At 62.4% G+C, this 56,678-nt stretch carries 54 protein-coding genes (2 of these 54 running past the window's edge); 30 read left to right on the top strand and 24 right to left on the bottom strand.

All coding sequences use genetic code 11. From position 1 onward, the window contains the following. Together Q1A89_RS06225 and ftsA are read left to right on the top strand one after the other, a co-directional pair. On the top strand, positions 1–126 hold the 3' end of the coding sequence (locus tag Q1A89_RS06225; RefSeq protein ID WP_299726122.1) for a cell division protein FtsQ/DivIB. It extends 687 nt beyond the left edge of the window; 126 of the gene's 813 nt are visible here — the last part of the coding sequence; the start codon falls outside the window, past its left edge; it ends in the stop codon at positions 124–126. A 10-nt stretch (positions 127–136) separates the two neighbouring features. Beyond that, on the top strand, positions 137–1,471 hold the full coding sequence (gene ftsA, locus Q1A89_RS06230; RefSeq protein WP_299724989.1) for a cell division protein FtsA: 1,335 nt from the start codon (positions 137–139) through the stop codon (positions 1,469–1,471). On the opposite strand, the gene Q1A89_RS06235 is transcribed toward ftsA, so the two are convergent. After that, the gene (locus Q1A89_RS06235) at positions 1,472–2,104 is read right to left on the bottom strand and encodes a VPLPA-CTERM sorting domain-containing protein (protein WP_299724991.1); all 633 of its coding nucleotides are present in this window, start codon (positions 2,102–2,104) and stop codon (positions 1,472–1,474) included. 698 nt (positions 2,105–2,802) lie between these two features. Between Q1A89_RS06235 and ftsZ the strand changes: the two genes are divergently transcribed. The 5 genes from ftsZ to Q1A89_RS06260 all read left to right on the top strand — a co-directional run bounded on the left by ftsZ (position 2,803) and on the right by Q1A89_RS06260 (position 9,990). Continuing rightward, positions 2,803–4,446 (top strand): cell division protein FtsZ, encoded by a 1,644-nt coding sequence (gene ftsZ, locus Q1A89_RS06240; RefSeq protein WP_299724993.1) that lies wholly within the window; start codon positions 2,803–2,805, stop codon positions 4,444–4,446. Positions 4,447–4,642: 196 nt separating this feature from the next. Continuing rightward, complete coding sequence (gene lpxC / locus Q1A89_RS06245; RefSeq protein ID WP_299726125.1) at positions 4,643–5,566, top strand: UDP-3-O-acyl-N-acetylglucosamine deacetylase; 924 nt, start codon at positions 4,643–4,645, stop codon at positions 5,564–5,566. 98 nt (positions 5,567–5,664) lie between these two features. Next, on the top strand, positions 5,665–6,531 hold the full coding sequence (locus Q1A89_RS06250; RefSeq protein WP_299724995.1) for an outer membrane protein assembly factor BamD: 867 nt from the start codon (positions 5,665–5,667) through the stop codon (positions 6,529–6,531). A 25-nt stretch (positions 6,532–6,556) separates the two neighbouring features. Beyond that, positions 6,557–8,206: a DNA repair protein RecN gene (recN, locus tag Q1A89_RS06255; RefSeq protein ID WP_299724997.1), complete on the top strand. Its 1,650-nt coding sequence runs from the start codon at positions 6,557–6,559 to the stop codon at positions 8,204–8,206. A 143-nt stretch (positions 8,207–8,349) separates the two neighbouring features. After that, positions 8,350–9,990, top strand: coding sequence for a chloride channel protein (locus Q1A89_RS06260; RefSeq protein ID WP_299726128.1), 1,641 nt, complete (start codon positions 8,350–8,352; stop codon positions 9,988–9,990). A gap of 147 nt (positions 9,991–10,137) precedes the next feature. Here the strand turns inward: Q1A89_RS06260 and Q1A89_RS06265 are convergent, their stop codons facing one another. The 5 genes from Q1A89_RS06265 to cobS form a co-directional block, all read right to left on the bottom strand. Further along, entirely contained in the window at positions 10,138–10,482 is a 345-nt protein-coding gene (locus Q1A89_RS06265; protein ID WP_299725000.1) for a DUF427 domain-containing protein, read from the bottom strand. A gap of 75 nt (positions 10,483–10,557) precedes the next feature. Further along, positions 10,558–12,348, bottom strand: coding sequence for an aminopeptidase P family protein (locus Q1A89_RS06270; RefSeq protein ID WP_299725002.1), 1,791 nt, complete (start codon positions 12,346–12,348; stop codon positions 10,558–10,560). A gap of 49 nt (positions 12,349–12,397) precedes the next feature. Continuing rightward, positions 12,398–14,275, bottom strand: a complete 1,878-nt coding sequence (gene cobT / locus Q1A89_RS06275; RefSeq protein ID WP_299725004.1) for a cobaltochelatase subunit CobT — start codon at positions 14,273–14,275, stop codon at positions 12,398–12,400. Then, complete coding sequence (locus tag Q1A89_RS06280; RefSeq protein ID WP_299725007.1) at positions 14,272–14,976, bottom strand: aspartate/glutamate racemase family protein; 705 nt, start codon at positions 14,974–14,976, stop codon at positions 14,272–14,274. The genes cobT and Q1A89_RS06280 overlap by 4 nt, the downstream gene beginning before the upstream one ends. 14 nt (positions 14,977–14,990) lie before the next feature. Further along, positions 14,991–15,977, bottom strand: a complete 987-nt coding sequence (gene cobS / locus Q1A89_RS06285) for a cobaltochelatase subunit CobS (RefSeq protein ID WP_299725009.1) — start codon at positions 15,975–15,977, stop codon at positions 14,991–14,993. Between the two features lie 192 nt (positions 15,978–16,169). On the opposite strand from cobS, the gene Q1A89_RS06290 reads away from it, so the two are divergent. Then, complete coding sequence (locus tag Q1A89_RS06290; protein ID WP_299725011.1) at positions 16,170–16,631, top strand: hypothetical protein; 462 nt, start codon at positions 16,170–16,172, stop codon at positions 16,629–16,631. Here the strand turns inward: Q1A89_RS06290 and Q1A89_RS06295 are convergent. Continuing rightward, the gene (locus tag Q1A89_RS06295; protein WP_299725013.1) at positions 16,624–17,250 is read right to left on the bottom strand and encodes a J domain-containing protein; all 627 of its coding nucleotides are present in this window, start codon (positions 17,248–17,250) and stop codon (positions 16,624–16,626) included. The genes Q1A89_RS06290 and Q1A89_RS06295 overlap by 8 nt on opposite strands. Positions 17,251–17,324: 74 nt before the next feature. On the opposite strand from Q1A89_RS06295, the gene Q1A89_RS06300 reads away from it, so the two are divergent. Next, positions 17,325–17,582, top strand: coding sequence for a BolA/IbaG family iron-sulfur metabolism protein (locus Q1A89_RS06300; RefSeq protein WP_299725015.1), 258 nt, complete (start codon positions 17,325–17,327; stop codon positions 17,580–17,582). Positions 17,583–17,591: 9 nt separating this feature from the next. On the opposite strand, the gene Q1A89_RS06305 is transcribed toward Q1A89_RS06300, so the two are convergent. Both Q1A89_RS06305 and Q1A89_RS06310 read right to left on the bottom strand, forming a co-directional pair. Then, positions 17,592–18,089: a DUF4177 domain-containing protein gene (locus Q1A89_RS06305; protein ID WP_299725017.1), complete on the bottom strand. Its 498-nt coding sequence runs from the start codon at positions 18,087–18,089 to the stop codon at positions 17,592–17,594. A gap of 119 nt (positions 18,090–18,208) precedes the next feature. After that, complete coding sequence (locus Q1A89_RS06310; RefSeq protein ID WP_299725019.1) at positions 18,209–18,655, bottom strand: thioesterase family protein; 447 nt, start codon at positions 18,653–18,655, stop codon at positions 18,209–18,211. Between the two features lie 169 nt (positions 18,656–18,824). On the opposite strand from Q1A89_RS06310, the gene Q1A89_RS06315 reads away from it, so the two are divergent. Continuing rightward, the gene (locus Q1A89_RS06315; protein ID WP_299725021.1) at positions 18,825–20,015 is read left to right on the top strand and encodes a class I SAM-dependent methyltransferase; all 1,191 of its coding nucleotides are present in this window, start codon (positions 18,825–18,827) and stop codon (positions 20,013–20,015) included. Between the two features lie 80 nt (positions 20,016–20,095). On the opposite strand, the gene gatB is transcribed toward Q1A89_RS06315, so the two are convergent. Continuing rightward, on the bottom strand, positions 20,096–21,619 hold the full coding sequence (gene gatB, locus Q1A89_RS06320; protein WP_299725023.1) for an Asp-tRNA(Asn)/Glu-tRNA(Gln) amidotransferase subunit GatB: 1,524 nt from the start codon (positions 21,617–21,619) through the stop codon (positions 20,096–20,098). A 122-nt stretch (positions 21,620–21,741) separates the two neighbouring features. Here gatB and Q1A89_RS06325 point away from each other — a divergent pair, with 122 nt between their 5' ends. Then, a complete protein-coding gene (locus tag Q1A89_RS06325) occupies positions 21,742–22,224 on the top strand; it encodes a hypothetical protein (RefSeq protein WP_299725025.1) in 483 nt (160 codons plus the stop codon). A gap of 7 nt (positions 22,225–22,231) precedes the next feature. Here Q1A89_RS06325 and Q1A89_RS06330 read toward each other — a convergent pair whose 3' ends face one another. The 3 genes from Q1A89_RS06330 to Q1A89_RS06340 form a co-directional block, all read right to left on the bottom strand. Continuing rightward, entirely contained in the window at positions 22,232–22,699 is a 468-nt protein-coding gene (locus Q1A89_RS06330; RefSeq protein ID WP_299725027.1) for a hypothetical protein, read from the bottom strand. A 15-nt stretch (positions 22,700–22,714) separates the two neighbouring features. Beyond that, positions 22,715–23,488 (bottom strand): hypothetical protein, encoded by a 774-nt coding sequence (locus tag Q1A89_RS06335; protein WP_299725029.1) that lies wholly within the window; start codon positions 23,486–23,488, stop codon positions 22,715–22,717. A gap of 123 nt (positions 23,489–23,611) precedes the next feature. Continuing rightward, entirely contained in the window at positions 23,612–24,907 is a 1,296-nt protein-coding gene (locus tag Q1A89_RS06340) for a hypothetical protein (protein ID WP_299725031.1), read from the bottom strand. A gap of 227 nt (positions 24,908–25,134) precedes the next feature. Here Q1A89_RS06340 and Q1A89_RS06345 point away from each other — a divergent pair, with 227 nt between their 5' ends. Continuing rightward, positions 25,135–25,872, top strand: coding sequence for a transglycosylase SLT domain-containing protein (locus tag Q1A89_RS06345; protein WP_299725033.1), 738 nt, complete (start codon positions 25,135–25,137; stop codon positions 25,870–25,872). 63 nt (positions 25,873–25,935) lie between these two features. On the opposite strand, the gene Q1A89_RS06350 is transcribed toward Q1A89_RS06345, so the two are convergent. The 5 genes from Q1A89_RS06350 to pepN form a co-directional block, all read right to left on the bottom strand. Continuing rightward, entirely contained in the window at positions 25,936–26,802 is an 867-nt protein-coding gene (locus Q1A89_RS06350) for an alpha/beta hydrolase (RefSeq protein WP_299725035.1), read from the bottom strand. Between the two features lie 20 nt (positions 26,803–26,822). Continuing rightward, positions 26,823–27,254 carry a hypothetical protein gene (locus Q1A89_RS06355; protein WP_299725037.1) on the bottom strand — a complete coding sequence of 144 codons (432 nt, stop codon included), beginning with the start codon at positions 27,252–27,254 and terminating at the stop codon, positions 26,823–26,825. Positions 27,255–27,261: 7 nt separating this feature from the next. Next, positions 27,262–28,005 carry an SDR family oxidoreductase gene (locus tag Q1A89_RS06360; RefSeq protein WP_299725039.1) on the bottom strand — a complete coding sequence of 248 codons (744 nt, stop codon included), beginning with the start codon at positions 28,003–28,005 and terminating at the stop codon, positions 27,262–27,264. A 23-nt stretch (positions 28,006–28,028) separates the two neighbouring features. Further along, on the bottom strand, positions 28,029–28,526 hold the full coding sequence (locus Q1A89_RS06365) for a DUF1993 family protein (protein ID WP_299725041.1): 498 nt from the start codon (positions 28,524–28,526) through the stop codon (positions 28,029–28,031). An 85-nt stretch (positions 28,527–28,611) separates the two neighbouring features. Further along, positions 28,612–31,155 (bottom strand): aminopeptidase N, encoded by a 2,544-nt coding sequence (gene pepN / locus Q1A89_RS06370; protein ID WP_299725043.1) that lies wholly within the window; start codon positions 31,153–31,155, stop codon positions 28,612–28,614. Between the two features lie 191 nt (positions 31,156–31,346). On the opposite strand from pepN, the gene Q1A89_RS06375 reads away from it, so the two are divergent. From Q1A89_RS06375 to Q1A89_RS06425, 11 genes are all read left to right on the top strand, one after another. Beyond that, on the top strand, positions 31,347–31,559 hold the full coding sequence (locus Q1A89_RS06375) for a hypothetical protein (protein ID WP_299725045.1): 213 nt from the start codon (positions 31,347–31,349) through the stop codon (positions 31,557–31,559). 45 nt (positions 31,560–31,604) lie between these two features. Further along, positions 31,605–33,128 (top strand): cryptochrome/deoxyribodipyrimidine photo-lyase family protein, encoded by a 1,524-nt coding sequence (locus Q1A89_RS06380; RefSeq protein ID WP_299725047.1) that lies wholly within the window; start codon positions 31,605–31,607, stop codon positions 33,126–33,128. Then, positions 33,128–33,277, top strand: a complete 150-nt coding sequence (locus Q1A89_RS06385) for a DUF2256 domain-containing protein (RefSeq protein ID WP_299725049.1) — start codon at positions 33,128–33,130, stop codon at positions 33,275–33,277. The genes Q1A89_RS06380 and Q1A89_RS06385 overlap by 1 nt, the downstream gene beginning before the upstream one ends. Before the next feature lie 146 nt (positions 33,278–33,423). Beyond that, positions 33,424–35,571, top strand: coding sequence for a malate synthase G (locus Q1A89_RS06390; protein ID WP_299725051.1), 2,148 nt, complete (start codon positions 33,424–33,426; stop codon positions 35,569–35,571). 116 nt (positions 35,572–35,687) lie between these two features. Further along, positions 35,688–36,113 carry a heme-binding protein gene (locus Q1A89_RS06395; protein ID WP_299725053.1) on the top strand — a complete coding sequence of 142 codons (426 nt, stop codon included), beginning with the start codon at positions 35,688–35,690 and terminating at the stop codon, positions 36,111–36,113. A 111-nt stretch (positions 36,114–36,224) separates the two neighbouring features. After that, a complete protein-coding gene (locus Q1A89_RS06400; protein ID WP_299725055.1) occupies positions 36,225–37,004 on the top strand; it encodes a gamma-glutamyl-gamma-aminobutyrate hydrolase family protein in 780 nt (259 codons plus the stop codon). A 52-nt stretch (positions 37,005–37,056) separates the two neighbouring features. Then, positions 37,057–37,620, top strand: coding sequence for a transposase (locus Q1A89_RS06405; RefSeq protein WP_299725057.1), 564 nt, complete (start codon positions 37,057–37,059; stop codon positions 37,618–37,620). 94 nt (positions 37,621–37,714) lie between these two features. Then, positions 37,715–38,167 carry an isoprenylcysteine carboxylmethyltransferase family protein gene (locus tag Q1A89_RS06410; RefSeq protein ID WP_299725059.1) on the top strand — a complete coding sequence of 151 codons (453 nt, stop codon included), beginning with the start codon at positions 37,715–37,717 and terminating at the stop codon, positions 38,165–38,167. Positions 38,168–38,318: 151 nt separating this feature from the next. After that, the gene (locus Q1A89_RS06415; protein ID WP_299725061.1) at positions 38,319–39,899 is read left to right on the top strand and encodes a Re/Si-specific NAD(P)(+) transhydrogenase subunit alpha; all 1,581 of its coding nucleotides are present in this window, start codon (positions 38,319–38,321) and stop codon (positions 39,897–39,899) included. A gap of 16 nt (positions 39,900–39,915) precedes the next feature. After that, on the top strand, positions 39,916–41,433 hold the full coding sequence (locus Q1A89_RS06420; RefSeq protein ID WP_299725063.1) for an NAD(P)(+) transhydrogenase (Re/Si-specific) subunit beta: 1,518 nt from the start codon (positions 39,916–39,918) through the stop codon (positions 41,431–41,433). 306 nt (positions 41,434–41,739) lie between these two features. Further along, a complete protein-coding gene (locus Q1A89_RS06425) occupies positions 41,740–43,023 on the top strand; it encodes a DUF3422 domain-containing protein (RefSeq protein ID WP_299725065.1) in 1,284 nt (427 codons plus the stop codon). A gap of 356 nt (positions 43,024–43,379) precedes the next feature. Here Q1A89_RS06425 and Q1A89_RS06430 read toward each other — a convergent pair whose 3' ends face one another. The 5 genes from Q1A89_RS06430 to Q1A89_RS06450 form a co-directional block, all read right to left on the bottom strand. Beyond that, positions 43,380–43,832 carry a cupin domain-containing protein gene (locus Q1A89_RS06430; protein ID WP_299725067.1) on the bottom strand — a complete coding sequence of 151 codons (453 nt, stop codon included), beginning with the start codon at positions 43,830–43,832 and terminating at the stop codon, positions 43,380–43,382. A 135-nt stretch (positions 43,833–43,967) separates the two neighbouring features. Continuing rightward, complete coding sequence (locus Q1A89_RS06435) at positions 43,968–44,489, bottom strand: DinB family protein (protein WP_299725069.1); 522 nt, start codon at positions 44,487–44,489, stop codon at positions 43,968–43,970. A gap of 183 nt (positions 44,490–44,672) precedes the next feature. Then, a complete protein-coding gene (locus tag Q1A89_RS06440) occupies positions 44,673–45,659 on the bottom strand; it encodes an ABC transporter permease (RefSeq protein WP_299725071.1) in 987 nt (328 codons plus the stop codon). Next, positions 45,652–46,659: an ABC transporter permease gene (locus Q1A89_RS06445; RefSeq protein WP_299725073.1), complete on the bottom strand. Its 1,008-nt coding sequence runs from the start codon at positions 46,657–46,659 to the stop codon at positions 45,652–45,654. Before Q1A89_RS06445 ends, Q1A89_RS06440 begins: the two co-directional genes overlap by 8 nt. A gap of 149 nt (positions 46,660–46,808) precedes the next feature. Further along, positions 46,809–48,512, bottom strand: a complete 1,704-nt coding sequence (locus Q1A89_RS06450) for a peptide ABC transporter substrate-binding protein (RefSeq protein WP_299725075.1) — start codon at positions 48,510–48,512, stop codon at positions 46,809–46,811. On the opposite strand from Q1A89_RS06450, the gene Q1A89_RS06455 reads away from it, so the two are divergent. The 7 genes from Q1A89_RS06455 (at position 48,511) to Q1A89_RS06485 (ending at position 56,330) form a co-directional block, all read left to right on the top strand. Further along, positions 48,511–48,738 (top strand): hypothetical protein, encoded by a 228-nt coding sequence (locus tag Q1A89_RS06455; protein WP_299725077.1) that lies wholly within the window; start codon positions 48,511–48,513, stop codon positions 48,736–48,738. The two genes, Q1A89_RS06450 and Q1A89_RS06455, sit on opposite strands and share 2 nt — an antisense overlap. Before the next feature lie 93 nt (positions 48,739–48,831). Next, positions 48,832–50,664, top strand: a complete 1,833-nt coding sequence (locus Q1A89_RS06460) for an ABC transporter ATP-binding protein (protein ID WP_299725079.1) — start codon at positions 48,832–48,834, stop codon at positions 50,662–50,664. Next, positions 50,665–51,384 carry an SDR family oxidoreductase gene (locus tag Q1A89_RS06465; protein WP_299725081.1) on the top strand — a complete coding sequence of 240 codons (720 nt, stop codon included), beginning with the start codon at positions 50,665–50,667 and terminating at the stop codon, positions 51,382–51,384. Beyond that, the gene (gene argE / locus Q1A89_RS06470; RefSeq protein WP_299725083.1) at positions 51,381–52,535 is read left to right on the top strand and encodes an acetylornithine deacetylase; all 1,155 of its coding nucleotides are present in this window, start codon (positions 51,381–51,383) and stop codon (positions 52,533–52,535) included. The genes Q1A89_RS06465 and argE overlap by 4 nt, the downstream gene beginning before the upstream one ends. Before the next feature lie 70 nt (positions 52,536–52,605). Continuing rightward, positions 52,606–53,949 (top strand): FAD-binding oxidoreductase, encoded by a 1,344-nt coding sequence (locus Q1A89_RS06475; protein ID WP_299726131.1) that lies wholly within the window; start codon positions 52,606–52,608, stop codon positions 53,947–53,949. A 19-nt stretch (positions 53,950–53,968) separates the two neighbouring features. Further along, positions 53,969–55,135: a M20 aminoacylase family protein gene (locus Q1A89_RS06480; protein WP_299725085.1), complete on the top strand. Its 1,167-nt coding sequence runs from the start codon at positions 53,969–53,971 to the stop codon at positions 55,133–55,135. 28 nt (positions 55,136–55,163) lie between these two features. Then, entirely contained in the window at positions 55,164–56,330 is a 1,167-nt protein-coding gene (locus Q1A89_RS06485) for a M20 aminoacylase family protein (RefSeq protein WP_299725087.1), read from the top strand. A 48-nt stretch (positions 56,331–56,378) separates the two neighbouring features. On the opposite strand, the gene Q1A89_RS06490 is transcribed toward Q1A89_RS06485, so the two are convergent. Further along, on the bottom strand, positions 56,379–56,678 hold the 3' portion of the coding sequence (locus Q1A89_RS06490; protein WP_299725089.1) for a glycosyltransferase family 4 protein. Its footprint extends 750 nt past the window's final position; the window shows 300 of its 1,050 coding nt (coding positions 751–1,050); its start codon lies off the right edge, out of view — the gene reads right to left on this strand; it ends in the stop codon at positions 56,379–56,381.

Genomic DNA, 56,678 nt, shown 5'->3' on the forward strand with positions numbered 1-56,678 from the left:
GATGAGGTGTTGGCCCGTGATGTGGCCCGGGTCGATCTGCGCCTGTCCGAACGGCCCACCGTGCGCATGAATGCCACTGCCACCGAAGAATGGTGGCGCATCCGACAGTTGAATTCCCAGAAATGAGTGCCCTGCCATGACCGACCTGTACCAGAACCAACGCAGCATGCGGAACATGCGCAAGATCGCGATGCAGCGGGGCGTGGTGGCCATTCTGGACGTGGGCAGTTCCAAGATCGCGGCCCTCGTGCTGCGCTTTGACGGCACGACGACGCTGGGCGAAGAGGGCGAGATCGGCTCACTCGCCGGGCAGTCGGGATTTCGCGTGATTGGTGCCGCCACGACCCGCTCGCGCGGGGTGCGCTTTGGCGAGATCTGCGCCATGCAGGAAACCGAGCGTGCCATCCGCACCGCCCTGCAGGCCGCCCAGAAGATGGCTGGCATCCGCGTGGATCACGTCATCGCCTGTTTCGCCGGGGCCGAGCCGCGCAGCTATGGGCTGGATGCCAAGGTCGAGCTGGAAGGGCAGATGGTCAGCGAACAAGATGTGGCCCAGGTGTTGGCGCGCTGCGATGTGCCTGATTACGGCGAGGGGCGCGAGGTGCTGCATGCCCAGCCCGTCAACTTTGCGCTCGATCACCGCTCGGGCCTGTCGGACCCGCGCGGTCAGTTGGGCAACGAGCTGGCGGTGGACATGCATATGCTGACCGTTGATGCCGCCGCCGTGCAGCATCTGGCCCATTGTATCAAACGCTGCGATCTGGAGCTGGCCGGGATCGCCTCGTCCGCCTACGTGTCGGGCATTGCCGCACTGGTCGAGGATGAACAGGAACTGGGTGCTGCGTGTATCGATATGGGCGGCGGGTCGACCGGCGTGTCGATCTTTATCAAGAAACACATGATCTTTGCCGATGCCGTGCGCATGGGCGGCGATCACGTGACATCCGACATCTCGATGGGCCTGCAGGTGCCCACGGCCAATGCCGAACGGATCAAGACGTTCTATGGCGGGGTGCATGCGACAGGTATGGATGATCGCGAGATGATCGAGATTGGTGGCGATTCAGGGGATTATGAACATGACCGCCGCACGGCTTCTCGGGCCGAGCTGATCGGAATCATGCGTCCGCGCGTCGAGGAAATCCTCGAAGAGGTACGCCAGCGTCTGGATGCTGCCGGGTTTGATCACCTGCCCAGCCAGCAGATCGTGTTGACAGGCGGGGGCAGCCAGATACCGGGGCTGGATGGGCTGGCGAGCAAAATTCTGGGCCAGCAGGTTCGGCTGGGCCGTCCTTTGCGGGTTCATGGTCTGCCGCAGGCGGCGACCGGGCCGTCCTTTGCCTCGGCTGTGGGCCTTGCGCTCTTTGCGGCCCATCCGCAGGACGAATGGTGGGATTTCGACATCCCGCACGACCGCCACTCGGCGCGCAGCTTGCGCCGCGCGGTCAAGTGGTTCCGCGAAAACTGGTGATCAGCCCTTGCGGCGGCGCAGCCCCATTGCGGCAAGCCCGCCCAACAGCAAAAGACCCGAAGCTGGCAATGGAACCGCTGGCGGCGGTGGCGGCGGGGTCATGTACGTGTAAGTGATACTTGCGCTGGCCGAGAAATTGAACGTCGTGCGCGCTGACACATCACAGCTTGTGATGTCGGTAAGCGCGCTAGGGGTGCAACTTGCTTGCGCAAAGTGCGAGAGTGTGACCTGCCAGGGCACCACAAATGTCCCCGTTCCGATCAGGTCGGCGAACTGGGTCGGGCTGATCAGCGTGTTGAAGGACGTCCCAAATCCCGAGCCGTCGAACGGATTGTCGATGCGTGTGTTCCCGCTGGACGACTGGCTTGCAGATGAGCTTGCGCAGCTGCTGTTTATCAAACCATCGTCTCGGCAAAAGACAGAGACAGAGCCTACCGAGCGGGAGAACGCGACATTTCCCGAAATCCGGACAGATTGCAGGATGCCGAGCGTGGGGTCGAACTTGTTCAACGTCAGTGCCGGTCGAGAGAGATTTGTGATAGACCGCGATGCACTCACGGACCGATTGCTTGATTGCTTTTGCAGATCGCTCACGAACGTGTAGCTGTCGGAATCGCCGTCCGACAGTGTCATCGTCGCGGCCTGCGCGGTTGCCGCGCCAAGCGACAAGGCGGCCGATAGGCCCAAGGTTGCTGCGAGTGACCGTACGCGGTGGCTTCTTGTCAGACGAAAGCGGCGAGATGATTTGGTGGTTTTGCACAATGAAATGGTCGGCATTTGGTCCCTCGAGGTTAATCGTTTTGGGGCCAATGCCCCGGAATGAAAAAGACAATACGTGTCAGTATAGGAGCAGGGTAGCCGGGCTTTTTTGCGAAATCCATGAAATTCGCTCGCCTGCAGTCCAACTGGCGGCAGGGCTGGCAAGGATGACAAGGTGAAAAGGGCGCGCAAACCCTTGCCGAGGCGCCCGGTTTTGCGTGATCGAATCGCTTGGGTTTTTGTCTGTTAACATATAGACTTATCCACAAGGTCCATAAGAGGCCCGGCGGCAGAAGAGAGCGGTCGCACCACAAACAGAATCTACCATTGCGTGTACTTCGCAATGCGCCCGGCGTGGGTCCTTTGCCCGCGTGCGTGGTAGCTTTGTCTTGTAAGCCCCCTACATCTGGGCATTTTTGCCAAATCCCGTGTCAGCAGGCAGAGCTTTGCCTATATTTTGTGGATAAATTGCGTTTTTTGGGTGACCTTATGTCGGCGGGGCGATAGGATTAGCGAAATTTAGGCACAAAAACACCCGCGAACGCGGCCAACCAGACAGGTGGAATTGACCCATGACACTGAACCTTTCGATGCCCGGCAATGACGAGCTGAAACCCCGGATCACCGTGTTTGGCGTGGGTGGTGCTGGCGGCAATGCCGTCAACAACATGATCGAAAAGCAGCTGGATGGCGTTGAGTTCGTCGTGGCCAACACCGACGCGCAGGCGCTGCAGCAATCCGCTGCCACCAACCGCGTGCAGCTGGGCATCAAGGTCACCGAAGGTCTTGGGGCAGGGGCGCGCGCAAGCGTTGGCGCGGCCGCCGCCGAAGAATCCATCGAACAGATCGTTGATCACCTGGCCGGTGCACACATGTGTTTCATCACTGCAGGCATGGGCGGTGGCACCGGGACGGGTGCTGCTCCGATTATCGCGCAGGCCGCTCGCGAGCTTGGCGTTCTGACCGTGGGCGTTGTGACCAAACCCTTCCAGTTCGAAGGCGCCAAGCGCATGAAGCAGGCCGAAGACGGTGTCGACGCCCTGCAAAAGATGGTCGATACGCTGATTATCATCCCCAACCAGAACCTGTTCCGTCTCGCCAATGAAAAAACGACCTTTACCGAGGCGTTCTCGATGGCGGACGACGTTCTTTATCAAGGTGTCAAAGGCGTCACCGACCTGATGGTCCGTCCGGGCCTCATCAACCTCGACTTTGCCGATGTCCGCGCCGTGATGGACGAGATGGGCAAGGCGATGATGGGCACAGGCGAGGCAGAAGGCGAAGATCGCGCCATTCAGGCCGCAGAAAAGGCGATTGCCAACCCGCTGCTGGACGAGATTTCCCTGCGCGGTGCCAAGGGCGTGCTGATCAATATCACCGGTGCACACGACCTGACCCTGTTCGAACTGGACGAAGCGGCCAACCGCATCCGCGAAGAGGTCGATCCAGACGCCAACATCATCGTCGGCTCGACCCTCGACACGGACATGCAGGGCATGATGCGCGTCAGCGTTGTTGCGACAGGCATCGATGCCACCGACGTGAATGCGGAAATGCCCGTGCCGCGCCGTTCGATGGCTGCACCTTTGCCCGCATCCTTCTCGACCTCCGAAGCCGAGCAAGGCGCCGAGCCGCGCCAGATGCCAGAGCCTGCGCCAGCCCCCATTGCCGCCGCGGCTGAAGAGCCCACGCTGTTTGAGGAGCTGGATGTGAACCGCGCCGCAGCCGAGGATATGGCCGAGGACATCTTTACCGAAGAAGAGCAGCAGGTCGCCTCGGATGACGATCTGCCACCCCCGGCCTACCAGCCGCAAGTCGCTGCATTCGAGCCCACACCAGAGCCCGAAACCTTTGTTGCACCGCGCGCTCCGGCCCCTGGCACACCGTCGCCCGAGGCGCTGGCCCGTTTGCGCGCCGCCACGCAAAAGGCCGCGCCCAACCACCGTGCCCCGCAAGCCGCTCAACAGCCTGCCGCCGCACCTGCGCCGACACAGGCCGGTGAAAAACCACGCTTTGGGATCAATTCGCTGATCAACCGGATGACCGGCAGCGGCGAGGCACCCCAGGGCGGCGAACAGCGCCCAACGCGCCAGCAGCCCCCCGTCCAGGCCCGTGCCGCAGCAGCACCAGCCCCTGCGCCCCGGCCCGCCGAAGCGGTGGATCCTGACCAGGAACGGATCGAAATTCCCGCCTTCCTGCGGCGCCAGGCGAATTAATTTCGTTCACGAACAAAGAGAAAGGGTCGCCATGAGGCGGCCCTTTTTTCGTTGTAGGGCAGTACGTTACAAATCCATGCGCGCCACTATGCATGTCTGTTACAAACATGTTTCAGACCGTTGCAAAGATTGAGTTGAGTGTTCCCGACCCACCCCATAGGTGTATGGCCAACAGGCAAATTCCGGGGTGGCCCAAGTGCAGGCGACAGTCAAAGGACCAATCTATTTCTCAGGACGCGGGCTGCATTCCGGCAAGCCAGCGCACCTGACGATTCGTCCTGCGATGGCCGAACATGGTATCTGGTTCTGCCGCACAGACATCGAAAACGGCGATACGATGATCCCTGCGCGCTATGACGTGGTGCGCCAGTCCCCCCTTTGTACAACCCTCGTGAATGAAGCCGGCGTCAGCGTTGGCACCGTCGAACATGTCATGGCGGCCCTCATGGGCTGCGGTGTGCACAACGCGCTGGTCGAAATCGACGGACCCGAAGTGCCGATCCTTGATGGCTCTGCCGTGCCGTTTGTGCGTGGCATCATGCAGCGCGGCCTGCGCCGCCTGCCAGCCCGTGTGCGTGCGTTTGAGGTGTTGAAATCCGTAACTGTCACCCAAGGCGATGCCAGCGCAACCATCGCGCCGTCGCCTGTGATGCGGATCGACTTTCACATTGATTTTGCGGATGCGGCCATTGGCCGTCAGTCCAAGTCGCTGAACATGTCCAACGGCAGCTTTGCCCGCGAACTCAGCGACAGCCGCACGTTCTGCCGCAAAGGCGACGTGGAAAAGATGCAGGCCAGCGGTCTGGCCCTTGGCGGTGCGCCCGGTGTCAACGCAGTAGTGTTTGATGGCGATCATGTCGACAGCCCCGGCGGTCTGCGCCACACGGACGAACCTGTCCGTCACAAGATGCTGGACGCGCTGGGTGACCTCGCGCTGGCCGGTGCCCCGCTGATCGGCCACTATACTGGCGTGCGTGCAGGCCACACGCTGACCAACCAGTTGCTGCGTGAATTGTTCGCCACACCCGGCGCGCTGCGCATGGTGACCTGCGATGCGGAAATGGCGGCATTGCTGCCTGGTGCGGGCCTTGTCTGGGACGAGATTCCAGAAGTTGCCTGAGCCCGGCAAAATCGTCGTTTTATCCCTTGATCAGTTTGTGTTAAAGAACCTCAAACAGCCCGGAACAGGGCGGTGTAGAGCGTCGTTTGGGGAAAAGCATGATCCGCGGTAAATCCATTTCGCGACTGGCGACGGTCCTGATGCTGACAGCGCTGCTGGGCGCCTGTGCAAACTCCGGACGCCCCACGACGGGCGGCTTCCTCAACCAGCAGGAAGTTCCGTTGGAAAACTTCACCGCGCAGCAGATTTTCGAGCGCGGTGAGTTCGAGCTGGAACGCAACCAGATGAGCGAGGCGGCGTTCTATTTCTCGGAGATCGAGCGCCTCTATCCCTATTCAGACTGGGCGCGCCGTGCCTTGATCATGCAGGCTTTTGCCTATCACCGTGACCGGGATTACCCCAACTCGCGCTCCTCCGCGCAGCGCTTTATCGACTTTTATCCCGATGACGAGGACGCGGCTTATGCCCAGTATTTGCTGGCGCTCAGCTATTATGACCAGATCGACGAGATCGGGCGCGATCAGGGGCTGACCTTTCAGGCCTTGCAGTCCCTGCGCGAAGTGATCGAACGTTTTCCCGACAGCGAATATGCAAAATCCTCGATCCTGAAATTCGATCTCGCTTTTGACCATCTCGCCGCCAAGGAAATGGAAATTGGCCGGTTCTATCTGCGCCGCGACAACTTTGCCGCTGCGATCAACCGGTTCCGCGTGGTGGTCGAGGATTTCCAGACCACCACCCACACACCCGAGGCCCTGCACCGGCTGGTGGAGGCCTATCTCTCGCTCGGCCTGATCGAAGAAGCGCAGACCGCAGGCGCGATCCTTGGCTATAACTACCAGTCCACCGAATGGTACGAAGACAGCTACAAGCTGCTCACGGGCCGTGGGCTTGAGTTGCGCTCGCGCGGGAACAACTGGCTGGCGCAGATCTACCGTCAGATGATCAAGGGCCGGTGGCTGTAACCTTTGGCCTTGTGGACGGGCACTGATGCTGCGCGGGCTTGATATCTCGAATATGTTGATCATTGACCGGCTGGAGCTTGAGTTTCAGCCTGGCCTCAATGTGCTGACGGGCGAGACGGGCGCGGGCAAGTCGATCCTGCTGGATGCGCTTGGCTTTGTTCTTGGCTGGCGTGGCCGGGCCGAACTGGTTCGCCAGGGGGCCGCGCAGGGCGAGGTGACTGCCGTGTTCGATCTGAGTGCCACTCATCCCGCGCGCACGGTGTTGGAAGAGGCCGGGCTGCCCGTTGAGGACGCGCTGATCCTGCGCCGCGTGAATACCGCAGATGGACGCAAGACCGCATGGGTCAATGACCGGCGCTGTTCAGGCGAAGTGCTGCGCGCCCTCAGTGACACGCTGGTTGAATTGCACGGCCAGCACGACGATCGTGGCTTGCTGAACCCGCGCGGTCACCGGGCCATTCTGGATGCCTTTGCAGGGTGCGACGCAGAGCGTGACACCACCCGCGCTGCATGGCGCGAGATGGGGCGCGCCCGCAAGACTTTGGCCGAAGCCGAGACCGCCATGGCCGCCATCCGCGCCGAGGAAGAGTTCCTGCGCCACGCGGTCGCCGAGTGTGACGCATTTGCCCCGCAACCGGGCGAGGACGCTCAACTCGACGCCCGCCGCCGCATGATGCAGGGCGCCGAGCGGATCCGCGAAGACGTGCAGCGGGCCCATCAGGGGTTGGGCCATGACGGGGCCGAAGGCGCGCTGAGTGATGCGATCCGCTGGCTCGACGGGGTGGCTGAACAGGCCGAGGGGCAGCTTGATGCGCCCTTGGCCGCGTTGTCCCGCGCACTGGTCGAGTTGGATGAGGCCAGCGACGGCATCCTGCGCGCGCTTGAGATGATGTCGTTCAACCCAACCGACCTTGAAGACACCGAAGAGCGCCTGTTTGCCATTCGCGCTTTGGCCCGCAAGCACGGGGTCGCGCCGGATGAACTGGCCGTCTTTGGCGATGGTCTGCGCGCCAAGCTGGTTGCGCTTGATGCGGGTGATGCGGACCTTAGCCGCCTGACATCTGAACTGCGCGCCGCCGAGGCCGCCTATGACAGTGCGGCCGCCGATTTGCGCGCCGTGCGGGTGGCTGCGGCCAGGGATCTGGACAAGGCGGTCATGCACGAACTTGCCCCGCTCAAGATGGAGCGTGCGGTGTTTGCCACCCAGATCACTGACGAGGCGCCGGGCCCCGAAGGCACGGACGCTGTCGCGTTTTCCGTTGCCACCAACCCCGGCGCGCCTGCCGGGCCACTCAACAAGATCGCATCGGGCGGGGAACTCAGCCGCTTTCTGCTGGCCCTCAAGGTGTGCCTGACGCGCGAGCAATCGGGGCTGACCATCATCTTTGACGAGATCGACCGCGGGGTCGGGGGTGCCACGGCGGACGCAGTGGGGCGGCGTTTGTCCACGCTGGCGGCGGGCGGGCAGGTTCTGGTTGTCACCCACTCGCCGCAGGTTGCCGCCCTTGGCGCGCATCACTGGCGGGTGGAAAAACGGGTGAGCCAGGAGATGACAACCTCGAGTGTTGTGCCGCTGGGAGAGGACGCACGCGTCGACGAAATCGCCCGAATGCTGGCCGGTGACACCATCACGGACGAAGCCCGGGGAGCGGCGCGGGCGCTGCTCGCGGGCTAGACACGCAGGATTGAGCGGCTGAGGGGGTTTCGCAGGTGCAGCAATTGGCCTAAAGCTTGGCTATTCCTTGCGTATTGTGACCCATAGTTTTTCCCATGGCTGATCCCGCCCGCCACCTGATTGCCAAGCAATTTGACATCGCGATGAACGCGTGCCGGGACGGGTGGCTGGTGTTGCGCCGTCGCGGACCGTCACAAATCCAGTTCTGGTTCATCGCGCTGGCCATCGGAATCGCGGCGGGTTTTGCCGCGTTGTTCTTTCGCAAAGGGATCGAGGCGCTGCAGGCTTGGCTTTATGGCACAGATGATGTGCAGCACCTGCACAGTTTTGCCTCGTCGCTGCCGTGGTACCTGATCCTTGTGATCCCCATCGTGGGCGGTTTGCTGACCGGGCTTATTCTGCATCACTTCACTCGCGAGGGCACGGCGCGCAGCGTGGCGGACGTGATCGAGGGCGCGGCCTTGCGCAACGGTCAGGTCGGAACAAAAGCCGGGATCGCCTCGGCCTTTGCCAGTTTCATCACCCTTTCCTCGGGCGGCTCGACCGGTCGCGAGGGGCCTGTGGTGCACATCGCCGCTGTGATTTCCACCAAAGTGTCGCGCTGGATCAGTGCCGACGGGATCACCGGGCGCGACCTTCTGGGCTGCGCTGTGGCCGCCGCCGTCTCGGCCAGTTTCAACGCGCCGATTGCGGGGGCCCTGTTCGCGCTTGAGGTTGTGTTGCGCCATTTTGCCGTTCATGCCTTTGCCCCCATCGTCATCGCCTCTGTCGCAGGCACCGTGATCAACCGGCTGGAATTTGGCGACGTCACTGAATTCATGCTGCCCGAACAGAACGAGCTGGTGTTCTATCAAGAACTGCCCGCCTTCTTGCTGCTGGGCCTTGTCTGTGGCCTTGTCGCCGTGGTTCTGATGCGCGCGATCTTCTGGACGGATGACATTGGCACCGCCTTTCAGACGCGCACCGGCATTCCGCGTTGGTTGCGCCCGCCCATTGCCGGGGCGCTCTTGGGCGGTATGGCGATTTTCTATCCCCACATCATCGGGGTCGGCTATGAAACCACATCGCTGGCGCTGACCGGCAAGCTGGCCCTGAACGAGGTCATGATCTTTGTGGTGATGAAGACCGCCGCCGTGGCCATCACAATGGCGGGCCGTATGGGGGGCGGGGTGTTTTCGCCCTCACTCATGATCGGGGCCCTGTCCGGACTGGCCTTTGGACTGATCGCGACAAGCATCTTTCCGGATGTGTCGGGGTCCGTGTCGCTGTATGCGCTGGCGGGGATGGGGGCGGTGGCCGCCGCTGTTCTTGGCGCGCCCATTTCAACCACTTTGATCGTGTTCGAATTGACGGGGGACTGGCAGACCGGTCTGGCCGTGATGGTGGCGGTGTCGATGTCGACAGCCCTTGCCTCGCGCCTTGTGGACCGCAGCTTTTTCCTTACCCAGTTGGAGCGCAAGGGCGTGCATCTGGCCGCAGGGCCGCAGGCCTACCTTTTGGCGATGTTCAGCGTTGGCACGGTGATGCGCAAGCCGGATGATCCGCGTGCGGCGGACGAGGCGCGTTGCTGGGAAATGATCGGTGAGGGCATTTATGTGGACGCGGCGGCCACTTTGGAGGTCGCGTTGCCGATCTTTGATCGCACCATGGTGCCGTTCATTCCGGTGGTGACGCTGACCGGCAAGGATTCGGCACCGGAGCTGCGCGGGGCGGTGTTCCATGTGGATGCACTGAAAGCCTATAACCGGGCGCTGGCGGCGACGGCGGCGGAAGAGCATAGCTGAGCCGTCGGACGGTTCTGTTTGCCTTTGGCAAATGCGCCCGCCCGCCGACCCTTTGTTTGGTGCCCAATGGATCGTCTGTGTGGCTGGCAGCTTTTCTGCAAAAAAGCTGCCCTTGCCACCGGATGCGATCACATTCGTGATCGCAACCTAAATCTTCTCAACTGCCACACCGTCGCCAGTGTAAAACGCCAGATGGTCCTTGATCCGGGCCACGCCGTCCTTGGGGTCTTCATAGCTCCAGACCGTGTTTTCCAGCGTTTGCGATTTCGTCACCACGGAGTAATAGCTCGCATCCCCCTTGTGCGGGCAATGGGTGACCTTGTCCGTCTTGTCCAGAAAGGCCATCGCAATGTCGTCGCGGGGGAAATAGATGACGGGTGGATAATCCCCCTCGATCAGCTCCAGCGCGTCCTGGCTTTCGCCCAGAACAGCGCCGCCGGCGCGCACAGACCAGGTGCCCTCTGCCTTACGAATCGTGATGTGATCGGCCATGGAAAGCCTCCTTTGTTCGGGCTGTGCAATGTGATGAAGGCCACGTGTAACAGATGCATGACCCTGCTGCCAGAGTTAGAGCGGGCGGCAGGCCTCGGCAAGCCAGGCGCGGGTGTCAGCGGACACGCGCGGGCCGATCAGCGACTGCGTGTCGGCATGATAGACATCAAGCCAGTCGCGAGACGGGGCATCCAGCATCTCGGGCACGATCAGGCGGCGGTCGATGGGGGCGTAGGTCAGCGTGCGCCAGCTCAGCATCTCGCGATGCGCATCCCCGCCCTCGGGCGGCGTGGCGGATTCGACCACCAGCAGGTTTTCGATGCGGATGCCGAACGCCCCTTCGCGGTAATAGCCGGGCTCATTGGACAGGATCATGCCGGGTTGGAACGGCACATGGCTGACCCGACTGAGCCTCTGTGGCCCCTCGTGCACGGACAGATAGGCGCCCACGCCGTGGCCCAGCCCGTGATCAAAATCCTGATGCGCATACCAAAGGGGGGCGCGTCCGATGGCCTCGATATCGCGCCCCGCCAGCCCCTTGGGCCAGATCAGGCGGGACATGGCGATCATGCCCATCAGCACGCGGGTAAAGGCGGCGCGGGCCTCTGGCGGTGGGGTGCCGATGACAATTGTGCGGGTGATGTCGGTGGTGCCATCCAGATATTGCCCGCCGCTGTCCAGCACGATCAACTGGCCGTCTTCCAGCGTGCTGTCCGTCTCTTCGGTCACGCGGTAATGCATGATGGCGCCGTTGGGTCCGGTGCCTGCGATGGTCTCGAAACTGATGTCCTGCAGGGCGTTGTCGCGGCGGCGGAACCCTTCAAGCTGGCTGACCACCTGGGTTTCGCGCAGCGTGCCGGGGGCTTGCCCGTCCAGCCAGGCCAGCAGTTCGACCACAGCCGCCCCGTCGCGCAGATGCGCCTCGGCGCTGCCCGCGATTTCGGCCGCGTTCTTACAGGCCTTGGGCAGGGCGCAAGGGTCGTCGCCCCATTGCACGCGGGTTCCGACGGCATCGGCGACACTCATGGGAACCGAGGATTTCTCGAGGCGCACGGGGCCTTCCAGTGCTTCAAGGGCTGCCAGAAACGCATCCGGCATGTGGCAGGTTAGATCTGACCCCAGATGGTCGCGCACCTCGGCGAGCTTGGCGGCGTCCATGAACAGATCGACCGCGCCGTCGCTGTGCAGTATGGCAAAGCCTTGCGCGATCGGATTGCGCGGGATGTCGGCGCCGCGGATATTGAGCAGCCAGCAGATCGAGTCGGGCAGGGTGATAACGGCGCAGGCCGCCCCGGCCTCAGCGAGGGCCTTGCCCAGACGTGCGCGCTTGTCCGCGTGGCTTTCGCCCGCAAATTCGATGGGGTGTACCTTGGCGGGCCGCGCTGCGGGGCCGGGTTGATCGGCCCAGACGCGGTCGACCAGATTGTCCACCTGCACCAGTTCGATTTCAGTACCGCTCAGCCCCTTGCGGGCCTGTTCGATCTGTCCCGGCGTATGCAGCCACGGATCAAATCCAACGCGCCCGCCACCCGGCAGTTGCTCTTTCAACCAGTCGGCAAGGCTCACATCGGGCCAGGGCACGGGGGTGTAGACATCCGCCACCTGCGCCTTGACCTGCGTGCGATAACGCCCGTCGATGAATACGCCAGCCACGTCTCGCAAAACGGCGGCAAACCCGGCGGACCCCGTAAACCCGGTCAGCCAGGCCAGACGTTCGTCCCGGGCCGAGACATATTCGCCCTGATGGGCGTCCGCGCGGGGCACGAGAAATCCATCTAGCCCTTCGCCAGCAATTTCAGCGCGCAATGCCGCCAGCCGGGGCGGGCCCTGTTCGGGCCGCGCTGTCACTTCAAAAGATTGAAACATGCCCGTCCCCCTTCTCTGATTTGAAAAAATCCCCCCCGGAGGGCCGATCTCAGCTTGCGCGCTTCATCCCCATGACGCGGGCGCGGGCCCGTGGGTCGCTGTCAAACAGGGCGGCAAGCTGTTCTGTCATGGCCCCGGCCAACTGTTCCACATCCGTGATTGTCACAGCCCGGTCGTAATAGCGGGTGACGTCATGACCGATGCCGATGGCCAGCAACTCGACCGCGCGCTTGCGTTCGACCATGGCGATCACGTCGCGCAGGTGCTTTTCAAGGTAGTTGGCGGGGTTCACCGACAGGGTGCTGTCATCGACCGGGGCACCATCGGAAATCACCATCAGAATCTTGCGCGCCTCTGGGCGATGCACCATGCGGCGGTGCGCCCATTCCAGCGCCTCGCCGTCGATGTTTTCCTTCAATAGGCCTTCCTTCATCATCAGCCCCAGATTGGGGCGGGTGCGGCGCCATGGGGCGTCAGCGGATTTGTAGATGATGTGGCGCAGATCATTGAGGCGACCGGGCTGGGCCGGGCGACCATCGTTCAGCCATGCCTCGCGGGCAAGGCCGCCTTTCCACGCGCGGGTGGTAAAGCCGAGAATTTCGACCTTGACGTTGCAGCGTTCCAGCGTGCGGGCAAGCACATCCGCACAGATCGCTGCGATGGAAATGGGGCGGCCACGCATGGATCCGGAATTGTCCAGCAGCAGCGTCACGCAAGTGTCACGGAATTCTGTGTCTTTTTCGACCTTGAAGGATAGGGGCGTGGTCGGGTTGGCCACAACGCGCGCAAGGCGACCCGCATCCAGAGTGCCTTCCTCCAGGTCGAACTCCCAGGACCGATTCTGCTGAGCCTGCAGGCGGCGCTGCAGCTTGTTGGCCAACCGACTCACCGCACCTTTCAGCGGCTCAAGCTGCTGGTCCAGATAGGCGCGCAGACGCTCCAACTCGACCGGTTCAGCTAGGTCTTCGGCGGCAATTTCCTCATCATGTTCAGAGAGATAGACCTGATAGTTTGGGTCGGCCTCGGACATGGGTTGCGGGGGCGGAGGTTCAAGCGGAGCCTCGCCATCAGGCATCTCGGCCTCTTCGCCAAGCTCCTGATCGGCCATGTCATCCATCGACACTTGGGCCTGCGACGCATCCTGCTGTTCTTCCTGCGACGATTCAGGCGAGGCGTCCTCGTCCTCCTGATCCTGATCGTCCTGTCCGGTGCTGTCGGGGTCCTGATCCTCGTCCTGACCTTCTTCGGCCTCGTCCTCCTGATCCTCGTCGATCTGGTCGGGGTCATCACCCAACTGATCGCCATAACCAAGGTCGGAAATCACCTGCCGCGCGAAACGGGCAAAGGCGGACTGGTCGTCCAGAATGTCGTCAATGTTCTCAAGTGTGCCGCCCGCCTGATCCTCGATAAAGCCGCGCCACAGGTCCATCGCGTTTTGCGCGCCACCGGGCAGATCGCGGCCCGTGGCGAGGTGACGGACAAGGTAGCCCGCGGCCGCCGCCAAGGGCACGTCGCTGGCCTGTTTGACCTGATCATAGCCGCGGCGCATCGCGTCATTCTTGATCTTGGCGTCGATATTGCCTGCGGTTCCGGGCATGTCCCGCGCACCCATCGCCTCGCAGCGCGCGGTCTCCATCGCCTCATACAGATCGCGGGCCATTTCGCCTTGCGGGACATAGCGCGCATGGGTCTGGCCATTGTGATAGCGGCGGTGCAGGGCGAGGGCGTCAGCAGTACCGCGCGCCAGCATCACCTCGTCCCGCGTCATGCGGCGGGACACCTGCGGCAAGCGCATCGCATCGCCCGACACGCCCGAGGGGTCGACCGAATAGGACACGTTCAACTCGGGATCATTCGCCATGACCTTAGTGGCCTCGGCAAGGGCCTTTTTGAACGGATCGGCGGGGTTGTCGTTTTGAGTGCTCATGCAGAACCGCCTACGGAATGGTCAGACAGGGTGGCGCGCCCGGTTGCGAGATCAACCAGCACAGCCACATGAATATCAAGGGCGTCGATGACTTCATAGCCCACGTCGCGCCCGTCAAAGGCAAGATTGAGGTCCGTGCCCGCCAAAATGACCGCCTGCGCGCCCTTTTCGGCCACCAGTTTGCGCCCTTCTTCGACAAAAAAGGCGCGCTGCGCGTCAGTGCAGGCACCGATAATGGCCATATCGGTATAGGCCGTTCCAACACCGTCGACATCGTCGGGCACCACGGCACCAGTGCGTTCGAGCTGACCATAAAGCTGCGTGCGCATGACCACGCCTGTGCCCAAAAGCCCCACGGTGTCATAACCTTGCGCGGCAAAGTGCGCATCGAGCGGGGTGACCGCACTCACAAGCGGCAAGCTGGACAGCGGGATCGTCTGATCAAAACAGAAATGCCCGCCCAGCGACGTAATTGCGGCACAATCTGCGCCTGCTGCCTTCAGCCGATCAATCAGAACCGCATAGGCCTGCGCCTGCGCTTGCGTGTTTCCGGCAAGGTTGTTGGTCAGCAGCGTATCCACATCCGCATTCACGATTGTCAGGTCCAGCGGAACTCCCGCCGCGCGCATTGCCGCGCTGAGACGTTGGTAGTAGGAAATTGTGGCCGCAGGACCAATGCCGCCGATCAGGCCGATATGCATCCCGCCTCCGCGCCCTAACCCAAGCTCACGCTCGCCGCTGATTCCGGCAGTTCCTCGTCAAACAGGCGCTGATAGAACTCGGCCACGGTCTGGCGCTCCAGTTCGTCGCATTTGTTGAGGAAAGACAGGCGGAAGGCATAACCGACATTGCGGAAGATTTCGGCGTTTTGCGCCCATGCGATCACCGTCCGGGGTGACATCACGGTCGAAAGGTCCCCGTTCATGAAGGCGGTGCGAGTGAGGTCGGCGACCGTCACCATTTGCTTGACCGTCTTGCGCCCCTCGGCGGTGTTGTAATGCGGGTTCTTGGACAGAACGATGGCCGTCTCTGCATCAATGCTCAGGTAGTTGAGCGTCGCCACAAGGCTCCAGCGGTCCATCTGGCCCTGGTTGATCTGCTGCGTGCCGTGATAGAGGCCCGTCGTGTCGCCAAGGCCCACCGTGTTGGCGGTCGCAAAGATGCGGAAATAGGGGTGGGGTTCGATCACCGTGTTCTGATCGAGCAGTGTCAGTTTGCCGTCCACTTCCAGCACGCGCTGGATCACGAACATCACGTCCGCGCGGCCCGCATCATATTCGTCAAACACGATGGCGCAGGGGTTGCGCAGGGCCCAGGGCAGGATTCCTTCTTGGAAATCAGTAACTTGTTTGCCGTCGCGCAACTTGATCGCATCCTTGCCGATCAGGTCGATCCGGCTGATGTGGGAATCGAGGTTCACCCGCACCGCAGGCCAGTTCAGACGCGCGGCGACCTGTTCGATATGGGTCGATTTTCCCGTCCCGTGATAGCCTTGGATCATCACGCGGCGGTTGTGGGAAAACCCGGCAAGAATGGCGAGCGTGGTATCGGGGTCGAACTTGTAGGTGGTGTCGATCACGGGGACGCGGTCGCTGGTCTCTGCAAATCCTTTGACCATCATATCGGTATCAATGCCGAACACCTCGCGGACGGAGATTTCTTCGCTTGGTTTTGCATTGATATCCATCGCGCCGTCCGCCATTTCGCCGTTCCTTAAAGCTGTTTGCGCGCCCGGTTTGGGCGCGCTGAACGTGGTGCAACATAACGCGCGGAAGGGCAAGGGGAAGGGGGGGATACGGCGCATAAAGTGCACGACCTCTGCACAAGCCCCGCCGCAGACTTGCACATCCGCGCGCCATAACGGGCTGGTCAGTAACGAAAAAGGATAACCTCGATGCAATTCATGACTTCTCCCGCCCGGCTGCGTTGTGCCGCACTTATGGCCATCACCGGCGGCGCCGTCTCACAAACCATGTCGATCTGGGGCGGCGATTTGGCGCGGTTTCTGCCGCCGATGCTGGTGATGATTTGCGCAGGCGCTGCCGGGGCGGGGCTGGCAGGTCTGCTGCTTGCGGACGGGTTTGGTCGCAAGGGAGCGTTTGGTATGTTGTGGTCAGTCCTTGCATGGCCCATCGCGACTGCGTGCGGGGCTGTATTTGGTGCTGCAACGTTGGCGATCGAGTGGATGCGCAGCCCGGTTCAGATGGTTGCACATGCACTGGAACATGGAGCGCCGCTTGGGGTGATGGCTGTCGCAGACGGCATTGCCACCAGCCCCGCCGTGGCGGGTGTCTGGTTGGTGTCAGGGGTCGCGATGCATTACGGCGCCCGTATCGAGCGCGCCGTAATCACTTGAAATTACGGCTGTCCTTGATCTGGTCCCAGGCCCAGACGACCTCTTGCAGCTGTTCTTCCTGACTGCGATCCCCGCCGTTCATGTCGGGGTGCAGCACCTTGATCAGTGCCTTGTAGGCCTTGCGCACGTCGGCCTTGGTCGCATCTGCCGTGGTCTCAAGGATTTCGATGGCCCGCTTTTCGGTGGGGGGCAGTTTGCGGGCAGCCGCATTACCGCCGCGCCCGGGGTTCTGGGTCGCGTTCTTGCCCAGCACCTGATGCGGGTCCTCGATGCCCAGACGCGCCCAGGCCCGGGCCTCCGGATCGCTCATTGGTTTGGTGGCGCGTTCCCACACCTTGTCCTTGGACTGCTGCGCGTTGATCTCGGCCTCGGTGGTGCCGTCGAAAAAGTTCCATTTCAGGTTATATTCGCGTACGTGCTGCTGGCAGAACCAGAAAAAATCATCCAGCACGTCGGGCGCTTTGGGCGCGCGGAACTTGCCCGCCTCTTCGCACCCATCGTGATCGCAAATACGGGTCGACGTCTCGGACGCGCCCGACATGCCACGACGGCCCCGCGGATTCTTCTTTTTTGCCGACGAGACGGACATATCGAAACCAAAAGGGTCAGACTTGCGCATGGGATGGTCCTTTTCGACTCAGGCGCTCAAGTTTAGGCTATGAGGGCGAGGATTGAAGGGGGTCGGAGAAAAAAATGTCAGTGCGGCAGGAAATAGAAGACAAGTTGCGCGCAGCCTTTGCGCCGCGCGAGATTGCGGTGGTGGATGACAGTGCCAGCCATGCGGGCCACGCAGGGGCCCCGGCAGCTGGAGAAAGTCACTTTAACGTCATTCTGCGCAGTGCTGAATTCAAAGGGAAAAGCCGTGTTGCCCGTCATCGGGCGGTGCATGCGGCACTGGGTTCGGACACAATTGGGCGCATCCACGCCCTTGCGCTTGATTTGGACGTTTAAGTTAGGCGTTTAAGCATCTGATTTTGATGCATTATCGCGATCTGTAAGACCTTTCAACGACGCTGTGACGTCGAGAATGTCCTTGGGCCCGTCATTTGCACTTTTTTGCGTATCGTCCGGTGCGTTTGGGCCCTCTTGAGCGGGCGCTTCGGGCGTGCTTTGCGCAACGGCGGGTGGTGTTTCGACACGCTCAGGCTCAGTTACCTGCTCGGCTTCGGTTTCCGCGACGGCAGGCGGCGGCAGAAGTTCGGGTTCGAAATCGTCCATCACCGCGCGAGCCTGACGGCGAAACACCAGAACATTGCGCCATTCCGTGGTGCTGCCCGTCAGGCCAGACCGTTCGACCGAGGGCAGGGTTTCGGCGCGCTGGTATTGCCACCCTTCGCCGCCCATCTCGTTCATCAGCCCCTCAAGCGCGTTGGCAAACCGCCCCTCGGGTCCCTTAATTCCGCGCCCTTTGACCCCTTTGGTCGGGGCCGGAACGACCTTGTATTCCCACGCTGACATATCATGCCCTTCATTTGCTTTGGCGCGCATATAGCGGGGCCCGAGGCTGGTGAAAAGCCCAGCTGAACCGGTCGGCATCATCCGCAACCCAAAGGGCACAGCGTAAGGACGGGCGGGGCCTAGCGTCGTCTTAAGCCGATACTGGCCCCGACACGGGGCGGTCGGGGCAGGCTGGCATGCGCCTCCGCGAGGGCCGTGACCTTGCTCAGCACGTCATCCGGCATCGGCGCCACACGCGGCCCTGACTGATCCACATGCAGCGTCAGCGCCTCGCCCGTGGCGGCCAGCCAGCCGTCTTCGTGCCAGAGTTCCTGATAGTAATGGAACCGCTTTGCATCGAAATCGATCAGCTGGAAGGTGACCGTGACCGCATCGTTTACGTGCAATTCGCGCAGATAGCTGAGGTGAAATTCGGCCACATAGGTCGTGTTGCCGGTCCGCGCATGATAATCTGGGCCAAAGCCCATCAGAGCATAGACCTCGTCCGCACATTGATCGAACAGGACGTTGTAATAGGCCATGTTGAGGTGGCCATTATAGTCGATCCATTCGGGTTTCACGGTCATGACCGAGGATCGGAACGGGCTGGTTTGGGACACTTGGGCGGCCTTTGCAATCAACAGTATGGATCGGCAAAGTCTAGGTCAGACCCGCAGGCTTGGCCATGGCGTAAGGCGATTGCGCACCACTCTCACGGTGATACCTTGCGCGGCAAGCACCAGCAGGACATGCCCCATGAGCGACACCGAGGTTCAGGCCCAATACGAGGCTTATCCCTATCCCGAACGCAAGCCCACGGACGAACGCAAGCGACTGATCACCGGCTCGCCCTCGTTGCCGGTCGAGATGGATCACTGGCTGTGGGGTGGGGCGCGCGACTGGTCGCGCCCTTTGCGCGCGCTGATCGCTGGGGGTGGCACGGGGGACGCATTGATCCAACTGGCGCAGCTGCTTCGGGACGCGGGGCGGCCTTACGAGATCACCTATCTCGACATGTCCGAGGCTGCGCGCCGGATTGCGGAAAAGCGCGCGCAGGTGCGTAAGCTCGACGGGATCAGCTTTGTCACGGGATCGTTGCTGGATGCGGGGGAACATGGCGCATTTGACTACATCGATTGTTGTGGCGTGCTGCATCACCTCGCCGATCCGCAGGCCGGGTTTGACGCCTTGGCAGGCGCTTTGGGACCCGAGGGCGGGATGGGATGCATGGTCTATGCACCGCATGGCCGGTCAGGAGTCTATCCGTTACAAGCTGCATTTGGTACATTGTTTCAAGGGCTTGCGCCGGAAAAACGCCTCAAGCAGGCCAAGCGTATCTTTGCCGCCCTGCCGGATGCCCACCCGTTCAAACGCAACCCGCGGCTGGTTGATCACGAGAAGGGCGATGCGGGGTTTTATGATCTGCTGCTGCACGGGCGCGACCGGCCCTTTACCATCACCGAATTGCTGAGTGCGCTCGCGGAGGCGGGCCTTGACTATGCGGGCAGCCCGGAGCCGATGCTCTACGATCCGACACCGCTAACCGGCGATCTGCCTGCGGGGATGGACCAAGTCGCGCGGATGCAACTGGCCGAGGACCTGCGCGGCACGTTCAAGACCCATGTGGTATATGCGAGCAAGTCAGGCCAAGTGGTACCGCCACCTTTGGGGCATGGCGATGCCGTGCCGCATCTGCGCGGCGTGGCTCCCGAAGCGCTGGCGGCGCATGTCGCTGAGACAGGCCAGATCACCATCGACACGGCGGGCGAGGCGTTCACCTTTAACGTGCCGCGCACCGCTGCCGGTGCCATCGCGCTTGTGGACGGGCGGCGCGACCTTGAACAGATCGGGCGCGGGCAGGACGGGTTTGCGCCGCTCTGGGCGCAGGTCGAGGCGGCGCTGTGCGGCTCGGGCATGATGCACTATTCGCGGATATTGGCCGTTTGATCCTTCGCCTTACCTGAACCGGGTGCCGCTCTCGCGCATCCCTTTGGGATACGCTGCCGCGCACTCAATCCAAAAGCTGTTTACGAGTTCAGTTTCTTCGAAACCAACTCGTTTACCGCTTTTGGATTGGCCTTGCCCCCCGTCGCCTTCATCACCTGACCCACGAACCAACCCGCCAGCTTGGGATTTTCCCGCGCCTTTTCGACCTGCGCGGGGTTGGCGGCGATGATCTCGTCCACGGCGGCCTCGATCGCGCCGGTGTCTGTGACCTGCTTCATACCGCGCGCTTCGACCACTTCGGCCGGGTCTCCGCCTTCGGAATAAATGATTTCAAACAGGTCCTTGGCGATCTTACCCGAGATGTCACCCTTGGCGATCAGGTCCACGATCCCGCCCAATTGCGCAGGGGACACCGGGCTTTCGGTGATGTCGCATTCGTCCTTTTTCAAGCGGCCAAAGAGTTCGTTGATCACCCAGTTCGCCGCCTGTTTGCCGTCGCGGCCCGTCGCCACGGCCTCAAAATATCCAGCCGTGTCCACGTCTGCTGTCAGCACCGATGCGTCATAATCCGTCAGCCCGTAATCGCCCATGAACCGCGCCTTTTTGGCGTCTGGCAGCTCGGGCAGGGACGCGGCGATGTCATCCACCCATGCCTGTTCTATCTCAAGCGGCAGCAAGTCGGGATCGGGGAAATAGCGGTAGTCGTGTGCTTCCTCTTTCGAGCGCATTGAGCGGGTTTCACCCTTGTCCGGATCATACAGCCGCGTTTCCTGATCCACTTCGCCGCCGCCCTCAACAATGCCGATCTGGCGGCGCGCCTCGACTTCGATGGCCTGCTGGATAAAGCGCATGGAGTTCATGTTCTTGATCTCGCAGCGCGTGCCGAGATGCGAAAAGTCCTGTGTTTCCTGATACTTCTCGTACTGCCCGGGCAGACAGATCGACACGTTCACGTCTGCACGCAGGTTGCCGTTCTGCATGTTGCCGTCGCAGGTGCCGAGATAGCGCAGGATCTGGCGCAGCTTGGTGATGTAGGCCGCCGCCTCTTCGGGGCCGCGGATGTCGGGGCGGGAGACAATCTCCATCAGCGCCACGCCTGTGCGGTTGAGATCGACAAAGGACATGTTCGGGTCCATGTCGTGAATGGACTTGCCCGCGTCCTGTTCCATGTGAATGCGTTCGATCCGCACAAGGCGCTTTTTGCCAAGGTCCGGTCCGGGGCCCATTTCCACCAGCACTTCGCCTTCGCCCACGATGGGGTGGTAGAGCTGGGAAATCTGGTAGCCCTGCGGCAGGTCGGGATAGAAATAATTCTTGCGGTCAAAGGCCGAAGTCAGGTTGATCGCTGCCTTGAGGCCGAGCCCTGTGCGCACCGCTTGTTCCACGCAGAATTCGTTGATCACGGGCAACATGCCGGGCATGGCCGCGTCCACAAAGGCGACATTGGAATTGGGCTCCGCCCCGAAGGTCGTCGAGGCCCCGGAAAACAGTTTCGCATTCGAGCTGATCTGAGCGTGCACCTCCATCCCGATCACCAGTTCCCAATCATGTTTGGCACCGGCAATGGTTTTGACTTTGGGGGTCTCGTAGGTCAGGTCCAGCATCGCTCGTCTTTCCCGAAAATACAGCACTGATCGGGGAATAGATCAGCCATTTGCGCGCTGCAAGGGGGCGCGACGATTGCACCTCTTGGCCGGGGCGGCATTTCAGGCAAAATGCCGGGGCCATGGACATTCGCGAAACAACAGCCCCCGCCGACAGCCTGATTGCCCCTTTCCGGGCGCAAGAGGCGCATCATACCGACTGTTTCGAGGTTGAGTGCGCGTCAGACGTGACGCTGCCCAACTACATCACCGCCTTTTACACGCAGCCGCTGTTTCGCGCCGAACGGCTGGTGCTGCGCGTGGCCGCGCGCGCGCCATCGACGGATGCGGATGTGGCGGCCCTCGCTGCCGGAACGGCCGACCGCTTTGCGGTCTGGCGGGTTTCTGAGCGGCGCGAGACCGAAATTTTCCTCACCGACAGAAGCGGGCGCACCTGTTCGTGGCTACAGGTGGGGGCAGGGGTGCTGCGTTTTGGCTCAGTCGTGGTGCCGGTGCGTGGGCGCAACGGCAAGCTGACGCTGGGCCCCGTGTTTCACAGCCTGCTCGGCGCACACAAGCTTTATTCCCGCGCGCTGCTTGCGGGGGCCGCGCGGCGGGTTTGCTAGCTTAGCCTTATTTGTAGCAGTGGAATACGTTGGCCTTGGTGATCGGCACGCCGTAATTGGACGTCGATCCCGACACCTGTTCGTACAGGATCTTGATCCCGGCCTTTTTCATGATGGCAGAGAGCTTTTTCTTGTCGTCATTGCCAAGGTTCTTGACCGACACGTCCTGCGCCTTGCCACCCACATGGGGAAAGCCCGGGGATTTGCCCGCCTGGGCGAGGATCGCCTTTTTCCACCAGGCCAGTTGGTCCTTGTCGAGATCACCGCGTTTCTTCGGCAGTTCCTTGAGTTTGAACTTGGCCAGAAAGCGCGCCTTGATGTTCTTGTAGTTCTTGGCCCGTTTGGGCTGCAGGATGATGTCGAGCTGATCCTGCCAGGTCCGGTTGCCGGACGTCAGATAGGCCTTGCCCTTGAGTTTCGGATTTTCCTTCTCAAAGGTCGCAATCGCTGCCTGCACGTCACTTTTGATACCCATACTTACTCTGCTTCCTTATCCTAAAACGCCTTGAAATCGGATGAACTGAAAGGTTTCGACGACCTCGCCTGACCGCATGACGTCGACGACGAAGTGGCGGTAGATATGCTGAGCGATCGTGATCCGCTCCCATTCCGACAGGCGCAGCTGGCCGCCCTCGATCGGGACATGGGCCAGAATGCGGGCATCGTCCAGTGTGGGGATTGCGCCGATGGGGCTTTGATCAGGATCATACGGGGTGTCAAAAGCGTCCCTGTAGGCGGCGCGGAAGTCTTCGCGATAGGTGGCGACCTCGGCCACTTCGGCAGGGCTCATATCCCGGGGTTTTCCGGCTTGCGCGAGGTCCACCGGCCCCGCAATGGCCCCGGTCCAGCCCAGGACTGCGCCTGCTGCGATGCCGCTGCCGGCGCGGTAAAGGCCGAGGTGATCTGGAACGTCGCAATTGTCCGGCATGCCGCGGTCAAAGACGTCCAGACCGGACGTCGTGATCGGTTCACCCGCGCGCCCGCAGCGCCCAGACTCCGAAGGTGCGTTTTCTGCAGCCGCAGGATGCACGCCGCGCGCAATGCGGTCGAGATGGGCCGGGGTGGACGTGGCCCCTTCGCTCAGCGGCACAAGTGTCAACGTGTCGGGCCAAGACGTCTGATCCGCGTCTGGCGCCATGAGATAGATCGCGCCCGAAGGGTAGGCTTGCCCCAGCATGGGCGTCTGGGCCAAAGCGGCCAATGGAGCGAGACAGGTGGCGAGGCTCAGGGCAAACAGGCCGCACTGGAGATCAAACAAACGCATACAGGATTCCCCGACTTGGACCTCAACCCTAGATCGAGTTTTGTGTACCTGCAACGGCTTACAGCGCAGTTTGTTCGATAATCGGGGTCGATGCACGGCGCGGCGCTCAGATGATTGCAGAGGTCAGCTTGCACGCGTCTCAAAGCCGTGTTTGGTGAACAGCACTTCGTAACCGGCGGCCAGTTCGTTGCGGAACAGGGTGCGCAGGAAGTGCATCGCGTCCGAATGGCCCGAGGCGGCAAAGCGGTCGGGGCAGCGCACCCGCAGCGCATTGTCAAAGCCGCGCGCGGCATGGGCCCACAGCATCGGGTGCAGTTCGGTCAAGTGGTCGCGCACAATCCAGTCTGCAGCCTGTCCGATCTGGGCGCGGGTATAGTCGGCCTCGTCATTGCCGGTCTGGGTCGCGCCCATCGTGTTGGCGCAATAGGCCAACAGCAGGTTCACGGTGTGCTGATCGTTGCTGTTGCGCAGGATGTCGCGCAGCCCGTCCAGAAAGAATTCAAGGTCGACCTGCGCACAGGCCGTGGTGTCGCTGGAAATGGCGTCGAACATGGTCCAAGCATATCCGCCCGCGCCCCAGATATCATGGGTGCGCCCGGCGGTGCGGCGCGCCTCAAGCTCGAGCTGTTCATGGCTGCCGTTCCAGCGTGGCAGCATCTGCGCGCCAAACGCGCGGTAACAGCGGGCATTTCTGGGGTCGAGGTCGATCCACGTCTCGAACCGGCGGGCCACTTTGCGGGTTGGTTCGGTCCGCCCGGCGCAAAGCGCACAGTGCGCCGCTGCGATCAGAGGCGAATCGAGCGCGGCGGCGTCAAAATCCGACAGGATGCTGGCCGCGCGGTCGAAATGCGCAGAAAACGCTTCGAGATTGCGGGCGGGCACTTCGATTTTCCACGCCGTGCCGCGCCAGGCCCAGCCCAGATCGACATGGGCCAGTGCGACGATGGCCGCAAGCACCGGGTTTTCGGGATGTTCGGAAAGCACATGTTCCAGCGCCTCGATCCCGGCCATCAGGGGGGCGTCATGGGCAGGGCGCCCGTTCATCAAGGCGTGTTCGGCCGCACTCACCACATCGCTGCGCGCGCCAAAGGCCAGGATTTCGGCCACAGGCATGCCGCCGGGCGTCTTGACCCGGTTTGCGTCCGCCGTGGCGATTTCATCGGTCAGTTTTTCCCAGTCCTCGAGGCGGGCCAGTTTCTGGCCGCGCACCTGATGTACATCGCGCGCGCGTTCCTCGGCGGTCGGGTCGGGGCAGGGGATGGTCAACCCGCTTTTGGCCCGCGTGGGCGCTGGCAGCGGCATGGGTTTGGGGGCGTGCACAGGCTGCATCACCCCATCATGGGCCATCTGCATCCGGTGTGTTTTGAGTTTGCCTCGAAAATGCGCGATCGGCGCAAAAATGAGTTCTGCGATGGCCATGTGTACTTCCCGACTGGTTACTGCACATGAGATGCCATCAGATTGGGTCACAATCGGGGCGCGGAATGGACATGTTCACGCAGCTTTGATGAACTTTTGCATCAACTCAGCGGCCTATTGAGACAATCCCGCCCCAATCGGTGGATTGTTGCCCATGTCGGGCGAATAGGGGGTCGAAAACGCTCTTTTCTGGACAGGGGACAGGGCGCGCACTCATACTGCGCCCCATGTTTTGGAATGGACCCTTTTTGATGGCCTGTGCGGCGGCAGGCGCCCTGATCCTGACCGGCGGTGCCCGGGCCGAGACCGGGTCTGTGCCCGTACCTGTCCCAGAGATACAATCTGACGTAGAAACAATAACTTCCGCGCCGAATGCGGCGCTGGCGGCCGTGCGTCCCCGCCTGCGCGAACGCGATGTACCCGCCACCCGCTGGACCCATCAGCCCGGTCACATGGTCTGGAACCGCGCCGCACTGAGTGCGCTCAAGACCCATGGCCGCGCGCTGGTTCAGACCGTCCCTGCGGATATCGACACGTGGTGCCCGCACTACCCAAAAGCAACCGATGCGCAGCGCCGCGCCTTTTGGCTGGGGTTCATGTCGGCTCTTGCGAAATATGAAAGCACTTACAAGCCGCGCGCGGTTGGTGGCGGCGGGCGCTGGTACGGGTTGCTGCAGATCCTGCCCGCGACGGCGCGCGGGTATAAGTGTAATGTAGGCACCGGGGCTGCGCTCAAGAACGGGGCGGCCAATCTCAGCTGTGCGGTGCGCATCATGGCCGAAACGGTGCCCCGCGATGGGGTAATCTATGCCCCCGGCGGGCGCGGCGTGGCGGCGGACTGGGGCCCGATGCGGGCGCGGGCCAAACGCGCCGATATGGCCGGGTGGCTCAAGCGTCAACGCTATTGCATGCCTGTGTCCGCGACCCGCCCCGCCCTGCGGCCTGTACGCGTGGCCTCTGACTGAAAGGCGCGCCTGACGGCGCACGCGATGCTTTGCCCCCGCCTCCGGCAGGTGCGTTTTGGCGCCTCAGGGCGATCTGATTTCCGCAATGATCCGGTCCCAGACTTGCGGATAGGTCAGCAGCAAGAGGTGTCCATTCTTTGCAATCAGGTGCAGTTTGGCGCCCGGCAGCGTGTCGACAAAGCGCGCCGTGATCCGGGGTGGAAAGACCGGATCGACAGCCCCGTGATAAAAGTCGAGCTGCGCCCCGCTGAGCCGTTCGGGGTTTTTGTTTCGCCATTGCCTGAGCGCGCGGGTGTGCCGCCGCCCAAGCCCGCGACTGGGCAGTGTGATCCGGTCGTCATTGGCCGCCACCAGCGCATCCGCGGCCTGTGCCACTTGCGGGTCGGTTTCGGCACCCGGCCCATAGGCGAGCCTGCGGTAGTATTCGAGCCAGACCACGCGCGGTTTGAGGCTGCCTGCACGCGCCGCCGCTGCGACCGTGCCCGCAGCCCCGCGCACCCCCGCCAGCACCGGTTGCGGCGCGGGCAAGGCGGTCGAGATGGCGTGCAGATGCACTTTGGTGTTCGGGCTGGTCTGGCGGATCACCTTGGCCGCCTCGATCGCGATCACGGCCCCGGTCGAGTGTCCGACAAGGTCGATGCGCACGAGGCCGTTTTCCTGCACCAGCCGTGCGATGCGCTGGGCGGCGCGGTCGATATCCACCCATTCCTCTTCGGGCCGGCCGTCATAGCCGGGCAGGCGGTAATAGGCGACGGCACGGTTGCGGCTGGCCACCGCATCAAGCGGGAACAGCACCCGGATCGAGGTCAGCGCGCCGGGGATGGCGACAACCGCACTGTTCGCTCCCTCCATGGCGGTCGCGTCAAACTGCAAAGGGTCAGGGCCGCCCCGCTGTTCCGGCACGGCACAGGCGCTGATCAGGAACGCCATGAGCAAAAGGGCCGCGACCCTCATCCCAGCAGCGAAAAGTGATGGCGTTCGACCTTGATCCCGCGCTCGCTCAGCTCTTTTTCGAACGTCTCGGATTCAGGTGTGCATTCCAGCGGCAGGCGCACTTTGCGCCCGGTGACCAGCACAGCGCTTGAACGCACGGAAAAATCGAGCCGCGTGTCGAGCCGCATGTGGCTGATCTGGTTCCACGCGATCTGCCCTGTCCGCCGCCCGGCAAACCAGCTGAGCCCGTCGGGACCCAGCGCAACCCCTGACCGACGCCCCGCAATCAGATCATAGAGGGCAGGGGCGGTGCACAGACCAATCAGCCCGGCGATCCAAAGCGAGGCATCGAGAAACAGAACAGCCGCAAGGATCGCGGCCCAGACCAGCAGCACCGCCACCAGTGTCTTGCGGTTGCGCCCGCTGGTCTCGTAGGCGTAAGGCGTCATGCGGGCCTCAGCGCCCGCCCGTCACATCCAAAGTCGAGCCCGTGACATAGCTCGCCTCGGGTGAGGCCAGCCAGAGAATGGCGCGCGCAACCTCTTCGGCGGAACCTTCACGCTTCATCGGGACCATATGGGCGAGGCGCTGGGCGCGCCCGGGCTCGCCCCCTTTGGCGTGCAGTTCGGTGTCGATCAGGCCAGGGCGGATGGACATGACGCGGATATTGTCGCCCGCCACCTCGTCCGACAGCCCCTTGGTGAAACAGTCGATGGCGGCCTTGGAGGCGGCGTAGTCGACATATTGATTGCCTGACCCCAGACGTGCGGCGGCGGACGAGATGTTGACGATCGCCCCCCCTGTGCCTTGCGCCTGCATGCGGATCACGGCCTCTTTCGCGATCAGCATCGCGCCGATCACGTTCACATTCATCATCCGCGTCAGGCGGGCGTGGTCGATGTCGGTCAGCTTTGCCGTCTGATCCACGATCCCTGCATTGTTGATCAGCACGTCGATCCGGCCAAAGCTGTCATCGACTGCCTTGTAGATCGCCGCGATATCGTCGGGCTCAGCCACGTCCCCCTGGGCCAGCACAACCCGCGCGCCCTGCGACTCTAGGTCTACCTTGACCGCCTCGGCGGCGGCGGTGTTGCTGCGATAGTTCAGGACAAAGTCGTAACTGCCCGCAGACAGGCGTGCGCAGGCGGCGCCGATTCCGGCAGAGGCACCTGTGATCAGGCAAATGGGGCGTTGGGTCATGTGGGCGGGCCTTCTTTTGTCGCTTAGTGATGTGTTTGGGGGGTGGTGTAGATGTGATAGCCGTCCAGATCCGCTTTGCCCACCTGCGCACCGGCTGCACGCAGAGTCGCGTAGCCAAGGGTCAGGTGGAACTGTGCATTGGGCAGGCCGAACAGCAGGGCATAGTCCTGGCCGTTCTGGGTCAGCGTTGCCTCGCCCGCGATATGGGTGATCTCGCGGTGGACGGCATCGTCGAAATCGTGCCGGGATATGGTGTCGAGCATGAATGTCATGTCCTCAGCCAGTGCCACGATCAGCCCGGCATCATTGTCAAAGGGCAGTTCAGGCACATCCCGCCCGAGCAGCGGCAGCACCGTGCGCGCCACAAAGCCAAGCGCGCAGCAGAAATGTTCGCCCCCCGTGAACCCGTCCTTGGCCAGCCGGGCAGAGAGGGGTCCTGCATCCTCAAGCCGGTCGATCAGGCGCGGAACGGCCTTGGAGAGCCGTTTCAGGGGCGGGACGGTGGCGTCATAGAGGTCCATGGTGCGGCCTTTGGCGAGTGTCGGAGCAGGGGCTTATGCTCCGATGCGGTTTGTCTGGTGAAATGATGCCCGGATCGGGCGCGGGTCAGGCCTCGCGGATGCGGGTGATCATTTCGGTGGTGTCCCGGCTGAGGTCCGGGGTTGCGGCGATGCGATCAAGTTCCTTGCTGATCATCGACTGGCGGATCGCATCATAGCGCCGCCATGTCTGAAAGGCCGAACACATCCGCGCGGTGGTCTGCGGGTTCACCGGGTCAAGCTGGATCAGCCAGTTGGCCAGCAGGCTGTAGCCCGAGCCGTCCTTGGCGTGGAACCCTGCGTGATGCATCGACAGCGCCCCCAGCGTCGCGCGGAAGCGGTTGGGATTTTTCCAGTTGAAATCGGCATGTTTGGTCAGGGCCGAGGCGGTGTCGGCGGCGTCATCGGGCTTGGCCTCGATCACCTGCAGGCCGAACCATTTGTCCATCACGAGGCGGTCGTCCTTCCACTGCGCCTCGAACCGGGCCAGCGCGGCATCACCGCGCCCGGCACGGATCAGGTTGGCAAGGGCGGCAAGTTGCTGGGTCATGTTGTCCGCAGCATCATATTGGGCCTGCGCCTGATCGCCGCCATCCTGCCGGGTCAGCAGACCGAGGATCGTGTTGCCAAGCGCACGTCGGCCCGCCTGTGCGGCATTGGGCTGGAACGCCTCGCTCACCTGGTAGGCCGCATAGAGCCCCGCCAGATCGTCGCGAATGTGATCGGACAGCGCCTGTTTCAGCGTGTTGACCGCCACCCAGATCGCATCCGGATCGGGGATGTGGCTTTTGCGGTGGATGTCAGCGGCCAGTTCGGACTGGCCGGGCAGGTTCACCATCAACGCGCGATAGGCGGGATCAAGGTGGTCATCCGCAAGCACCTTGGCCACGCCGGTGACCCATGCCGGGTCCGGGGCGGCGCCGTCCAGAATGGTGGCCATCAGCGAGGCGCGGGCAAGGCTGCGCCCGGCCTCCCACCGGTTGAACGGGTCGGTGTCATGGGCCAGCAGAAAGGCGTGATCGGCGGCGTGGTCCAGCACCACGGGCGCGGAAAATCCGCGCAGGATCGAGGGCACTGGCTGGGCTGCTAGGCCGGGAAAGGAGAATGTCTGGCTCGCCTCGGTCAGTTCCAGCACTTGCGTCGGCATCACCTCGTTCCCGTTTGGGCCAAGCAGGCCCACTGCAATCGGGATCACCAGGGGTTGCGGGTCGGGTGTGGTGGCCGAGGGCGGCGTGGTCTGGGTGAATTCCAGCGTATAAGTATCGCCTGCGAACCGTCCCGTGGCGCTGACCTGTGGCGTGCCGGCTTGCGTGTACCAGCGTTTGAACTGCGACAGATCGCGGCCCGTTGCATCCTCAAACACCTTCAGCCAGTCCTCGATCGTGCAGGCCTGCCCATCGTGGCGGTCAAAATAAAGATCAAGCGCGCGCCCATAGGCGTCATCCCCCACCAGCGTCTTGAGCATCGCGATGACCTCGGCGCCCTTTTCATAGACGGTGGCGGTGTAAAAGTTGTTGATCTCCTGAAAGCTGTCAGGCCGGACAGGGTGGGCAAGCGGGCCCTGATCCTCGGGGAACTGGCGGCCACGCAGGTCGATCACGTCGCCGATCCGCTTGACCGGGGCAGAGCGCATGTCGGCCGTGAACTGGCTGTCGCGGAACACGGTCAGCCCTTCCTTGAGGCAGAGCTGAAACCAGTCGCGGCAGGTGATCCGATTGCCCGTCCAGTTGTGGAAATATTCATGGGCGATGATCGCCTCGATCCGTTCGAAATTCATGTCGGTGCTGGTTTCGGAGCTGGCGAGCACGGCTGAGGCGTTGAAGATGTTGAGGCCCTTGTTCTCCATCGCGCCCATATTGAAATCGTCAACGGCGACGATGTTGAACACATCCAGATCATAAGCGCGGCCATAGACCTCTTCGTCCCATTTCATCGAATCCTTCAGGGCCTGCATGCCAAAGGCGCATTTGCCCTCGTCCCCGGGACGCACATAAAGGGCAAGATCGACTTTGCGCCCTTCCTTCGTGGTAAAGCTGTCGCGATGGGCAACAAGTTCCCCCGCCACCAGCGCAAACAAATAGGCGGGCTTGGGCCACGGGTCATGCCATTCGGCCCAGCCCTTGCCTGAAGACACCGGATTGCCATTGGACAAGAGCGTGCCGTGGGGGCCGTTTATGCGCACGGTGAATGTGCTCATCACATCGGGGCGGTCGGGATAAAAGGTGATCTTGCGAAACCCTTCGGCCTCGCATTGGGTGCAGTACATGCCGTTGGAGAGATACAGGCCCTCAAGCGCGGTATTCGCCGCAGGATCGATCTGCACTTCGCATTCCCATGTAAATCCCACATTGGGCACATCACAGGTCAGCCCCTGATCGGTCACGCTGGGTTTGACCACCTCGCCGTCGATCTTGGCCGAAATCAGGTTCAACGCCTCGCCGTGCAGGAAAAAGGTGCGGTCCGTGGCGTCCGGATTGGGCGCAAAACGGATGCGCGAGGTCACCCGCGTCGCGGACGGGGCCAGATCAAAGGTCAGGTGGACCTCCTGCACGACAAAGCCGAACGGCGTGTAGTCTTTGAGGTAGATCGTCTGGGGGGCCGCGTCGCGCATGGGGTCGATCACTCTTTTTGGGAATTGGAGGATACCGGTGTCTCGGGGCGACGGTAGTGCGCGGCTGCGCGGGCTTCAAGGTGAAGCGCGCGGGAACGCGGGCGGGTGCCCGCGTGTTGGTCCGACTTGAAAGCGAAAGGTCGCGCGCCACCCTTGCGCTAACGCGTTGGGGTCCGCACCCGGCATCGCAGATGAAACAGAAAGGATATGTCATGTCATCGACCGACATCAGTGTTGAAAAGCAGACCCGCCGCCATCGCCCCGCACTGCTGGGGATCGGGATTGCGGTTGTCTCGACCGTCGTGGTGATCGCCGGGCTGGTCGCCTTTGGGGCGGGACCGGGCATTGACGAGGCGTCGAGCGGCGAGCCGCAGAACGAAGCGATGCCGATGATCTCGCAGTAACCCAGTGAGTTTGGCGCGCCACACCATCAGCAGGGACCAACGGCCATGACATCGGTGATGTGGTTCAAGCGGGATTTGCGGGTTGAGGACCATCCGGCCCTTGCCCGCGCTGCCGCCTATGGTGATGTGATCCCGCTTTTCGTGTTCGAACCGGACTATTGGACGCAACCGGACGTTTCTGGTCGCCAGTTTGCCTTTGTACGCGAAAGCGTGGAGGCGCTGGCCGCCGCTTGCGCCGCGTTGGGCGCACCGCTGGTGATCCGAGTCGGGCGGGTTGTGGATGTGCTGGCAGATATCCGCACGCAGGTTCCTTTTGACGCCCTGATCAGCCATGAAGAGACTGGCAGCGGCTGGACCTATGCCCGCGACAAGGACGTGGCGACGTGGTGTGCGGCCAATGCGGTGCGCTGGGAAGAACTGGCGCAATCGGGCGTCGTGCGCCGTCTGAACGGGCGGGATGGATGGGCCAAACGGCGCAACGCCTTTCTGCGCGCCGGGCAGGAGGCCACGCCCGAGCGGATCAGTGGGCCAGCGTTGGACAATGACGCCGTGCCGGACCTCACAGCTCCAGACCATTGCCCCGACCGTCAGGCGGGTGGGCGTGACAACGGTCTGACCCTGCTCGACAGCTTTCTGATGCAGCGCGGACAGACCTATCGGCGCGACATGTCTTCGCCCGTGACCGGAGAGGGTGCCTGTTCGCGCCTGTCCCCATACCTTGCCTTTGGGTGTCTCTCGGGGCGCGAGGTTGCGCAGGCCACAGCGGAGCGTCAACGCGAGGTGCAAGGCACGCGGGCAGGATGGGGCGGATCACTCAAATCCTTTCAGGCGCGGCTCGCTTGGCGCGATCACTTCATGCAAAAGCTCGAGGATGAACCGGCGCTGGAGCACCGCTGCCTGCATTCCGCTTATGAAGGGCTGCGCCCAAAGATTCCGGACGCTGCGCGACTGGCCGCATGGGAAAAGGGCGAAACCGGCATGCCCTTTGTCGATGCCTGTATGCGCTACCTCGCGGCCACAGGCTGGATGAATTTCCGCATGCGTTCGATGCTGATGGCCGTGGCCTCCTATCACCTCTGGCTCGATTGGCGGGTCACTGGCTTGCATCTGGCGCGCCAGTTCACCGATTTCGAGCCGGGCATTCACTGGCCGCAGGTGCAGATGCAGTCGGGCACGACGGGGATGAACACGGTGCGCATCTACAACCCGGTCAAGCAGGGGCGCGATCAGGACCCGACCGGGGCCTTTACCCGCCGCTGGTGCCCGGAATTGGCCGAAGTGCCGGATGCGCACCTGCAAAACCCGTGGACATGGGACGGGGCGGGGACCCTTCTGGGACGCGCCTATCCCGAACCGATTGCCGATGTGGCCGAGGCAGCGCGTGTTGCGCGCGAACGGGTCTGGGCCGTGCGCCGGGGCAATGCGTTTCGGGCAGAAGCTGTCCGGGTGATCGACAAACACGCCAGCCGCAAGGACAGTGCGGGCCATTTCGTCAATGACCGCGCGCCCAAACGTAAGGCGGGGGTGTCCCCCGCCCGCGACAATCGCCAGATGGGATTCGATTTCTGATGGGGCGCATGCGCAAGACATCCGAGCTGCCGCAAAAGACCTGCCCGGTCTGCGCCCGCCCGTTCAGTTGGCGCAAGAAATGGGAGAAGGTCTGGGACGAGGTCAAATACTGCTCTGACAGGTGTCGTCGCGCCGCGCGCCGCAGTTGAAAAGGGCGGATCAGGATCCGCCTTACGGGGCAATCACGACCGCTCACGCAGTTTTGGTCAAATTATCTGACCAATGATGTTTACGATAGGAAACTTTTTCTCTAATCCTGACCGCGACTCGCAGATCAATGGCAGGAGAGCATGCAATGGCGACATATGTGGAACGGGCAGAATTGCGCGTGGCGGACACGCTGGCCGGATTTATCGAAACGCAGGCCCTGCCGGGCACGGGCGTGGCCACGGCTGACTTTTGGGCCGGGTTGTCGGCGCTGGTTCACGATCTGGGCCCGAAAAACCGCGCCCTTCTGGCAGAGCGGGCGGACATTCAGGCCAAGATCGACGCTTGGCACGTGACCAACCGCGCCGCACCGCATGATGCCGCGGCCTACACGGCCTTTTTGACAGAGATCGGTTATCTTGTGCCCGAAGGCCCCGATTTTGAGATCGACACGGCCAATGTCGACCCCGAGATCGCCTCCACCCCCGGCGCGCAACTGGTGGTGCCGATCACCAATGCCCGCTTTGCCCTGAACGCTGCCAATGCCCGCTGGGGCAGCCTTTACGACGCACTTTATGGCACCGACGCGCTGGGCGATCTGCCAAGTGGTAAGGGCTATGACGCAGAGCGCGGCGCGCGGGTGATCGCCTGGGCCAAAGGGTTTCTGGATGAGGCGGTGCCGCTGGATGGCGCGACATGGGCGGACGTGACAGGGATCGATCATGATGCCGGCGGATTGGCCATTATGACGGCGCAGGGTGAGGTCCGTTTGAAAGCACCGGCACAATTTGCTGGAATTGCTCAGGACGGTGCCGAAATTCTGTTCTGTCATAATGGGTTGCACGTCATTGTTAAGCTGGACAAAAGCAGTGTCATCGGCGAAAGTGACCCCGCTGGCATGTCTGACGTCATTCTGGAATCCGCCTTGTCCACGATCATGGACTGTGAAGATTCCGTTGCGGCCGTGGATGCAGAAGACAAGATGCAGGCCTATTCCAACTGGCTGGGTCTGATGAAGGGCGATCTGACCGAGAGCTTTGACAAGGGCGGCCAGACCATCACGCGACGCATGAATGCGGACAAGCGTTTTCGCGGTCAGGACGGGGCCGATGTCGTTGTGAAGGGTCGCAGCCTGATGCTGGTGCGCAATGTCGGCCACCTGATGACGAACCCCTCCATTCTGGACCGCGACGGCCTCGAAATCGGCGAAGGGCTGATGGATGCGATGGTCACTACGCTGATCGCCATGCATGATCTCAAAAAGTCCGAGGGCCTGCGCAATTCGGTCACGGGTTCCGTCTACGTGGTCAAACCCAAGATGCACGGGCCTGCCGAAGTCGCGTTCTCGGACGAGATTTTCACTCGCGTCGAAAAGGTGCTGGGCCTGCCGGCCAATACGGTCAAGCTGGGCATCATGGACGAGGAGCGCCGCACGTCCGCCAATCTCAAGGAGTGCATCCGGGCCGCAAAATCACGTGTGGCGTTCATCAACACAGGCTTCCTTGATCGCACGGGCGATGAAATCCACACCTCGATGGAGGCCGGACCCATGGTGCCCAAGGGCGAGATGAAAGGGGCGGCGTGGATCTCGGCTTATGAGGATCGCAACGTGGATATTGGTCTGGCCTGTGGCCTCAAGGGGCGCGCGCAGATCGGCAAGGGGATGTGGGCGATGCCCGACCTCATGGCCGAGATGCTGGAGGCCAAGATCGGCCATCCACAATCCGGTGCCACCTGCGCCTGGGTGCCCTCGCCGACGGCCGCTACGTTGCACGCCACCCACTATCACAAGGTGGACGTGCTCGCCCGTCAGGATGCCATCAAGGCAGGTGGTGCGCGTGGCAAACTCGCCGATCTGCTGACCATCCCGGTCGCCGTGGGCCGCAACTTTTCCGACGCCGAAATCAACCGCGAGCTGGAAAACAACGCGCAAGGCATTCTGGGATATGTGGTGCGCTGGGTCGATCAGGGGGTCGGCTGCTCGAAAGTGCCCGACATCAACGATATCGCCCTGATGGAAGATCGCGCCACCTGCCGCATTTCGGCGCAAGCCATGGCGAACTGGCTGCATCACGGCGTGGTCAGCGAGGATCAGGTGATGGCCGCGCTGAAAAAGATGGCCGAGGTGGTGGATCGCCAGAACGCGTCCGACCCGGCCTATGTGCCGATGGCGCCGGGCTTTGACGGGATCGCCTTTCAGGCGGCCTGCGATCTGGTGATTTTGGGTCGCGTGCAACCCTCGGGCTACACCGAGCCTGTGCTGCATGCCCGCCGGCTCGAGCACAAGGCGGCCTGAGGGTCGGATTGAGGGCGGGAACGAGGGGGCTGTCTGCCCCCTCGCGCTCCCCCGAGGATTTATTGAAAACAGAGAAGGGACGGGCGCAAGCCGCACAGTTCCGACAAGGAGAACACATGGGAATTTCACTGGATCAGGCGCGCACGATGATTGCCGCCACGCTCGAACAGGGTCACGAGATGGGGCTGAAGCCGCTGTCGGTTGTGGTGCTGGATGCGGGTGGCAATGTGCAGGCATTCGAGCGCGAGGATGGCGCAGCGCCGGGGCGTTTTGCCATCGCGCATGGCAAGGCCTACGGGGCGGTCATGCTGGGCATGGCAGGTACGGCGCAAATGGCGCGGGCCGAGGCGCAGGCCTATTTCATGGGGGCCGTGAACGGTGTGTTCGGTGGGCAGGTGGTGCCGGTGCCCGGGGGCGTTCTGATCCGCGATAGTTCGGGCGCTGTGATCGGGGCCCTTGGGGTCACAGGTGATACGTCGGACAATGACGCCATCGCCGCACAAGCGGGTGTCGAGGCCGCAGGCCTTGTGGCGGAAATTTAGGCACGGCCCGAACTGCGGCTTTGCGCACAGTGTTCTGCGCGCGGGACGCTACTAGGCTTGATCACACATGGCCGCTATAAGGCAGCCATGTGAACGACTTATGAGGACGCAATGGCCCGCCCGATTATCGGTATCATCAGCAACCAGCACACGATCAACGATGAATACGTGGTGCAGGCCGCAGGCGAGATCAACATCTCGGCTGTTGCAGATGTCGCCGAGGGTTTGCCGCTGCTGGTGCCTGCCGATCCGGTCAATGTGCGCCTGAGCGATCTGCTGGAAAGCTGCGCGGGCTTTGTGTTCACCGGTGGGCGCGCCAATGTGCATCCCGAAGAATATGGCGAGGAAGAAACCCCCGCCCACGGTGCCTTTGATCGCAACCGGGACCGTATAACGCTGCCCCTGATCCGTGCGCTTGTCGAACGGGGCCAGCCGCTGCTGGGCATTTGTCGCGGCTTTCAGGAGGTGAACGTGGCGATGGGCGGCACGCTGTACCCCGAAATCCGCGACCTGCCGGGCCGCGACAACCACCGCATGCCCCCCGATGGCACGCTGGAAGAGAAATTCGCCCTGCGCCACAATGTAGAGTTCTCCGAAGGTGGTGTGTTTCACCAGTTGATGGGTGCGAGATCCGTGCTGACCAATACGCTGCACGGGCAGGGGATCAAGACCCCGGGCCCGCGTGTTGTGGTGGATGGCCATGCACCTGACGGCACGGCCGAAGCGGTCTATATCGACGGCGCGCCCGGCTTTACCCTGTCGGTGCAATGGCACCCCGAATGGAACGCCAAGGCCGATCCGGTCTCGCGCCCGCTGTTTGAGGCCTTTGGCGCCGCCTGTCGCGACTGGGCGGATGGCCGTCGCGCGCGACCGATGCTGCGCAGCGCCTGAGCGCCGCCTCCATTTAACGCTGAATTAACCAAGCTGCGGCTAGCGTTGGTCCATGCCACGCTCTGCCCCCTTTGCCCGCCCCGGTTGCACCTATTTCATTACCCTGCGCGCCGCGCGGCGCGGCGATGACCTGTTCGTGCGTGAGATCGAGGCGTTGCGACAGGCCACCCGCAAGACCCGCGCCGCCTGTCCTTTCACGATCGACGAAATCGTAGTGCTGGGGGACGTGATCCACACCCTCTGGACCCTGCCGGAGGGCGACGCAGACTTTTCCCGCCGCATCCGCATGCTCAAAAGCGTCTTTTCCCGTAGCGTTCCTGCGCCTGCCGATGTCGGCACGCAACGGCTCCGTTCAGGGGAAAAGGGGCTGTGGCAGCGCCGGTTCTGGGAACACGTGATCCGGGATCGCGACGATCTGGCGGCCCATCGCCACATGATCCTGACGGCGCCAGTGCAGGCGGGGCTGGTCAACCGCCCCGAGCAGTGGCCGCATTCCTCGATCCACCGCGCCATTGCGCGCGGCACCTATGTGCCGAACGGGCGGGTGGGCGTCGCCTATCGCCCGACGCTAACCGGGCGCACGATGCGTGCGCCTTACGAGGCAGCGGCGCAGTAAGGCGCAGGTGTCCTGCGCCCGGTGCGGGCTGCCACTTGCTCTGAACGGGCGATCCTGCAACCCTGCGATCATTGCACCCGTTCCGAGGCAGAGCATGAAAGACCTGATAGATATTCCCCCGGTCTGGCTGGCGCTGGCGATCATTGCCGCGTGGTGGCAGGCGCGGCTGTTTCCCATGGGCCTGTCGTTGGACGGGGCAGTCACCGACGCGCTGGCCGGGATGCTGATCGGGGCAGGGGTGATCCTGATCATCGCCGCCGCGCTGGCGTTTCGACGCGCCCGCACCACGATCATCCCGCACCAGACGCCTGCGCACCTGATCACCACCGGCATCTTTGCCCGCAGCCGGAACCCGATCTACCTTGGGGATGCGTTGATCCTGACGGGGCTGATCCTGCGCTTTGACGCTGTGCTGTCGCTGGTGCTTGTCCCGCTCTTTGTCTGGTGGATCGAGCGGCATTTCATCCTGCCCGAAGAGAATCGGATGCGTCGGGTCTTTCGGGCCGAATTTGCGGCCTACGAAAGAAAAGTACGCCGCTGGGTGTAAATCCTTGCGATTATGACCGAAGCCTCTGCGCGGCCCTGCTTGTATCTCGGTACCGGTAACGTTAATTGGACCGGCAAGTGGCGCGCGCCACTCTGTCCGTGCGGCCACAAGCCGCGTGATGTCTGCCACGACTGCCAAAGGAGCGCTCCGTATGAAGATCGGAACACCAAAAGAAACCTTTGCCGGAGAGCGCCGGGTCGCGATGACCCCCGAAAGTGCCACGGCCTTGCAAAAGCTGGGTCACACCTGCCTGATCGAAACGGGCGCAGGGCTCGAGGCCGGGTTTTCCGATGCGACCTACAAGGATGTGGGCGTCGAGGTGGTCAAGACGGCGGCAGCCCTTTGGAAGGCGGCTGATGTGGTGGCCAAGATGCGCGCACCCGACGCCACCGAGATGAAACGCCTGCGCGAAGGGCAGACGCTGATTTCCTTCTTCAGCCCCGTTGCGGACGAAAAGAAGATGGCCGCCGCCGCCGAAAAGGGCGCCACCGTTGTCGCGATGGAGATGATCCCGCGCATCAGCCGCGCCCAGAAGATGGATGCGCTGTCCTCGATGGCGAATATCGCGGGCTACCGTGCCGTGATCGAGGCAGGCAACAATTTTGGCCGCTTTTTTACCGGTCAGATCACCGCTGCGGGCAAGGTGCCACCGGCCAAGGTGCTGGTTGTGGGTGCGGGCGTTGCGGGCCTTGCCGCCATCGGGACGTCCACGTCGCTGGGCGCGATCACATACGCCTTTGACGTGCGCCCCGAAGTGGCCGAGCAGGTCGAATCCATGGGCGCCGAATTCGTCTATCTCGACTTTGAAGAGGAACAGACCGACGGCGCGGCCACGGGCGGCTATGCCTCTGTATCCAGCCCGGAATTCCGCGAGGCGCAACTGGCCAAGTTCCGCGAACTGGCCCCCGAGGTCGATATCGTCATCACCACGGCCCTGATCCCCAACCGCGAAGCACCGGAGCTCTGGACCGAAGACATGGTCGCCGCGATGAAGCCCGGTTCGGTTGTTGTTGACCTGGCTGCGGAAAAAGGCGGCAACTGCAAACTAACCGTGATGGACGAGAAAATCGTCACCGAAAACGGCGTCACCATCATCGGCTATACCGACTTCCCCAGCCGCATGGCGACGCAATCCTCGAACCTTTATGCGACCAACATCCGTCACCTGATGACGGACCTGACGCCGGAAAAAGACGGCGTGATCAACCACAACATGGAAGATGACGTGATCCGCGGGGCGACAATCGCCCACGCCAAAGAGGTCACCTTTCCGCCGCCGCGTCCCAAGGTGGCCGCCATTGCAGCAGCCCCGAAAAAGGACAAGCCCAAAGAACTGACGCCGACCGAAAAACGCGATCTGGAAACGGCTGCGTTCAAGGCGCAGACCCGCAATCAGGTCACGTTGTTGGGCGCCGGTGCCGCGCTTGTGCTGGGGGTCGGGTTGATCCCGGGGATGCCTGCCAGCTTCATGCAGCACTTCATCGTCTTTGTGCTCAGCGTCTTCATCGGCTTCCAGGTAATCTGGAACGTGGCCCACAGCCTGCACACGCCGCTGATGGCCGTGACCAACGCCATTTCGTCGATCATCATTCTGGGCGCTCTGATCCAGGTGGGCTCGTCGAGCATGCTGATCACATTACTGGGCGGTCTGGGGATTTTGATGGCCTCCGTCAACATCTTCGGCGGCTTCCTCGTGACACGGCGCATGCTCGCCATGTTCCAGAAATCTTAAGACGGGGCAGGGACTTATGGAAAACGCATTCACCATCGCGGCCTATGTGGTCGCAGCCATCCTCTTTATCCTCTCGCTGGGCGGCCTTTCGGGGCAGGAAAGCGCCAAACGTGCCGTCTGGTACGGCATTGTCGGCATGGCCATCGCCGTGCTTGCGACGCTGGTCGGCCCCGGCTCTGGCCTCTGGTTTGCCTCGCTTGTGCTGATCGCAGGCGGCGCAGCCGTGGGCTATCAACTGGCCACCAAGGTCGAGATGACGCAGATGCCCGAACTGGTGGCCATCATGCACAGCCTCGTGGGTCTGGCGGCGGTCTTTGTCGGGTTCAACGCCGATCTGATGATCAACTATATCGCTGACATCTACGCTGCCGAGGGCCTCGTGATGGGCGCGGTGGGCGACAACGGTGTCACCGCCGTCGGCCTGCCCAAAGAAATCTACGAAGGGCTGTCGGCCTTTGGTCAGCTCATCGCCAAGAAATCCAGCGTCGAGATCGGCATCCTGCGGGTTGAACTGGTGCTGGGCATCTGGATCGGGGCCGTGACCTTTACCGGGTCGGTCATCGCCTATGCCAAGCTGGCGGGATCGTCCTCCAAACTGCCGATCGAAATCGACACGAGCGCCAAGAAACTGCCCGGTGGGCATTTGTTGAACGCGGGCGCAGCGGCGCTGTCGGTGATCCTGCTGATCATGTATCTCAGCGGGTCTGGATCGTGGGCGCTGGTTCTGCTGACGCTGGCCGGTCTCTTCATTGGCTATCACCTGATCATGGGCATTGGCGGCGCGGACATGCCCGTCGTTGTGTCGATGCTGAACAGCTATTCCGGCTGGGCGGCCGCGGCCATCGGCTTCAGCCTTGGCAATGACCTATTGATCGTTGTGGGTGCGCTTGTGGGCTCGTCCGGTGCGATCCTGTCCTACATCATGTGCAAGGCGATGAACCGGTCGTTTGTGAGCGTTATTCTGGGCGGCTTTGGCGGCCCGGCAGGCGAGCAGATGGCGGTCGAGGGCGAGCAGATCGCCATCGAGGCCGACGGTGTAGCTACGGCGCTGAACGAGGCGGACAGCATCGTGATCATCCCCGGTTACGGCATGGCGGTGGCGCAGGCCCAGCAGGGCGTGGCCGAGTTGACGCGTAAGCTGCGCGCGGCTGGCAAGACAGTGCGCTTTGCCATTCACCCGGTTGCCGGGCGTTTGCCGGGCCACATGAACGTGCTCTTGGCAGAGGCCAAGGTGCCCTATGACATCGTGATGGAAATGGACGAGATCAACGACGATTTCCCTGACACCGATGTGGCCATCGTCATTGGGTCCAACGACATCGTGAACCCGGCCGCACAGGACGATCCGAACTCGCCCATCGCAGGCATGCCGGTTCTTGAATGCTGGAAGGCCAAGCAGGTGTTTGTCTCGAAACGCGGGCAGGGCACAGGCTATTCCGGCATCGAGAACCCGCTGTTCTTCAAGGACAACACGCGGATGTTCTATGGCGATGCCAAGGCGTCCATCGACAAACTGCTGCCGATGATCGACTGACGGAACAGAGGCACCCTCGACGCGAAATGCGCTTGGGCATGCAGGAAAAACTAAGGCGGGCCAATGGGTCCGCCTTTTTCATTTCTTGGGCGGCTTGGCCTTGCCGCCAATAAGGGGCAAAGCCAGTGGCATTGTCGAACAGCTGCCCCAAATGCAAGTGCATAACCTGCGCGAACAGGGGCAGATGGGCGGGATCGGCGCGCGGTATACAATTGTACTCTGTTAACGCATTGAAATAGCGTGTAAAAAATATTGGCATCACGCCCGGTTCAGGCTAGGTCTGTCACACACACGCTTGGAGCAGACATGTCCCCTGTAGAAGACCACCCGCTGCGCTACCAGTTGGCCAACGAATTGCACGCACGGCCCTTTCCGTCGATGCAGGCACCTTGTGCTGCGGCCTATGTGGCCTTCAAACAGCCGGAAATGGCCGCCAATCGCGACCGGGCGGCAGATATTGAGCATCTGCACAAACTGCTGGATCGCCACGGCGCGCAGCATCCCCAGCCCGGGGCCACCCACTATTACGGGCAGGTCGGGCGGCATTGGCTGAAATGGGAACAGCACACCGAATTTGTGACCTACACCGTCTTTTCCGAAGGGGTGGAGGAGCGCCCATTCGATCCCCGCGCCTTTGATCCGTTTCCGCAGGATTGGCTGGAACAGGCGCCCGGGCAGCGGGTGACGTCGATCCTCGTGCGGGTCGAGCCGCGCGTGCCGTCCAAGGACATCCAGTCCCGCCTGCGAGACTGGTTCGTGCCCGAAAGCCTTGCCGCCAGTTCCGTGCTTGAGAACGCGGCGATCATGGCTGGCGACTTCCGCATTGATCAGAACGGGCACATGCGCTTTGCCCTGTTCGTGACCAAGGGCACCGGCGAGCGCCGCGTCGGGCGCATCGTCCAGCGCCTGTGCGAGATCGAGACCTACAAATCCATGTCGATGCTCGGCTTTGCCCGCGTGCGTGGCCTCGGCGCGCAACTGGGCGCGCTCGACACCCGCCTGACGGAACTGGTCGAAAGCATGTCGGTCGAAACGTCCAAGGCCGAAGACACGCTGCATTCGCTGCTCGAAATCTCGGCCGAGTTGGAGACCTTGTCCGCCCAAAGCTCGTTCCGGTTCGGGGCGACCTGGGCCTATGAGGCGATCGTGAATGAGCGCATCGCGGCCTTGCGCGAAGAACGCTATGAGGGCCGCCAGACCTTCCGCGAGTTCATGGTGCGCCGCTATCAGCCCGCCATGCGCACGGTGCGCTCGGCCCAAGACCGGCTGGATGCGATGAGTGCGCGCGGCGTGCGCGCCGCCAACCTGCTGCGCACCCGCGTCGACGTCGAACGTTCGGCCCAGAACCAGACACTCTTGGAAAGAGTGGACAAACGCGCCGACCTGCAACTGCGTCTTCAGCGCACGGTCGAGGGGTTGTCTGTGGTGGCGATCAGCTACTACGCGGTGTCTTTGGCGTCCTACCTGCTGTACCCGCTTGAGGCGCCCACGGGCCTGTCCAAGGGCCTGCTGACGGCGCTGATCACCGTGCCTGTGGTGCTGCTGGTCTGGGCGGCTGTGCGGCGCTTGCGCCGGGCGGTGGAGAAGTAGGGGCGGGGTTAGTTTAAGCGCTGGCGACCGTGCGAATAACACCGCCACCGCGCCGATCCATTGCCAGTCCGCGGGGTAGCGCGCAAACGCAGATTCCCGGGCGGGTTATGGATCAAGGGTATCTTTTCGCTGCCATGCCGCGCCAAGACCAGCCATATCGCCAGCCCGGTCGGGCGGCATTGTCCATTGTCTCTCGGACCAATGGCGAGACAATTCCTGATCAATGGATCGTCGCCTTCGGCCTGGTTCCGATCTGGGTAGTTAGCGATGGGTCGTTTTCAGCCCTAACTCATTGATGTTGCGACCCACCTTGATCACTGACGGTCAGCGCCCCTCGGAGCGCTCAGGGTCTGGCGTCAGTCGTCCGTCCTGCCTTGGCGCAAGACGGTCCCATCGTCAGCCACCAAACGCCAGTTGGGCGGCTCATGAAACAGGGTCTCTCCACTGTCCGGATAGCGCACGAGGTCGGTTTCCGGCAGTGATCCAACGACGAAGTAGACGACCGGTGCGGCGGACATGTTCTTCACATGATGGGCGTTCTGGGCTCCGGCGGGCCAGACTGCGATATCTCCGGGCGTCAACACATGTGCGCCGTCGTCCTCTATCACCGTTGCTTCGCCTTCCAAAAGGACGAGGATTTCGTCTGAATTCCTGTGCCAGTGCCGATCAGACGAAGTCTCGCCCGGCGCCAAAGTCACTACATTCGCGCCGAGATGCATGAGGTCAAAGGCCGCACCAACTTTCTGCTCTGTTCGCGACCAGGTGCCGTCAATGCGTTCTTTGGCGACAGAGTTCTTTCGAGCAATCATGCGGGGCCTCCAGATCGTGTTGGCAAGTGCGTTTTGTCAGCGCTACGCCCCCTATTCTATCTCCCAATCAACGGCCTGTTCGACTCCTTTTTGGGGCGTTCGCGCAGCACGCTGATCACGTGCATTTCGCACGATCTATGGCAGCATTGACAGATTGGTTGGCTCGGGCACCACACCTGCGGCGGTCAACATGGCGTGGACTTGCCCCCGGTGATGGGTCTGGTGATTGAAGAGTTCAGCGACACAGAGGGTCTTTGGCCGCTCAATCCGGGTCGCGCCGTCGCCCGGATACCAGACAACCATGCCTTCCAGGTCATGATCCATCAAACCGCGTGCCCAGTCTTCAATCTCCGCGTCACGTTTCGCACGCAGGTTCACGAAGTCATCCCAGTTCGATGGGCTGGTAAGGGAGTGTGTGATGGTCTCCTCTGGCCGCAGGTTTCCCTTCAATCGCTGCAAAATCAGGGCATCAGCCCAATAAAGATGGTTCAGCGTGGCCGCAATGGATTGGAAAAACGCGCCGCGATCCATCCAGCGCGCCGCATCGCTGAGACCGCCAGCGGCTGTCACCAAAGAGGTGTTTTGCCACGCATTGTAGCGGGCCATGAGTCGGCAATTTTCGGCTGAGATCATCTTCTCAGACTCCTTTGTTTTCATGTTGGGATGGTTTTGGGACGCTTATCGAAGCGTCTGTCCGTTGTGCTTAACCACACCGTGGTCTCGTGCACGAGGTTGCCTGGCGATCAAGTCAGTGCCGCCACGCAACTGTTTTAGGCTCCGCCATTTCAGCAATAGCGTCAAGCGTCAGGCAGGACAGGAAAGTCCCACAGTCTTACGACCTCAGCGCCCCCGGATCCGCGGATCAAGTGCGTCGCGCAGGCCGTCGCCAAGGTAGTTTACTCCCAGCACTGTCAGTGAAATCAGCAGGCCCGGCAGGATCACCCGTTCGGGGTATTGCTCCATCCGCTGCACCGCATCCGCCAGCAGCTTGCCCCATGTGGGAAAGTCCGACGGAAAGCCGACGCCGAGGAAGGACAGCGCGCTTTCGGTGATGATCGCCGTGGCCAGACCCAGCGTGGCTGACACCATGATCGGCGAGATCACGTTGGGCAACAGATGGCGCATGATAATCGACCCCGACGTGGTCCCGATCGAGCGGGCGGCGAGGATGAACTCGCGCTCTTTCAATGCCAGAATGTCGCCGCGCACGATCCGCGCGGTCTGCATCCATGAGGTGAGGCCAATGACCCCGACAATCAAGATGAACATGCCCCCTTCGGGTCCGAAATTTGCCCTGAGCGGTTGTCGGAACAGGGTCACTGCAACCAAGAGCAGGGGCAGGATGGGCAGGGACAGCACAAGGTCGGTAAAGCGCATCAGCCAGAAGTCGGCCTTTTTGAAATAGCCCGACACAACGCCCACGGCGGTGCCGATCAGCAGGGCCAGCACCATCGCCGCCCAACCCACGGCCATCGAGGCGCGCCCGCCCGCAATCAGGTTGGCCAGAAAGTCCCGCCCGATCTGGTCGGTGCCCAGCGGATGAGCCCAGTCGACCTTGGCCGTATTGTCCCAGAGCGCCACATAGATGGGGCGGATATCGCGCATCGTCAGGATTTCGCGCCCCTTGGGGGTCGCCTGCGGATCGACCTGCCACAGCCACGGCCCGATCAGCACGGCCAGGGTGATAAAGACCAGGAACCCGCCGCCGAACAACGCGCCCTTGTGGTGCTTGAACTGGTCCCAAACGTCTTTCCACTGGCTGCGGGGGGCCTTGGGCGGCTCCTTGTCCTGCAGGGCGGCATAGGGGTCGATGGCTTGATCAGTCATAGCGGATCCTCGGGTCGAGCACGCCGTAGAGCACGTCGGCTATGAGGTTGAAGAGCACGATCAGGATCGCAAAGATAAAGGTCAGCGTCATCACCATGGGAATGTCATTGGCAAAGAGCGCGGTCAGCAGAAGCTGCCCGATCCCGTTCACCTTGAACACGTTTTCGGTGATGATCGCGCCGCCAAAGATGGCCGGAATGCCAAGGGCGATCACGGTGATCACCGGGATCATCGAGTTGCGCAGCACGTGCTGCATGACCACAACCCCTTCGCGCAGGCCCTTGGCGCGGGCGGTGCGCACATAGTCCTGTCCAAGGTTGTCGAGCATGGACGAGCGCATGTAGCGCGAGATTTGCGCGGTGGTCTGCAGCGCCAGCACCATGACCGGCATCACCATCTGCATGAACTGCACTTTGAAACTGGCCCAGTCGGTCACCACGTGGGTGGTGTCATAGATCGAGGGCAGCCAGCCCAGCTGCACCGAAAAGACCACGATCAGCAGCGGTCCGGTAAAAAAAGGTGGGATCGAAAAGCCGATCATCGTAATGAACGTGCCGGACTGGTCAAAGACCGAATACTGTTTGTAAGCCGAATAGATGCCAATGGGCAGGGCGATCAGGATGCCAACGATATAGGACAGGCCCACGACCCAGAGGGTCTGCGGAATGCGCTGCACCACGATGTCCATCACGGGGCTGCGGGTCTGCCATGAGATCACGCGCAGCTTGCCTTCGGAAAAGGTGGTCCCGAGCCAGTGATCGAGCAGCACCTGCGGTTCGATCCAGAAGAACTGCACAATCCATTTCCAGTACTGGATGTGGATGGGTTGGCCGAGGCCGAGGGCTTCGCGCATCTTTTCTTTGACCTCGGGCGGGACGGTCAGGGGCACCTGCGCCATCGGATCGCCGGGCGCCAGCTGCAGCAGCAGGAAAATGACGAGGCTGATGAACAAAAGCGTCGGGATCGACAGGATCAACCGGCGGATTGTGAATGTCAGCATAAAGCGGCCAGTCCTTTTTCGGAGGTCTTTTTTGTTGGCGGGCGCAGGGCGGACAACATGTCCGCCTTACGGGGTATGAGGTCCCGCCGATCAGCAATGGCCACCGGCGGGGGATGAGTAAGGCGGAGGTGTCCTCCGCCTTGCCCGGTTCAGTTGACGCGGTGCCAGTCGGCCACGTTCCACAGCTCGCTGTCCCAGACGTTCAGCTTGACGCCGCCCAGCGTGTTGGAGTGGGCCGACACACGACCACGGTGCACAAGCGGCACGATGGTGAATGTGTCTTTGGTCAGCATGTTGTTCATCTTGATCGCGATTTCTGCGCGTTTCTCGATGTCGCCGGTGCGTCCCAGCTCGTCGATCAGCGCGTCATAGGCCGGATCACAGAAGCGGTTGATGTTCTCACCCTGCCACTGGCTGGATGGCTTGGGTTCGTTGCCGCAACGGTAGGCCGCCAGATACTGCTGGGGGTCTGTGCCGTCAAAGGTGTTGGCATACATTTCCACGTCCGCATAGAACTTCTGGAACGTGTCAGGCGACCCTGGGTCACCACCAAAGAACACGGATGCATCAAGGTTGCGCAGTTCGGTTTCAACACCGATTTCGCTCCACCACTGCTTGATCAGCGCCTGAAAGTCCTGACGGACAGCGTTGGTCGAGGTCTGGTAGAGGATGCTCAGCTTGACGCCGTCCTTGTCGCGGATGCCGTCACCATCAGAGTCGGTCCAGCCCGCTTCGTCGAGCAGCGCCTTGGCGCCGTCGATGTCTTGCGTGGCACAGTGCTGATCACCGCTTGCAAACATCGCAGGGGCAGGGACCAGATCGCAGGTCACTTTACCGGCGGTGCCATAGCCCACTTCAACCAGCAGCGGCCGGTCGATGGCCATGGACAGGGCCTTGCGCACGTTGATGTCGCTCAGGAACGGGTGGGGTTCGGCCACTGTCGCACGGGTTTCCGGCGGCAGATCGGGCGACGGGTTGGTCAGGTTCATCTCAAGCCGTTCGACCAGTGGGCCAAAGCCTGCGACGGCCTTGCCTTTGCCGGCACTTTCCATGCGCGCAATGACGTCGGGCGCCAGCTGCAGGTTCCAGGCATAGTCAAACTCGCCGGTTTCCAGAACCGAGCGGCCCGCTGCGGCAGCGTCACCGCCACCTTTGAAGGTCAGCTTGGCAAAGGCCGGTTTGGCCGGATCGCGAAAGTTCGGGTTGGCCGACATCTGGATCACGTCATTGGGGCGGAAATCGTCCACAACAAACGGGCCGGTGCCGATCGGGCCAAAGTTGGCGTCTGTGCACTCAGGGGCCTTGGCGCCTGTGCAATCAGCAAACTGTGCGGCCTGAATGATCGGGGACTGACCGCCGACAAAGGGGCCATAGGGGTTGGGCTTGGGCTGGTTGAACGTCACCACGATGGTCTGTGCATCGGGCGTTTCAACGTTTTCAACGCCGTCAAACTTGGCCAGCTGCGCGCAACCGCCTTCGGGGTTCATGCAGTAATCGGCGGTGAATTTCACATCGGCCGACGTCACCGGCGTGCCGTCAGACCACAACAGGCCCTCTTTCAGCTTCCAGGTGATCTGGGTCAGGTCGTCGCTCACGCCGCCATTGCCAACGGTGGGCACTTCGGCAGCCAACCATGCGGTCAACTCACCCACTTCATTGTAGCGTGCCAGTGGCTCGATCACGAGCGAGGAGGATTCGATGTCCTTGGTACCACCCGAAAGATACGGGTTCAGGATCGACGGGGCTTGCCAATAGATGATGCTGACTTCGCCATCCGAGCCACGCTCGGCGAAGGCCGCCGGCGCAAGGGCCGCGGTTGCAACAGCACCCATAAGAAGGGTCTTGAATGTCATGTTTTACTCCTTGTTGGACGGTCCGGCGCACCTGAACCGTCAATCGCGCGCCCCGTTGGCCGGAGCGCATTTTTCAACGCTTGGGAAATTCGGATCGCATACCGGCGTAACCTACGGTTTCTCCGACGATTTTGCCCTTTGCCCCCAAGCACACGCCAACATCGAAACAGACTTTGGCGAAAATGCAAGCCTCGCGTGCGGTCAAGGGATGATTTTGGACATCTAAAGTTTGACAGTGCCTGAGGCTTCGACCACTCTTTTCAAAAGGTGAGCCAAATCGGCTCAAACCGAGCCAAACGGCGCGACAGCGGGGATGTACATGCTTGATCACACCGACCAGAAGCCAATCGCCGAAATCCAGGAATTGCGGGTCGCCTTCCAGACCAAGGACGGCCCGGTGCTGGGGGTCGAGGATGTCTCGTTCTCGATCAATTCGGGCGAAACCGTCTGTGTGGTGGGCGAATCCGGGTCCGGAAAGTCGGTGTCGTCCCTGTCCCTGATGCGGCTTGTCGAATTTGGCGGCGGAGAGATCGCCGGTGGCCGCCTCATTTTTGATCGCAAGGATGAGGGGCCGGTCGATCTGGCCACGACCGAACAGGAATTGATGCGCACGATCCGCGGCAACGAGATCGGGATGATCTTTCAGGAGCCGATGACCGCCCTCAACCCGGTCTTTACCGTGGGGCGCCAACTGACCGAAGGGCTGCGCCTCCACCGCAATCTCAGCAAGCAACAGGCCGAGGAACGCGCCCTTGAGCTGCTCAAGCAGGTGCGCATTCCCGAACCCGAACGCCGCCTGAAACAATATCCGCACGAACTGTCCGGCGGCATGCGCCAGCGCGTCGTGATCGCCATGGCGCTGGCCTGCGAGCCGCGCCTGTTGATCGCGGATGAACCCACCACGGCACTGGATGTGACCATTCAGGCCGAAATCCTTGCCCTGATGGACCGCCTCAAGCGCGAGACCGGCACCGCGGTGATGTTCATCACCCACGATATGGCTGTGGTCGCCCAGATGGCCGACCGCGTGGTGGTCATGTTCCGCGGCAACAAGGTCGAGGAAGGCACGGTCGAGGAAATCTTTGAAAACCCGCAGCACCCTTATACCAAGGCGCTGCTGGCCGCGGTGCCCAAGCTGGGCGAGATGCGTGGCAAGGCCGCCCCCGAACCGATGAAGCTGATGGGCCGCGCGCAGAACGAAATCAAGCCGATCCCCGGCACGGATGAGCCGCTGCTGGAGGTCAGGAACCTGACCACCTGCTTTCCGGTGCGGGGCGGGTTCTTTCGCCGCCTTGTGGCCAATGTGCACGCGGTCGAGGATCTGTCCTTTACCATCAACAAGGGTCAGACGCTGAGCCTTGTAGGGGAATCGGGTTGCGGCAAGTCTTCGGCGGGCCGCTCGATCCTGCGTCTGGTGGAGCCGCAATCGGGCCATATCGTTCTGGACGGCAAGGACATCATGGCGCTCAATGACCGCGAGTTGCGCACCGCGCGGCTGGACATGCAGATGATCTTTCAGGACCCGTTTGCCTCGCTCAATCCGCAGATGCAGCTGGGCGATCAGGTGGCCGAACCGATGCGCAACTTTAACATGTTCAAGGGCAGCGAGGGCACCGAACGGGTCGAGATGCTGTTTGACCGGGTCGAGTTGCCGCGCAGCTTCATGCGCCGCTATCCGCACGAGCTTTCGGGTGGGCAGCGCCAGCGGGTCGCCATCGCCCGCGCACTGGCCCTGAACCCCAAGCTGATCATCGCGGACGAGGCGGTGTCGGCGCTGGACGTTTCGGTGCAGGCGCAGGTGCTGAACCTGATGATGGAGCTGCAGGCCGAACTGGGCCTGTCCTTTTTGTTCATCAGCCACGACATGGCTGTGGTCGAGCGGGTCAGCCATCATGTGGGCGTCATGTATCTGGGCCGCATCGTCGAAATGGGTCCGCGCGCCCGCGTCTTTGAAAACCCCCAGCATCCCTATACCCAGGCCCTGATGAAGGCGGTGCCCATCGCTGATCCGCGCCAGCGCAAGGATGAAAAGGATCTGAACTTCAAACCGATCCCGTCACCCATCCACCCGACCAGCTATGTCGCCCAGCCTTCGGCCTATGATGAGGTCGAGCCGGGCCATTTGGTGCTGACCACCGACAGCGGGTATTGAGTGTCGGCCCAAGGCGTCACGGCGCGCAAATCGGTCCTGATCACCGGCGGTGCGCGTGGGATCGGGGCCGGGATCGCTGCGGCCTTGCGCGACAGTCACGATGTGATGGTGCATTTCAATTCGACTGACCCGGGTCTGGAGACGGGCGCCCATCTGGCCACCGTGCAAGGTGACCTGACCGATGCGACAACACCCGCCCATCTGGTGGCGGCGACAATCGAACGGTTTGGACGGCTTGACGCGGTGGTGCACAATGCAGGCGACATCTCGGTCTCGGCACTTGAGGGATATGATGCGGCCGCCTGCCACGCCATGTTCGACGTCAATCTCTTTGCCGCCCACGGGTTATTGGCAGCAGCCCTGCCGCATTTCCAGACTGGATCAGCCATGGTGAATATCTCTTCGGTCAACGCGGTGCTGCCACCCAAGGGGGCGGTGATGTATGGTGCCAGCAAGGCCGCCCTTGATCTGTGGACGCGAGGCGCGGCCAAGGAGCTGGGCCCCAAGGGCATCCGCATCAACGCGGTGGCCCCGGGGGCCATCGACGTGCCGGATGCGGGCCGGGACGACGCGCTGAAACAGGCCTTTGTCGATATGACCGCACTGGGCCGTATGGGTACGCCCAAGGACATCGCGGATGCGGTGGTCTTTCTGCTGAGCGATGCGGCATCCTTCATCACCGGCGAGGTGTTGACCGTATCCGGAGGGTATCGCCTATGAGCACACGCATGACACCGCTGGAGTTGATGACCAAGCTGATCAGCTTTCCCACCGTCAGCCGGGACAGCAACCTGCCGCTGGTGGACTGGCTCGAGGACTATTTGATCAGCCACGGCATCACCTGCCATCGCTACTATCACCCCGACCAGCCCAAGGCGGCGCTGTTTGCCCATGTGGGCCCCGAGGTCGAAGGGGCCGTGGTGCTGTCGGGCCACACGGATGTGGTGCCCGTGGATGGCCAGCCCTGGGATACGGACCCGTTTGTGGTGACCGAACGCGAGGGCAAGTATTTCGGGCGCGGCACCTGCGATATGAAGGGCTTTGATGCGCTGGCCGTCTGGGCGCTTGTCGAGGCGCATCATGCAGGCAAGCCGCTGCAGATCGCGCTCAGCTTTGACGAGGAAGTCGGCTGCCTTGGTGCCCCGCCGATGATCGAGGCCATGCAGGGCGTGGTGCCCAAGGGTGGCCCGGTGATCGTGGGCGAGCCTTCGATGATGCGCGCGGTTACCGGCCACAAGGGCGGGCAGGGGTTTGACACCCACGTGATCGGGTTCGAGGTCCACTCCTCGTTGCTGCCCACCGGGGTCAGTGCCATTCTGGAAGGGGCCAAGATCATCGACTTTGCCAACAAGCGCAACGCCGAGAACATGGCCGCAACGCCGCCGCCCTTGGCTGCGATGTTCGACCCGCCCTTTACCACGTGGCATGTCGGGCAGATCACGGGCGGGACGGCCCACAACATCACGGCCAAGTCCTGCCGCTTTGGCATGGATTTCCGCGCCGTGCCCGGGGATGACACGGTGGCACTGAAAGAGGCGTATCTGGCCCATGTCGCCGAAATCGAGGCCGGCATGCAGGCCATCCATCCCGACACGCGGGTCGAGATCGACGAACGGTTCAATGTGCCGCCTTTGAAACCGGAGCAGGACGGCGCAGCGGAGACGCTGGTGCGCGCGATCACCGGCGACAATGCAGGCCACGTGGTCAGCTATGGCACCGAGGCCGGGCAGTTCCAGGCGGCGGGCTATTCGGCGGTGGTCTGCGGACCGGGCGATATCGCACAGGCCCACCAGCCCAACGAATTCATCACCGTTGCCCAATTCGATGCAGGCCATGCCTTTATGCGTGATCTGGTGGCGCGGCTGGCATGATCGTCGTGCGGGACTGTTTTGAGCGACGCTCAAAAGGCGCCCGCCCGCCGACCCGCGGGTGGATGAGCTGATGCATTTCCCGATCCATGATGCGACGCCCGTCACATGGCCCGGCCCGCATCCCCAAGAGGCCGATGTCGTGGTGATCGGTGGTGGCGTGATTGGCGTGTGCACGGCGCTCTACCTTGCGCGGGACGGCAAGCGGGTTGTGCTGCTTGAAAAGGGGCGCATCGCGGGCGAGCAATCTGCGCGCAACTGGGGCTGGATCCGACAGCAGGGCCGCGACCCAGACGAATTGCCGATCATGATCGAGGCCAACCAGCTCTGGCGCGATCTGGCGGGTGAGACCAATGTCGATATCGGGCTCACCACGGGCGGTGTCACCTATCTCGCCCACACGGAAAAAGAGATGGCGGGCTATGCCAAATGGCTGGTTAATGCGCAGGCCCATGGGCTGGACAGTCGCTTGCTCAGCTCTGCCGAGACTGCCGATCTGATCCCCGGCATGTCCGAAACCTATCACGGCGCGCTTTTTACCGCGTCGGACATGCGCGCCGAGCCTTGGGTTGCCGTGCCCGCACTGGCCGGGATCGCCGCGCGGGCCGGGGCCAGCATCGTGGAAAACTGTGCCGTACGCGCGCTCGACATCGAGGCCGGAAAAGTGGCGGGCGTCATCACCGAGCAGGGGCGGATCAAGGCAACCGAGGTGGTGCTTGCCGCTGGTGCGTGGTCGGCCCTGTTCCTGCGGCGGCACGGGGTGGCTCTGCCACAGTTGTCCGTGCGCGCCACGGTCGCGGCGACCGAAGCCATGCCAATGGTTTATCCCGGCGGAGCTGCGGACGACCGGATCGCCTTTCGCCCGCGCGCCGACGGCGGCTATTCGCTGGCTGCGGGTGGCTATCATGAACTGTTCGTCGGCCTGGACGCGTTTCGCGCCCTGCCCAAATACCTCGCACAATTGCGCGCCGATCCGTTTGGCACCCGGTTCCTGCCTGCTGCGCCGCGCGGCTTTCCGGACGCATGGGGGACGCCGCGCAGATGGGCCGAGGATGAGGCCAGCCCGTTCGAGCAGATGCGCGTGCTGAACCCTGCGCCAAATGCGGGCAAGGTCGCCGCCCTCCAACGCGACTTTGGCGCCCTGTTTCCCAAACTGGGCCCGGTGCGCATCAAGACGGCCTGGGCCGGCATGATCGACACCATGCCCGACGTGGTGCCGGTGGTGGACCGCGTTGCCGCACTGCCCGGCGTCACGATTGGCACCGGCATGAGCGGTCACGGCTTTGGCATCGGGCCGGGCATGGGAAAGGTGCTCGCCGCTCTGGTCACCGGCGGCGAGGTGGGGCATGATCTGTCACGCTTCCGCCTGAGCCGGTTTTCGGACGGTTCGGCGATGCGCATTGGCCCCTCGGTCTGAGACCCAGAAAGGAAACACGATGCCGATCAGGAATCGTCTCGCGGAAACCCATGCCGATATCGTTGGCTGGCGTCATCACCTCCATTCCATCCCCGAACTGGGGTTCGAAGAGCATCAGACGTCGGCCTTTGTGGCCGAGCGGCTGACCGAAATCGGTGTGGACGAGATCGTGACGGGCGTCGCGCAAACCGGCGTGGTGGCCGTGATCAAGGGGCGCACCGACACCAAGGGCCGCGTGATTGGTCTGCGCGCCGACATGGACGCACTGCCCATCCTCGAGGCCAGTGGCGTGGACTATGCCTCCACAAACGAAGGTGTCATGCATGCCTGCGGCCATGACGGGCACACTTCGATCCTGCTTGGCACCGCGCAATATCTGACCGAAACCCGCAATTTCGATGGCACCGTCGTGCTGATGTTCCAACCCGCCGAAGAAGGCGGCGGGGGCGGGCGCGTCATGGTCGAAGAGGGGGTGCTGGATAAATACGGTGTGCAAGAGGTTTACGGCCTGCACAACATGCCGGGCCACCCGACCGGGCAATTCGCCATCCGGCCCGGGGCGCTGATGGCCTCGGCGGACGAATTCTATATCACGGTGACGGGCAAGGGCGGCCATGCCGCAGCGCCGCACCAGTCGATTGACCCCAATGTGACGGCCGCCCATATCATCCTTGGCTTGCAAAGCATCACCAGCCGCAATGTCGATCCGCTGCACTCTGCCGTGGTGTCGGTCTGCGCGCTGCATTCGGATGTGGACACGCACAATGTCATCCCGCAGCAGACCCGTATGACCGGTACCGTGCGTGCGCTGGACCCGGAGGTGCGCGACCATGTCGAGGCGCGGGTCAAGGCCATCGCCAAGGCCACAGCCGAGGCCTATGACTGCGTGGCCGAGGTCGACTACCGCATCGGCTATCCGGTCACCGTGAACGATCCTGAACACACCGAATACGCGATTGCCGCAGCGCGCGTCGTGGCCCCGGATGTGGATATCAACACGCCCCCCATCATGGCGGCCGAGGACTTTTCCTTTATGCTCAACGCGCGCCCCGGGGCCTATATGTTCCTTGGCAACGGCGACGGGGCCATGGTCCACCATCCGGCCTATGTGTTTGATGACAATGCCATTCCTGCGGGATGCAGCTGGTTTGTCGAACTGGTCGAACAGCGCATGCCCGCGCAATAATCCGCACCCAAAAAACGAGGAGAGCACGATGCCCATCAAGAACCGCTTTGCCGAAATGCAGGCCGACATCACCGCCTGGCGACGCGACATGCACGAACATCCCGAAATCCTGTTCGACACCCACCGCACCAGCGCGCTGGTGGCGGACAAGCTGCAAGGGTTCGGCTGTGACGAAGTGGTGACGGGCATTGGACGCACGGGTGTGGTGGGCGTAATCAAGGGGCGGGCCTCGGGTTCGGGCAAGGTGATCGGGTTGCGCGCAGATATGGATGCGCTGCCGATCCATGAGCAGACGGGGCTCGACTATGCGTCGAAGACTCCGAATGCGATGCATGCCTGCGGCCATGACGGGCACACGGCCATGCTGCTGGGGGCCGCGCAATACCTGGCCGAAACCCGCAATTTCGACGGCACGGTTGTGGTGATCTTTCAGCCGGCCGAAGAGGGCGGCGGCGGCGGGCGCGAGATGTGCAATGACGGCATGATGGAGCGGTGGGGCATCGACGAAGTCTATGGCATGCACAACTGGCCGGGCCGCCCTACGGGCGAATTTGCGATCCGCTCGGGGCCGTTCTTTGCCGCCACTGACCTGCTCAACATCGAATTCGAAGGGCTGGGCGGGCATGCGGCCAAACCGCAGGAAACCATCGACACGACTCTGATGGCCTCCCACGCCGTCACCGCCCTGCAATCCATCGTCAGCCGCAATGCCGACCCGATTGACCGGATCGTGGTGTCGATCACCTCGTTCGAGACGTCCTCGAAAGCCTTCAACGTGATCCCGCAAAAAGTGCAGATCTATGGCACCGTGCGCACCATGTCGGCTGAAATGCGCGATCTGGCCGAAAAGCGGGTGAGCGAGATCTGCAACGGCGTGGCGGCGACCTTTGGCGGCACAGCGCGGGTCGAATACCAGCGCAACTATCCGGTGATGGTGAACCACGACGAACAGACGGAATTTGCCGCCTCCGTGGCGCGTTCGGTCTCTGGCCAGTGCGATGAGGCACCCTTGGTGATGGGGGGCGAAGATTTCGCCTTCATGCTCGAAGAGCGCCCGGGCGCCTATATCCTTGTGGGCAATGGCGACACGGCGATGGTGCATCACCCCGAATATAACTTCAACGACGAGGCGATCCCGGCGGGCTGTTCGTGGTGGGCCGAGATCGTGGAGCAGCGGCTGCCGATTGCGTCCTGACGGCATGTGACGCTCCTGCCTTTGGCAGGTCGCCCCACCCACCGTCCCTTAGCTGCCGAGCAGTTGGCGGTAGATCGCGACAATCGCGTCCGCCTCCTGTTGCAGCTGGAAATTGGCAAGCACGTGCGCGCGCGCGGCTTGCCCCCACTGCAACATTTTTTCCGGGTCGCTCAGCAGGGCCTGCGTGTGGCTGGCCATGGCATCGACATCCTCGATCTCGACAAGATTGCCGGTCTCTCCGTCCACAACCAGTTCCTCAAATGCCCCGACGCGCGTCGCGATCACAGGCGCGCAGCAGGCCATGGCCTCAAGCGGGGTCAGGCCAAACCCCTCCCATCGTTGCGGCGC

Origin of the sequence: uncultured Tateyamaria sp. (assembly GCF_947503045.1) — a bacterium.
Lineage (GTDB): Bacteria > Pseudomonadota > Alphaproteobacteria > Rhodobacterales > Rhodobacteraceae > Tateyamaria.

Bases quoted from the DNA above. Each gene is read 5' to 3' on its own strand.
- ftsA (WP_299724989.1), top strand. From the start codon at position 137: ATGACCGACCTGTACCAGAACCAACGCAGCATGCGGAACATGCGCAAG.
- Q1A89_RS06235 (WP_299724991.1), bottom strand. From the start codon at position 2,104: ATGACACTGTCGGACGGCGATTCCGACAGCTACACGTTCGTGAGCGAT.
- ftsZ (WP_299724993.1), top strand. From the start codon at position 2,803: ATGACACTGAACCTTTCGATGCCCGGCAATGACGAGCTGAAACCCCGG.
- Q1A89_RS06250 (WP_299724995.1), top strand. From the start codon at position 5,665: ATGATCCGCGGTAAATCCATTTCGCGACTGGCGACGGTCCTGATGCTG.
- recN (WP_299724997.1), top strand. From the start codon at position 6,557: ATGCTGCGCGGGCTTGATATCTCGAATATGTTGATCATTGACCGGCTG.
- Q1A89_RS06260 (WP_299726128.1), top strand. From the start codon at position 8,350: ATGAACGCGTGCCGGGACGGGTGGCTGGTGTTGCGCCGTCGCGGACCG.
- Q1A89_RS06265 (WP_299725000.1), bottom strand. From the start codon at position 10,482: ATGGCCGATCACATCACGATTCGTAAGGCAGAGGGCACCTGGTCTGTG.
- Q1A89_RS06270 (WP_299725002.1), bottom strand. From the start codon at position 12,348: ATGTTTCAATCTTTTGAAGTGACAGCGCGGCCCGAACAGGGCCCGCCC.
- cobT (WP_299725004.1), bottom strand. From the start codon at position 14,275: ATGAGCACTCAAAACGACAACCCCGCCGATCCGTTCAAAAAGGCCCTT.
- Q1A89_RS06280 (WP_299725007.1), bottom strand. From the start codon at position 14,976: ATGCATATCGGCCTGATCGGCGGCATTGGTCCTGCGGCCACAATTTCC.
- cobS (WP_299725009.1), bottom strand. From the start codon at position 15,977: ATGGCGGACGGCGCGATGGATATCAATGCAAAACCAAGCGAAGAAATC.
- Q1A89_RS06290 (WP_299725011.1), top strand. From the start codon at position 16,170: ATGCAATTCATGACTTCTCCCGCCCGGCTGCGTTGTGCCGCACTTATG.
- Q1A89_RS06295 (WP_299725013.1), bottom strand. From the start codon at position 17,250: ATGCGCAAGTCTGACCCTTTTGGTTTCGATATGTCCGTCTCGTCGGCA.
- Q1A89_RS06300 (WP_299725015.1), top strand. From the start codon at position 17,325: ATGTCAGTGCGGCAGGAAATAGAAGACAAGTTGCGCGCAGCCTTTGCG.
- Q1A89_RS06305 (WP_299725017.1), bottom strand. From the start codon at position 18,089: ATGTCAGCGTGGGAATACAAGGTCGTTCCGGCCCCGACCAAAGGGGTC.
- Q1A89_RS06310 (WP_299725019.1), bottom strand. From the start codon at position 18,655: ATGACCGTGAAACCCGAATGGATCGACTATAATGGCCACCTCAACATG.
- Q1A89_RS06315 (WP_299725021.1), top strand. From the start codon at position 18,825: ATGAGCGACACCGAGGTTCAGGCCCAATACGAGGCTTATCCCTATCCC.
- gatB (WP_299725023.1), bottom strand. From the start codon at position 21,619: ATGCTGGACCTGACCTACGAGACCCCCAAAGTCAAAACCATTGCCGGT.
- Q1A89_RS06325 (WP_299725025.1), top strand. From the start codon at position 21,742: ATGGACATTCGCGAAACAACAGCCCCCGCCGACAGCCTGATTGCCCCT.
- Q1A89_RS06330 (WP_299725027.1), bottom strand. From the start codon at position 22,699: ATGGGTATCAAAAGTGACGTGCAGGCAGCGATTGCGACCTTTGAGAAG.
- Q1A89_RS06335 (WP_299725029.1), bottom strand. From the start codon at position 23,488: ATGCGTTTGTTTGATCTCCAGTGCGGCCTGTTTGCCCTGAGCCTCGCC.
- Q1A89_RS06340 (WP_299725031.1), bottom strand. From the start codon at position 24,907: ATGGCCATCGCAGAACTCATTTTTGCGCCGATCGCGCATTTTCGAGGC.
- Q1A89_RS06345 (WP_299725033.1), top strand. From the start codon at position 25,135: ATGTTTTGGAATGGACCCTTTTTGATGGCCTGTGCGGCGGCAGGCGCC.
- Q1A89_RS06350 (WP_299725035.1), bottom strand. From the start codon at position 26,802: ATGGCGTTCCTGATCAGCGCCTGTGCCGTGCCGGAACAGCGGGGCGGC.
- Q1A89_RS06355 (WP_299725037.1), bottom strand. From the start codon at position 27,254: ATGACGCCTTACGCCTACGAGACCAGCGGGCGCAACCGCAAGACACTG.
- Q1A89_RS06360 (WP_299725039.1), bottom strand. From the start codon at position 28,005: ATGACCCAACGCCCCATTTGCCTGATCACAGGTGCCTCTGCCGGAATC.
- Q1A89_RS06365 (WP_299725041.1), bottom strand. From the start codon at position 28,526: ATGGACCTCTATGACGCCACCGTCCCGCCCCTGAAACGGCTCTCCAAG.
- pepN (WP_299725043.1), bottom strand. From the start codon at position 31,155: ATGCGCGACGCGGCCCCCCAGACGATCTACCTCAAAGACTACACGCCG.
- Q1A89_RS06375 (WP_299725045.1), top strand. From the start codon at position 31,347: ATGAAACAGAAAGGATATGTCATGTCATCGACCGACATCAGTGTTGAA.
- Q1A89_RS06380 (WP_299725047.1), top strand. From the start codon at position 31,605: ATGACATCGGTGATGTGGTTCAAGCGGGATTTGCGGGTTGAGGACCAT.
- Q1A89_RS06385 (WP_299725049.1), top strand. From the start codon at position 33,128: ATGGGGCGCATGCGCAAGACATCCGAGCTGCCGCAAAAGACCTGCCCG.
- Q1A89_RS06390 (WP_299725051.1), top strand. From the start codon at position 33,424: ATGGCGACATATGTGGAACGGGCAGAATTGCGCGTGGCGGACACGCTG.
- Q1A89_RS06395 (WP_299725053.1), top strand. From the start codon at position 35,688: ATGGGAATTTCACTGGATCAGGCGCGCACGATGATTGCCGCCACGCTC.
- Q1A89_RS06400 (WP_299725055.1), top strand. From the start codon at position 36,225: ATGGCCCGCCCGATTATCGGTATCATCAGCAACCAGCACACGATCAAC.
- Q1A89_RS06405 (WP_299725057.1), top strand. From the start codon at position 37,057: ATGCCACGCTCTGCCCCCTTTGCCCGCCCCGGTTGCACCTATTTCATT.
- Q1A89_RS06410 (WP_299725059.1), top strand. From the start codon at position 37,715: ATGAAAGACCTGATAGATATTCCCCCGGTCTGGCTGGCGCTGGCGATC.
- Q1A89_RS06415 (WP_299725061.1), top strand. From the start codon at position 38,319: ATGAAGATCGGAACACCAAAAGAAACCTTTGCCGGAGAGCGCCGGGTC.
- Q1A89_RS06420 (WP_299725063.1), top strand. From the start codon at position 39,916: ATGGAAAACGCATTCACCATCGCGGCCTATGTGGTCGCAGCCATCCTC.
- Q1A89_RS06425 (WP_299725065.1), top strand. From the start codon at position 41,740: ATGTCCCCTGTAGAAGACCACCCGCTGCGCTACCAGTTGGCCAACGAA.
- Q1A89_RS06430 (WP_299725067.1), bottom strand. From the start codon at position 43,832: ATGATTGCTCGAAAGAACTCTGTCGCCAAAGAACGCATTGACGGCACC.
- Q1A89_RS06435 (WP_299725069.1), bottom strand. From the start codon at position 44,489: ATGAAAACAAAGGAGTCTGAGAAGATGATCTCAGCCGAAAATTGCCGA.
- Q1A89_RS06440 (WP_299725071.1), bottom strand. From the start codon at position 45,659: ATGACTGATCAAGCCATCGACCCCTATGCCGCCCTGCAGGACAAGGAG.
- Q1A89_RS06445 (WP_299725073.1), bottom strand. From the start codon at position 46,659: ATGCTGACATTCACAATCCGCCGGTTGATCCTGTCGATCCCGACGCTT.
- Q1A89_RS06455 (WP_299725077.1), top strand. From the start codon at position 48,511: ATGTTTTACTCCTTGTTGGACGGTCCGGCGCACCTGAACCGTCAATCG.
- Q1A89_RS06450 (WP_299725075.1), bottom strand. From the start codon at position 48,512: ATGACATTCAAGACCCTTCTTATGGGTGCTGTTGCAACCGCGGCCCTT.
- Q1A89_RS06460 (WP_299725079.1), top strand. From the start codon at position 48,832: ATGCTTGATCACACCGACCAGAAGCCAATCGCCGAAATCCAGGAATTG.
- argE (WP_299725083.1), top strand. From the start codon at position 51,381: ATGAGCACACGCATGACACCGCTGGAGTTGATGACCAAGCTGATCAGC.
- Q1A89_RS06475 (WP_299726131.1), top strand. From the start codon at position 52,606: ATGCATTTCCCGATCCATGATGCGACGCCCGTCACATGGCCCGGCCCG.
- Q1A89_RS06480 (WP_299725085.1), top strand. From the start codon at position 53,969: ATGCCGATCAGGAATCGTCTCGCGGAAACCCATGCCGATATCGTTGGC.
- Q1A89_RS06485 (WP_299725087.1), top strand. From the start codon at position 55,164: ATGCCCATCAAGAACCGCTTTGCCGAAATGCAGGCCGACATCACCGCC.